A 57,671-nucleotide genomic window follows, 5' to 3' on the forward strand; every position below is an offset into this window, starting at 1 on the left:
TTGGTTCAAAAACGATTGTGGATGATCAATAAACACTGGATAAATCTTACTTTTTTCCATTATCTTCCTGGAGCGACGGCGACAAATAATCCTATTGAAAGTTATTATTCAAAAAGTCTAAAAACGGATAACAAGAAGCAGTTCAGGACTGATAAAGGAATTGAGAATCAGATCAAACTTGCTCAAATGAGAAGATTAAATTTGCTCAAGAAACCACAAAAGTCATTTCTGGAATTGTTCAGATTATTTACTCCATTTAAGCTTTAGTAAAAGATATTTTTGAGAGCTGAGTTAAGGATTAAGTAGCGGAGCGTATCGATTTTAGTCAAAAAATTCAGTGAAACAATTAACGGAGTAAAATAATTCTTTGGCATTCCTGCCAAAGAAATCATTTCTCAAGGATTATTACAGTTTATTTGAGCAGTTAGCAGAGAAAAGTGAAGTTTTAAGGACGGAAAAAATGAGAAATCACTAAATTATGAAACTGAGTCCATAACTTTTAATACTTATAAAATTTTATTTTCTTTTTATTTGTTATACTCTTCTATTTTATCTAACAGTGCTTTCGAATCTTTTGTAGACCTTAATGGTATAACTTATTTAATAGAAAAAGCGTAATTTTCTGCTGAATTAGTAAGTTCTCATTGGTGTTTTTGGTTAATGCAAGTAGTTCCAGTGCCAAGACAAACTAAATTTCTTTTAAATAAGCAAAAGGAAAAATTCTCATGAACATTTTCTCAATTATAGAGACTTTTTAACATCTTCTGAGATCCTCAAATTTGATAGTGATTCTGCTGACAGTGACAGCTATTATTCAAAAACCAGAAAATAATGAAAAGTCTCTAAAATATACAGAACTTTATGTCATAGCATATGAAAATGGATTGACATTACAAGATGCGGTCTTGAATTGAAAATCATCTTAATCCATAGGAAATGGCGAAGATAAAGGCTCTTCGTTGTGTGTGGAATTATCATAATGTACTCATAAAAACCAATGCGGTCTTGAATTGAAAATCATCTTATCCATAGGAAATGACGAAGAGCCTATAAATTGATCAATTTTCATCATCAATTTTCTGCAATATTGAAATATACTCATTTTCTATATTTTCCCATGAATAATTTTGCAAAACGAACTCCATCCCATTTTTACCCATAGCATTCCTCATTTCATCGCTTGCCAGGAGAAGGTCCAGGCACGCCTTAAATTCCTCATAGTTTTCATAGTACAGGCCGGCATTGCCTCTGATACACTGACCTTTTAACACGTCACACTTCCCATTTACAAGTACAGGAGTTTTACAGAGCCAGGATTCCAGCAGGACCATGGACAAACTTTCGTACTTTGAGGGCATTACTAATAGTTTTGCCGCTTTGATTCCTTCAAACTTGTCCTGCTCAGAGACAAAACCTAAGGAAAGGATATCAGGATTTTGAGGGATCTCCATAGTTTGTTTTCCCAGCAATACAAGTTTAACAGAAGATTCCTTTTCCTTTTTATATCGAAGAAAATACTCAAATAGTTCATGGCAACCTTTAGACTCGTCTACTCTGCCGACAAAGATAATGAAATTATCCAGGTTATATTTTCGGGCAAACAAAGCTGCAGTAGTTCTATCCGGAATATCTATACCTACACCCACAACATCAGAAGGTATATTAGAAACTCTGAATTTTGAAGTGACAAAATTCTTCTCTTCTTCGGTATTAAAAATAAACCGGCTGGGGGATTTGAAGAGCGAATCAAATATCGACAAATAGATAGGAGGTTCGTCATGTGCCGTAGGAACAAGCAGAGCTTTTTCTTTCACCTGTGGGAGGCCGAAAAAGGTAGTACAGTAAAGATAGGTAAAAAAGATAAAGCAAGTATAATCATCTTTAGCATTTTTTATATAATTTAAAAGATGGGTTGAGTACGGGCCCTGCATTTTCATCCATTTAATTTCATCTTCGTAGGTGTGAGTATCCCCAAAAATTTTCTCCGAGAATTTATTAAATGCCAGTAAATCTCTTTCATAATCAACACGAAATCTCCTGACCCGCACTCCATTTAAGGTTTCGATCCCTGCAGGGTATTCATTCTTCCAGGTTGTGTAATCTACCGCACAGGTAGTTAACACTTCTACCTTAAAGTATTTTGACAAATGTTCAGCAACGAGCCTGCAGTGGAATTCGGCACCTCCGTTAACTTCCAGGCCATATCGCTGGACGACTAAGGCGATTTTCATTCGATCACCTTTTGAATATACTCTTTTAGTAAATTTTCCATAGTCGGTCTTTCAAAATATTTTAGTCTTTCTCTTTGTTTCCGGATGATTTTATTTCTGAAAACTTCATCCTGTACTACAAGATTAATCATTTCTGCAATCTCATCACTTTTAAGTTTGTTAATCAGAATTCCCGAGTTTCCGAGAGTATCCGGGATTGCAGTACAATTATAAGCAAGAATAGGCGTGTCAAAGTACATGCTCTCAACAAGAGGAACACAAAAGGTTTCCCATTCGCTCACGCACAGGAACACATCAGCCAGTTTATAGTAAGAAATTAGATCATCCATTGAGACTTTTCCAGGGATATAAACGTCTTTTAACTTTAGCTTCCGAATGATCTCCTGCAATTGATCAAGATAACTTTCGCAACCTTCATAATTCCCTATCAAAAACAAACGCGATTTTGGATTTATAAGCTTATAATATGAGAAAATTTTGAGAATAAGATGCTGATTCTTTTGAGGAATAATTCTTCCAACAAAAAGAAGATTCACGTAATCATCATCAAATCTCGACAAGATACTTTTATTCGGACTCTTATTGTAAATATTGAGGTCCAGTAAAAGTGGAAAAATCTCAGTATTTTTAAATCCCAGGCTATTCAACTCTAGCTGGGTATATCGAGAATTTGCCAGTGCCAGGTTTGTTATCTCTGGGTATGAATTGAGCTCTTCTCTTCCCCATGCCAGTAAATACTGGATGTAATTATTTATTCCATAAAGATATTTTTCGGGCACAATCCCATGAAACCTTATTATTTTCTTGTCTGGCAACGTTCTTACATAATGAGATACGTTGGAGCCTATTGAGAAATGAAATATTAACACGTTGTCTTTTGAAGAGACTTTGTTATATTCAAGATGTCTTTTAGCATCCATTTCGGGGTGGATATTTTCAGCGTATATATTTGAGTTATAACCCCATTTTCTAAGAGTTTTGTTAATCTCAATAACCTCATTGCCTATTGCATCACCAGGACTAAAGGTTGGCAATATTTGATGAATTTCCATATTCAAGCCTCTTCAAGAAACCGTACATATTTTTCAACAATCCGGTCCCAGTTAAAATCCACATCTACATATTTCTTCCCATTTATAGCCGTTTTTCTTCTTAAATGAGGTTCTGTAAGTAATAATTAATGCATCCTTCAAATTCCTCATATGAGTGAGAAGCCGCTAAATCTTCAGTTTAGCGGTGTTCACTTTTTCCCGATTATTGCATAATCCTGGGCCCCATATAAGGCTTCGTTTATCATGTCTATGTTCTGGTTAGAGATCTCAATCATTGATTTATTCTGGTCCGTGTCCTCGAGATTCGGAAGCTTTTTCAATTTCATATCAGGAGGTATAGGGGATGAAAATTTCGTTTCGATATCACGGAAACCTGCGGTACTAACCAAAAATTTTAGAGTTTCCGGATGCACAGGTTTTACGTGGGAGAGGTCTACATAAAAGTTCGCGAAAGAGAACAAGGAGAGAGGGTTAACGGTCTCGAGAATTATGTAAAAACCGTATTTCATTTTTTTATTGCAAAGGTTCAACATATTAACAAGATACCTGGGATTGAGGTGTTCAACCACCTGACTTATGAAAATTCCATCGAGGCTTTTATCCTTGATTTCTTCAAGAGCTTTTATGGCATCTTTTAGTTCGACATTTAGACCCTTAGATTTACAGAAGTTTATCATATCCTCATCGACATCAATTCCTCTAGCGTTGATGTTTTGCTGTTTTGCCAGTTCCAGAAACTCTCCCCGTCCACACCCAATGTCAAGCACATTGGTGCAATTCTCAAAATAGCCTATAAAGTTTTTATGATGCTGCAGAATATTTTCTCTTGAACCGCGGAACTTTTCTTCAAACACATAATAGTTAAGCTGAGGGTCAGTGTTTCCAGAGGCAGTAACCGGAGTATTAGTGTTTCCAGAGGCAGTAATCTGGGTGTTAGCCTTTCCGGATGAATTATTCTGAGCGTTAGCCTTTCCGAAGGAATTATTCTGGGCATTAGTTCTTCCAGAAGAATTAATCTGGGCATTAGTCTTTCCAGGGGCATTTGTCTGGGTGTTAGCCTTTCCAGAGGTATCTGTTTCCTGGTTTCCGAGTCCTTTCTGTATTTTGGACTCAAGTACTCTGTTAAGCCAGGCTTTGTTTTCAAGGTCCAGATTAACAGTAGAAACTATAGATTCGACTTCTTTCTTTATACTGTCGACAACTTCAGATTTTAACTTTTCAGTTTCACTGCTTAATTGCTCAACTTTGGATTTTAGTAGTTTGTTTTCGTCCTCAAGTTGTTCAATTTCTAATTTTAACTTCTCTACTTTATTAGAGCAGGAGTCTGCTGTTTCCTTTGCATCACTGAGAACTCCGGCAAGGTTATAATTAAGTTGGCTTTGCTTCTGGAATACGGGATCGACATAACGTCTGATTTCTCCATGCACTAATTTTCTACCTTTTATCAAAAATGTGCCAAAAAATGGACGATGAGAACTGATAGAATAGTTGTCGTTACGAATATCATAATCCGAATTAATTACTTCGGATTCCTGGGGACATCTTACATTTGAGGAGGCCTCTGAAAATACATGTTCTACTTCTTCGATATTTTTGGGATCGTCTTTTTCTTTTCTTTCCCTTATGTTCTCACGAATTTTTTCCATAATCTCTTCAACATTGATTTCATCGTCTTTAATCTCGAACGTATTCACTTTTGATTCCTCTGACCTGCATTCATCCGGGTTTTGCTCAACTTTTGCACTAATGTTAAGTAAAGGCTTATTAGTAATTTCCTGAAGCCAGAAACAGCCTTCTTGCACGAGGTCAATTTGCAACTTATATTCCCCATGCTCTTGAGGAGCGACGATATCTACTTGAAGATCCTGCTGTTCATTAGGATTTAAAGCAGGTAGTATTTCAGTCCTGAGTCCGTCAAAAACTTCATACGTACCGTCAGTTTTCAGCCAGTGATACGAGATATTCACAGGACAAGGAGGTAGAGATACAAGCCGCTCTTTTCCGTTATTCTTAAGAGTTATATGCAACTTGAATTTTTTATTTGAAAAAGTGTTAATTGAATCTTTTTCCGACAGAGCTTCTATATTTACTCCATTGCGGTCAAGTTTTCTGGGAGATAATAATTGAACAATCCTGTCCCTGTCCAGATCTTCAAAAGAGCTTACAGCAAGGATAGTTCTGGCATTATTGTACTCTTCCGAACTAAAAGAGTGAGTGAGCGAGCCTGCTAAATCTTGAGAATCGTTTACCCATGTAAGTATATGTGAAAAATATTTATTTAAATTAAGAAACAGGCTTTGAGGAGTTTGCTCATTGATATGTCTCAGATCTTCATAAAACGTCCTGGGATTTTCAGGAATATAAAGTCCGATTGACTTTGCGATTTTTCGCTTTTCCTCGTAAGTATATTGGTAGTACAACTTATTGGGATAAATGTACGTAATAAATAAACCGTCTTCTTTAAGGAGTTCTGCGATTTTTAGAATAACTAATTCAAGTTTATCTTTTGGAACGCGCTCAATCAGATCTGTTGCAATAATTCGATCATATTTTTTATTAAACTTATGATTTAAAAAATTGTCTTGAATAAATTCCAGATTCTTCATCGAGGTATTGGCTAAATATTTGGCTTTAGCTGTCTTAATCGCTGAAGAAGAGTCGTCAATTCCGGTTACATGAGCTCCGGACTTTGATAAGGTATAGGAGATCTCCCCTCGGCCACAACCCACCTCCAGTATATTCATGTCTTTATTCGGGTTAGCAAGACAGGATATGGAAATTAAACGAGAATCTTCAAATTCTCTGCCCTTATACCTTTTATAAGAATCAATAATATCTTCTAAATTTGAATTTTCCTTGCTCAGGCCTTCTACAAACATATGCTTAGCCGAGCTTTTGGTTTTAATCAGCAGTTCACCTGCATAGGAAGGTATTGTTACAGCAAATTCGATAAAATCTTTATATTTATTTAGAAAATACGTTGCACTCAATAAATTTTCATCAGACTTGAAATAACCGTCAACAAGAATCCATTTACTTTTTTCCAGTGCAAGTTTTAAATCATGGAATATACCGTCTCCGTCCTGATGATCATCAATATGAATAAGGTCATAGAAATCTCCAGGTAATGTAGTCATTGACTGACTATTGGCCAGCAAAAATTCTGCCTTGTAATTTTGTGTGATTCTTTTGGCCCAGTTACCTTCCCCTTTGTTTTCTCCAAAAGTTTCCGAATCGTTGTCTATCCCCAAATAAGTTGCATTTTCTGAAGCCTTAAGAAAAGTTATCGCACTATAACCGTACCGGACCCCAATTTCCAGTATAGACGTTGGACGGATCATTTTTGCAATTGCATATTTCATGCGATAATAATCAATCCACTCATTGAATAGATCTGATAATTTATCCCCAGGAAATGCATAATTCCTGAAATCGTAGTTAGTACGGTTATAAGTAGAGATTAACTCATCCAGCATACTCCGTTCTCCACAAAGCAATTTATTAACACAAGCGATTAACAGTTTATATGATTATTTTTCATAATAAGTACTGGTGTCATGGCAAGTTAATTATTGGGCATAATCCTTGGTACATTCTCATCAGAATACAACGATTCAAAGTTTACTAGATGATCAATAACTAAGTTTTCTTGACACTAGTGGACTAACAATTAGTTAGACTAACAATTAGTGGACTAACAATTAGTGGACTAAATTAGTGGGTTAAATTAGTGGACTAAATTAGGGGGCTAACAATTTGATTTAGTTTGGATATATTATAAGTGAATAATAGTAGACTAACAATTTGATTTAGTTTGGATATTTTATAAGTGAATAATAGTAGAATAATAATTTGATTTAGATTGAATATTTCATATAAGTAATAGTTGAATAATAATTTGATTCTTTTAATACATCACACTTTCCATTTTAGTTCAAGAAAGCATTCTTAAAAATTTCAATATAAAGAGACCTATAGGAATGCCTGTTAATAAGCCTTCCAAAGTAACAGATGATGCAATGTATGATACAGCTAAAATTAATAAATATAACAGGGAAAGAAGGATAAAGTCCAATATGGCAGTAAATAAAAAAATTGGAAGATACAGTACAGATTTAATCTCCTTTTAGACACAGTTATCGTTGAAAAACCACATATACCAAAGGCCATTTGGACGAAATAAATGAAGGGGTTGAAAAATCAAGAAAACAAACATGATATTCTTTGAATAATATATACAACCAATGAAAATGCTTGCGGGTGGCTGCATTTTTATGTTAAATTCGTTTTAGAGTTTAGTGAAAATTTCGTATAAGTCGGGTTAAAATATAAGAATCCTGTTAATTAGTAGTAAACATTATTTATATATTTATTTATTGTCGTTTAAAGCTACTCCTCGTATCTCTAATAATTCAGATAATCTATTCAAAGCATATTTTTTTTCGTTTATCGTAATCTGTAATTTGTTAATCTCGGCTTCTAATTGCGCGATCTCGATTTTTAACTGTAGTATCTGCTCTTTAATAAGATCATTACTTTGCATTATATCGCCCAATAACTATGCATTAACCCCTTAATTCAATAATATTGGTTATGTAAACGCTATTATAAATCGATCCTATGTATAAAATCAATACTATATATAGATCAATGTTATGTATAAATCAATGTGTTTTAACTTTTTGATATTCACTTTATCATACTGCACCGATGTTAACAAACTCTCATTATCCGTTTCTCTGCCTGGGGTTGCTGCAATTCAAAAGTCTTTTTAGTTAATATACTCACAGATAGAACTCTCTGACCAGAAACTGAAACACTTACTCATTAATTTTCAGATTTTCCTATACTGTTCTCTTTATTCCCTTATTCCTTTTAATACCACTTTTAGCAAATGCTAACCGCAGGCTAAGAAATATACCTCCCGACGGATAGATATATGTACTATTCGAAAACAAAATTCACTAAAATATGAGTTGAAATGCATTAATCAAGAGCAGGATACATTATTTTTTAAAATAATCAAAAAGAAAGCTTAATTAAGAAGACACATTGAAGCCGTTTAGCTAAAAAATACATTGAAGCCGTTTAGCTAAAAAGACATTGGAGCCGTTCAACTAAAAAGACATTGGAGCCGTACTGCAGAAGAAATCACTTGCTTTGAAGTTATTCCATTCAAAAGGCAGATCCAGTGCAACAGGATTGAAAAACCTGCTGCATGCCTGACGTATGATGTGAAATGTACGTTCAGTATTGTCAAAGTAAAGGTAATACAAAGATTTAAATAAGATGGATTTACCGTTTTGAAATCCCTGTGACATACGGAGTAAAAAAATGGCATCAGTTGAAACGACTGAAAGGTTGGGATGTAGCCTTGGCTTTTTCTCAACTTTTGCAATCGGCACCGGCACTATGATTGGAGCCGGGATATTCGTTCTTCCGGGAATTGCGTTAGCAGATGCAGGTTCTGGAGCAATACTCTCTTTTTTGCTTGGTGGGCTTATTTCAATAGCCACAGCCATCAGCATGTCAGAACTGGCAACCGGCATGCCTCTGGCAGGCGGCAGCTACTACTATATCAGCAGGACGATGGGAGCTGCGCTTGGTGCAGTAATCGGCCTTGGTTCCTGGCTGGCCTTAATCTTCAAAGGCACATTTGCACTCATCGGGCTTGCAGAATACGCTCAGATCTTCTATCCCCTGCCCATATATGTCGTAGCAGCTGCAACCGGCATGATCTTGTTAGTGATTAACTACCGTGGGGCAAAAAGTAGCGGTTCACTGCAGAACTTTATTGTGGTCTTTTTGCTGGTAATTCTGGCTCTCTTCATAGCCCGAGTATCTTTTATGGTTAATCCAGCTAACTTTTCACCTGCAACATCTCATGGTATAACCTCGACAATCACAACAGCAGGAGTTATTTTTATATCCTATCTCGGGCTCGCAGAAGCTGCCGCAGTATCCGAGGAAGTAAAAAACCCATCAAAGAACCTGCCCCTGGCATTTATTGCTTCAGCCGTTGTAGTAACCATCTTCTACGTTGGCATAATGGCTGTAGTTGTAGGGTTCCCTAACCTTCAAGGAGCCGAGAAATCGATTACTCCCCTGGCCGATATTGCAGGTCTGATAGCAGGAGAATCCGGGAGAATAGCAATAGCCCTGGGTGCGCTGCTTGCTACACTTTCCACAGCCAATGGCGCTATATTATCGTCTTCCAGGTTTCCTTTTGCCATGAGCAGGGATGCACTTATGCCTGAATGGTTTGTCCTTATCCATCAAAAATTTGAAACTCCCCATAACGCTATACTTGTAACAGGAATATTAATGGTCTTGCTTTTATTCCTGTTCGACATAGAGGAGCTTGCAAGACTGGGTGGAGCTTTCAATATTTTGATATTTATCCTGTTAAATATGGCAGTGATAATCCTCAGAAAAAGAAACCTGCCAGGATACGAACCCACTTTTCGCGACCCGTTTTTCCCCTATACACAAATCTTCGGGATAGTTGGGAGCATAGTACTGCTTCCCATGCTTGGTGGGTTACCTCTTCTTTTCACCGTAATGATGATTTTTGCTGGAATTGGCTGGTACTCGTTCTATGGAAGGGGTAAAGCCATTCCAGAGTATAACTTATTCGACCTGCTGGAGAATACTGTCGAAAAAAAGGAAATAAAACCTGTTCCTCTGGTTAAAGTTCTCGTACCGATCTCCAACCCGAAACATGAGAGTGCTCTTTTGAAACTTGCAGATTTTATGGGAAGCGAGATAATTTGTCTCCATGTTATCGAGGTTCCGGATCAAACAAACTTAAAATTAGCTCAGGAAGCCTACCATGAGAAAAAAATAGCAATGGACTGCCATTTCAAAGAAGAATTTGAGAGTTATCCTGCAATTCTCGGGCATAAAAGAGAATATATTGCTGCATTTGACCACAGCATATCAAACTCAATTCTGGAGCAGGCTGAAATTGAGCATGCAGATATGATTATTATGGGATGGCACGAGCCAAAGAGATTCGAGTACTCACATGGAGTTACAAACCAGGTTCTCCTGTCCTCAAAAAGACCAATCGCGTTATTAAAGGGACAGCTGCCTGACAGCATCAACAAAATCCTAGTAGGGTATAATGGTAAAGAAAACTCGGTCTATGGTCTCTATCTCGCAGAAAAACTGGCTGTAAACACAGGCGCTGGAATAGAAATTATCAGTATCATTAGCCCGGATGAAGTCCAGGAAAACAGGCAGAAAATTACTGATGAACTCGAGAGCCTCGTTGAGAAAATAACTTCCATACCTGTTAATTATAAAATACTGGAGAAATATTCCATAGAAGATGCTCTACTGGAGGCCTCAAACAACAACGACCTGATAATCATTGGCGACTCAAGTGAAAGATTTAAGATTTCTTTACTTGGGAATCTATCACAGAGGATTGCCAGACATTCTAAGAAACCTATAGTGATAGTCAAGAAATCAAAACCGATCTCAAAAGAAAGTTTTAATTATCTGGTTAAAAAGCACGCCCACAGAATATATGCAAGTCTCAGGGAAAAAAGGTCGTAATAAACTCAGATAAATCAAACAAGCAATTTTGATTTAAATGAATTCAGTTCATATCCTGCCTCAGAAGGTGAAATAAACCGACGAAATTGTTTTGATAGCAAAATAAAAGTTTCAGTTGAAATAAAAGTCTTTTGAAACTTTTTATTATTTTCTGGTTTTTTGAAAGATGGCAGCCAACTGTCATCGGAATCAATGTTAAATTTTGAAGGCCCCAGAAAATATTAAAAAGTCTCTTGTTTTTCAATTCAGGGTTTTATTCATTCTTGAGAGTATATTCCCGGTCTTGTATTTGTTGTCACTTTTATGAAATTTGTCTTCGTTATAGTACTGCTGCCTGCAGAATTGCTTACAGTAAGTGTAATCTTATAGTTTCCTTCCTGTAAATACTGATGCTTTGGATTCTTTTCTCTTGAAGTTGCTCCATCTCCAAAACTCCATTTCCACTTAGTGGGGTTTCCTGAACTCTTGTCAGTAAAGGCAACTGTTAATGGTGCTTTTCCTGAGGTAGGAGATGCAGAGAGTGAAGCCGCAGGTTTTGAGAATACTATTATGTAATTTTTCTTTGTTACCGTGCTACTGCCGGCGGCATTTGCTGCTGTTAAAGCCACCGTATAATTACCTGCTTTGGAATACTTATGGATTGGATTCTGTTTGGTTGAAGTTGCTCCGTCTCCAAACGTCCATTTCCATTTAGTAGGTTTTCCTTTGCTGGTGTCAGTAAAGGCGACATTTATTGGTGCTTTTCCTGAGGTAGGTTTCGCAGAAAAGCTTGCTACAGGAAGGGTACTTATCCAAGTATTTGTTACCTCGTTAGAAGTTATTTTAGTCTCTTGGCTGTTTATAAAGCTTGCTACAATAGTATCAGTACCTGCAGTCTTTCCAGTGTATGAAAATGTTGCCGTACCGTTTGCATCTGTTGTTGCTGTACTGCTTTTCCCTTTATTGGGGCCGTCAGTTATCTCAAATGTAACGGTCGTCCCTATAACAGGATTTCCAGAGTTGTCCTGGACTGTTGCGGTAAGTTTGTGCGTAGCTCCCACGTAGGTAGTAGCACTCAATGGTGAGAGAACAATTCCTTCTCCAACTACTGCTCCGGTAGACTTAAAGTCAAAATATCCAAAGAAAATATTATCATCCGTAGAGGGGTTTTGTGTATAAACAGAGATTTTTGTATCACCTTGAGAGACAAATGGGAGGAGGTTGTACAGTTCATCATCTGAGCGTGGGTCTGTAGGTGTTGCATTAGGATCGGAGGGGTTATCATTACTGTCACCTATACCCCCTACCGTCAGAAGTGCACCATTTCCATGGTCTCCATCATCTTCCCCACCAGCAGAGGTTGTCAGACGCTTATTATTAACATCAATTAAGCTGTACTGATCCCCTCCATATTCCTGGTAACCAAATGAAATTCCAAGACCCATGTCAATAGCCAGTTTTGGATCGGTTAAATCGATAGGTTGAGCCGTTTTAATGTTGAATGTGTCACCTTCAGTAGCTTGAGCTCCAAAGAGTAATACTATCGTGTTGTCGGTTTTCTGGTTAGGGTCATCAAAAATCACTGCTAGAATTTCTCCATCATCGTCATATGTTTTCGTCTCTGTTATGTCTAGATTAACTAGCCCTGCCGGAGCCGAGTCAACAATTGGTTTTACGATAGATGTTACGTCTGCCCAATAGCTATACGAACTAATAGCACTGGGAGTCTTATCTGTCCAGCTAACATCCTGATTGTTGATTTTGACATCTCCATCGACAAGAGTATCACCACCAAAACCAGTAGAAGCAGCTATTAAATATGCTTCTTTTACTGTTGCACCTTGCGGTTTTTGTACTTGAATGGTCCCGGTATCAGATAATGTACCGAGTCCATCTACAGATAAGCTAATTTTACCTGTTTCTGTTACAGTTGGAGTAATTGCCCCTGTTATTGTTACTTGTTTGTTGAGACCTTGGGCAGTCCCAGGATCTGCGCTTACTGTATCACTTACCAATAGTATTAGAAAGAGTACTCCAATAAATGTTAATATTTTTGTATTTATCTTTTTCATAAATTATCCCCTATTGAAATTTATGATTTTACAGAAAAATTGACACACTACCGTTAAACCCACATTCTGCAGTATTTTTTGAGAATCAATACTATTATGATAACATTTTTGGAACAGATTCAAGTAATTTGGACATTTTATAAAATTTGGTGAAAATTGAATGATATTGTTTTTGGTCTCGAATACACCACATAGTTGCTTTATCTCCTGCTAAAAGTCTAAAAAAATGTACGTTAAATTAAAAACAGATAGCATGAAGATCTATGAAATACGAGATTTTACTGCGGAAGGTGGATGTATGGGATTATTTAGTATTTACTACTAATCCGACGATCTTGTTTCCACAGTACCAGACCTTAACCTGGAAGATGTCAGGGTTAGCAAATGCCTGTTGTACAGAGGTTTCAATATTTACGGATGGACTGGGTAAATATCTCCAATCATTACCTGCATAGAGCCACAAAGCTCTGGTGTTGGAGGAAGGATAAGCCTTCAATTCAAGCCAGTACTTGGTTGCTATGTTGCTGGTCACAGCTGCTGTATCGACTGGAGAGTCTGATACTGAGACTGGGACTGAGGTCGGGGCTGTTTTCATACTGCTGGTTATCGGAACTATTCCTTGATTATCAGCAGCACTCAAAACCGATGGAATCGCTGCCAGGATTAAACACGCCATTAAACCTGCTATTATAAGCCGATTTTTTAACATATATTCACCTCATTTTGTTCCCTACTATTATATTTTTCATACTCACCATGTTTTGTAATTTTGAAGTTCTTTCTTGAGAATCTTCGGGTACCAAGAAAGAAATTTACAAAGATAAACCTCGAAAAAGAGGTCAACTATTTTGCAACATATGGTAAACATCTATATCGCGTCCTTCTATATGATACTTTTGGCGAACTATATATTTATGCAATTAAGTGCCAAAATCAAGTATTATAGCTTCAGTTTAGAACTCCATATTTAACAGTCATTTTATACTTGTGACCGCAGGATCATCCTTGCTGACGTGCCTTTATTAAGCCTGCACGAGTGCGTTCTACAATCAATTTTCTTACTATTTGTGCCAAACTTGAAAAGTCGATAATGATTAAGAGACGGCTTTGCTAAAACATGTTTCCTATATTATATGGCAATTTATCAATTTTCAGGATCACTCTAATTTTAAATAACGGCAAGTTTTCATTAATGACAAATAACAACGCCTAATTATTAGATGAAATTATATATTAAAATTCAAATAACTTATAAAATTGGATAATTTGTAACATTAAACTGAAAACTGGGTAGTAATTTTTCAGAAATTCGGGCACATGTTGACCTTAAAAATAGTACTTTACCTATAAGATCTAAGTGCTTAAAACATAAAATTAAGTACAGTAAAAACTACGGCTTAAATATACGTCTTAACCATTTAACAGATATATTAGCCCCAAAACCAGTTCTACCCTCACCCTATAAGATTTTCAAGACAATATTTCAGAATCATAAACTACATTGCTTATTTATGGTAGGCTTGACTAATGCTGTCGTTTTTCGGTTAAATTCATAAGTTAGGTCTCACTTGCGAGATCAAGTTTAATTTTAAAACACGTTTAAGGCTCACAAAAACTGAGTTTTGAATCTGCAAAATTGGAAGTTTTTAAAAGGGAAAATGCTTTCTGCCTTTCGATTCCACCTCAATAGTTTGGATTTTTAGTTAGAAAGTCGAGCTATATATAGAAGGTCAATATAAGAGTAATATAACATTATAAGCAAAAGCTTATAAAAATAATTAAATTTGATAATTAATAGCTTTTGTTTTTTTAAGTGCACAGTCCAAATGGGCAATGCACATTTGATAGGGGGAGCACTATGTCAGTTAAAATCGAATGGCAAATTTTTAAAGCCGAAACCCGGAGCGATGGTACGTGGAGCTCGAACAGTCCTGCCCTTGCAGAGCTGCTCAACGCCATAGCAAGCCCGGACAAAATAAAGGAACCTGCTCTAGATATTGAAGATGCTATGGCTCATCTGGCTATCAAAGGATTGCCATATTTTAAAATAACTGAAATAAATTCAGGGAATAACAGAGAGAATAACAGCATCAATAAGTCCTCAATGGCCATATGTTAGCATGAACTTGCAGGTAAAAACCAGTGAAAACAAGTAATTTGTATCCGGTCAAAACACAATCTGAAAGAAATGTATTATTTTCATTGCATTTTATAAATCTTTAGTATGGGAAAAATAGAACATTATAATCTTTATATTAAATATAATATTTTTATTTTATTTTATTTTATTTTATTTTATTTTATTATAGTTAATTGTACAATATCTGTTTTACATATTCTGGTTTTTCGTAATTCTATGTCTATGCTGTTTGAGTGAAAGACACATGAGAGACAAGTGAGCTTCAGCCAGGTTTTATACAAAATCCTTTTAAAATAATTTTCTATATTTAAATGGGGGATAAACACCGTATAAAACTAATTCCGAACTACCGAAAACGAGTGGGGAAAAACTGCCGGAGCACGGACAGGATATTTCTAGGAAACGTTCAACAGCGCCTGGGAAGGATATAAAGACCTTCCGAAAGATGGGTCGGTAATACAATAGAAGAGACTGACCACAAGGTTGCCTGGATCACGGTGAGGAAATATATGAAAAGAATTCTAAAAGAAACTGGGTAAAAAATAGATTTTTGATTTTTGAGACTCTGCCAGTTTATTTTTTAAATTTCTTAAAGTTTTTGGGATTTATCAGCAAGGCAACCAGCTTGAAGATAGCTGTGATGCTCTCCGTGAAAAGGGTAGCAAGAACGTTCCTACCCGCAAGATAACCAGTTTGGAGATAACTGTAGTGATACTTAATATTTAAAGGCCTGAAAATTGAGGCAACATTTTAGGGATAGAGAAAAATCAGGGCAACTTTACACTTTAAATATTTGGACAATGTATATATTATAGGGGGAAGGGTGTAAAAATGAATATACTATCCTTTGTAATAAACACTAAATGCAAATACTGTACTTCATGTCCACATTTCCAGAAAGGAGGCAAATATTGCGAAGGATTGGACTACTGTAAATGCGGGATATTTTTGAAAAGGAAAAGAGAAAGCTAAACTTTTAGAGAAAGCTAAACTTTTTCGGTTTTCGCTGTTGAAGTACTTGTCATTAGTCTTTATACTAGAATCTCAAACATTTTAAGTTTAAAGAGCTTGTAGCGCATAAGTTCGGACTTATAAGTATTTACAATCTATAATTTAGAAGTTTATACTTCAAGGCTTTTTCAAAAAATTAAATAGCTTACAAATTTATACTTTGCAGGTTTATAGCTACAAAATCTGCATTATAAATTAATACCTTCTTTGCACTGCATTTAATTTCAATTATATTTATCCAGGAAGTCGACAGAGTGATCAGGACGAACTATTTTAAAGTTTTAAGTCTGCTTCTTCTTTTTGCATTTACTTCCGGATGTATATATCCTGACGCTACCGATAATATTCCTGTTGCAGGTCTAAACTCCGAAGATCTGGCAAAGGATTTACAGAATTTAACACCTAACGGAACGAATAACCCTTTGTATGATGAGACAGGATTGGAAGACCAGAATAAGACCGAAAAGAATGAGAGCACTGGATACCTGGTCGATTCGGCGTCTTCTGAAATACCAGAGGTTCCTACTTATCATGAAGAAAAAACAAACGTCGTCTATCCCAGAGAATACAGGCTATTGTCCGTGAATCTCCAGAGAGGTATTGGGTCAGAAAATGAAAAAATCGAATCCGAAGTTTTCAATATAACTGGAAAGACATCAGGATACAATATTAAAGACGCCTGTGATGTTTTTGATTACGTGAACAAGCACTGGAAGTATCGTTCTGAAATAAAAGGCGAGTTTTTCTTTGATGCCTCTCAGACTATAAAAGAAGGTTATAAAGGAGACTGTGACGACTATTCCATAGTTATGTCTGCCCTTTTAAAAAATATGGGGTTCAATACAAGAGTCGTTACTGCAACAAACGAGAGCTACGGACATGCCTATCCTGAACTTTACATCGGAGACGACAAGGAAACTGCGTCTGAAATCCTCAGGTATTTACAGGGCAGATATTACTATGCTGAAAATATCTGGTACTCAGGAAGAGAACTTAAAGATGGGAAGCTTCAGTACTGGCTGAATTTTGACTGGAGTGGGTCAAATGGATACAGACATCCTGGAGGCATCTATTTTAAAGGAACAGAGGTAATTTATTACCCCAATGGACTAATCGAGTTATGAAATCGGAGAGATGCGAGGATTCCCAAAAAGAACCCTTTCTTAATATGTAAAAATTCATTTTTTCTTGCAACAGCTTAGAAAACAAACAAAAACGGGGAAAAAGTGTGTTCACTTCTTTTTCGTTTACAAAATCAAGTCTTAAAACTAAGTTTTTCTGATTAACTTTATATTCGTGTACCTCTACCCCTTTTAGGAAAGAATAATCAGGTCTGATAAAGCAACTCAGGTCTGATTATTTGAAAAAAGATTGTTAAGAGGGGGAATTTTATGGAAGTGAGCAATTACAGTGAACTCATAAGAGGAGATAGGGTACGGGCGAATACACCTCCTGAGATTAACCAGGCAATAGATACAGAGATAGCTGCAATGGTCAGGTTTTATGCAAGCAAAACCGACTATGAAATAGGCAAAAGGATTGAAGAACTTGATAAGGAATGGGATATAGGACGCATAATGGAAATTCGCGCATCTACAGTTTCTTTAATTGGAATAATACTTGGCTTGAAAAGAAGCAAAATATGGCTTATTTTGCCCACAATGGCTTCAACCTTCCTGCTCATGTACGCTGTGCAGGGCTGGTGCCCTCCTGTATCTATACTAAGAAGATTTGGCTTTCGTACGAGACAAGAAATAGATCTGGAAAAATATGCACTTAAAGCTTTACGCGGAGATTCTGAAAAAATTGCACTTTAGGAGAGCAATTAAACAGCGCAAGTTTGAGAATTGAATCTTAATAAAGAGCTGGTCCCAAAACTCAAAATTGCTTCTCTGAATATCATATTCTGGATTATCAATTGAGTTCCAGACTCTGAATAATAATTTTGAAACTCTTTCTGATGTGGAAATAAAATTGGTTTTGGGATGAGCTCAAAAACAATTACCGATGTTGTTTAGTCCAAGCTGACCACTTGCGAAAATTAAACGCTGTGAACGTCACATAAATAATTATTTATAAGTGTAGAGTTATAAGTTACATGTTGGGAATTACCACCTAAGTTTTAATATTTCATAAAACATAGAAAACGATTTTATACAATTTGAAAAAAATGTTATTTTTGAAATAAAATTTGTATAATAATTTAGAATATTTTTTTGAATAAAGCTAGTATGAAATTTAGAGTATTTTTTCAAATAATATTTGCATATTTATTTAATCTGTTTTTTAAAACAAAATATATTACATACTAAAGTATATAAAGAAGAGCAACTATAGTAAGGTATACCGTTATGGATTKAMWYAMTKRMWAWYGAAGCAARAKTTGTWGTMGCATYTRKWGACAYKWKMYTKYATCTTACTGSAKWWKWTGATATAYAAAAAKSKAAWTTTGMGTRCAAKWKAKGMMAAASYATGTMRCTTSCATCAGMGATGAAATCTTCGCTCTAACTAACAAATGCTAAAAATTAGAGTATSGAWRGTGAGTAAATAATGGTATCACAGAGTCCAGACAGTTCCAGTCTAGCAGAAGTGCTTGACAGRATTCTCGATAAAGGCATAGTTGTTGACACATGGGCAAGAGTCTCACTTGTYGGCATTGAAATACTGGCTATTGAAGCAAGAGTTGTTGTCGCATCTGTTGACACTTTCCTGCACTATGCAGAAGAGATTACAAAAATCGAAATTGCTGCAAGAGAGGAAAAACCAGTAATTGCAGCATAATTTCTAGAGGCTCTCAAATTAGAATTTTGACTTAAAAACTTATTCTTTTTTCCACTAACTCTGATAGCACTTGTCTCTGTTTGGTAGTGGCAACTTAAAACAATACCTTCTATGTCTTTCTCATGTCAAAAAACAGTATGTTATACAAAGGAGTCCTCTTCGAGGACTCCTTCGATAATTATTTGAGCAGAGAAAGTACTTCAATTTGCCAATTCCTGTACTTTCTTTGCATTGACGATATTGCAAAGCACGTCGAACGTACTTTTTACACCAACAAAAGTTGGCACTTTAAGTACAGTGTTTCTTCTATGATAAAACTGTTTGTTGTTAAGTGTTTCAGGCAACTCTCATATGATAAAACCATTTCTTCCTTAACAGAAGAAGAAGCTATCCTGCTTTCTTTTTATGATGAAAATGGCCAGATTAAACTTCCTTCAGGTGGAACCCTTCATCATTTTGTGAAGTATAGACTTGGAGAAAAAGGAGTCAATGAGATAATGATGCTTATAGGTGAGAAAATTCTCAAACTTTCTCAGGAAAAGGAAGCAAAAATTGATTCCACTCCACTTGAAGCTTCAAGATACGACAAACATGCTGATTATAATCCTCATTATGAATGCAAAATGGATAAGGCACATATTACAATGGTTGGAACTTATCCAATTTTCATGACTCATACAAAAGGACTTTCTGGTGACTCTCCAGAACTCATCGACCATATTGAAGCTCTAAAGAACATGAACGCTAATCTGGAATTTTATTCTGCTGACGGAGGTTATGATTCATTCCTCAATCATTCTGATATTTGGTATCATCTAAACGCAAAACCGATTATTTCCTACGCTTCAAATGCAGTAATCAATCAAGAAGGTGAAGAGGAACGAATCGATCACTGGGTGAATAAAAAGTGGAAACTCGGTGGAGATATTCACGCACCAATGGAAAACAAACTCAGATTTCTATATGAAATTGGAAGGAAAGAACAGGTAGGAATGTACCTAAGAAACCAAAATATTAGAGATGAGACTTTTGATGATCAGTATAAAAAGAGAGCTGAATGTGAAAAGATACATGGACATATTAAAGGTACAGTAAAGTTCGATATCAGAAGAGTGAGAAATCAGAGTAGAAAACTCTACTCTCTATTGAGTTTCATAGCATATCAACTACTGGTGTTGACAGAGATGCAAAATAAAGTTGAGGATAAGAATTCGTTTGGGAGATACTTTTAAAAAAGTGAGTATCAAATTAGATTTGAGATTTTAAAAGCTAATTTGAGATTCTCAAAATACTCATATAGATATAAATCCAAGTATAAATATTAGTGTAACTGTAAATAGAATATAGATATATATGTATAAATATAAATATTACTTAATATATAAATTTTAAAATATATACAAGCGAGATGGCTGAAAAACATACAAAAAAGAGCCAATAGCTCCGGATAAGCTTGTTTTTTTCTAAACGTATAGCTATTTAATAAATCAATCCTAATTAAATATACATGAGTGGGATCAGGCTTGGGGTGGATTGTCTTTCAACATACGAAGAAGGAATAAAAAGAGAGTGGATTATAGGAAACGGACTTGGAGGATATGCTTCCTCTACCGTTATCGGGGCAGGCACAAGGACTTACCACGGGCTGCTTGTGGCTGCTCCAGAAAACTCACCAGGAAGGTTTGTACTGCTTTCTTCTCTTGATGAGGAAATCTCTACTGATGAAGTAATTTATAAACTTTCTGTCCATAAATTTACAGATACTGTTTCTCCCACGGGCTTCAATTGTCTTTCCGAATACATTCAAAACCCATTTCCGCTCTGGGTTTACCAGCCTGGCGATTTTACAGTGAAGAAAAAAGTCTTCATGGTCCATAACAGTAACACGACCTGTATTCTCTATGATATCGAATCCAGAACAGAAGAAGCTTTACTGAAAATATTTCCGTTGATAAACTCAAGAGACTTCCATTACACTGCTCGCTCAGGATACCTTTCTTTTTCTCAGAAAGCTTATCCAGAGGGAGTAGATCTGGAGAGTTCCAATGGTTTTACCTTCTCTCTTTCATCCAACCTTGAATATCATTCTGATCCCAGGTGGTACTATAACCTGGAGTATGATGCTGAAAAGCAAAGAGGGCTTAACTATCAGGAAGATAATTTCAGTCCTGGCTATTTCGAAAGCAAGCTCAAACCTGGAACTTCTCGTTTCTTTATCTTTGCTTCAACAGACGAAATTCCTCCTCTTAACCTCAGAAAAGTTGATGAACTCTATAAAAGGGCAGTAAACCGACAGAACCTCCTTATTCTCAATTCCAGGCTTACAGATCCTTTTGCTCTTAAACTTCTCAGGGCGACGGACACTTTTACAGTGAAGAATCCTATTTCAGGTGAAAATACTATAATTGCAGGATATCACTGGTACTCTGACTGGGGAAGGGATACCATGATCTCTCTGACTGGCCTGTACCTAATTCCTTATCGTCATGAAGAGGCAAGGTCCGTTCTCATGAATTTTGCTAAATATTGCAGGAAAGGCTTAATTCCCAACACTTTTCCGTTTTTTGGAGGAGAGCCAGTATATAATACGGTAGACGCTTCTCTCTGGTTTATCCATGCTGTTAGCCGCTATTTTGCATATACGGGCAACTTTCTTTTCCTCGCAGATATCTGGGACACTATAGAGGCTATCATAGAAAACTACCGTAAGGGTACGAACTTTGGAATCTGCATGGATTCTGATCATCTTATTCAACAGGGGCCTCAATTAACCTGGATGGACGCTAAAATTGGAGAGCGGGCAGTAACTCCAAGAGCAGGTAAATCCTGTGAAATCAATGCCCTCTGGTACAATGCCTTGAAAATTGCTTCCAGCCTGGGTACTATTCTTGGAAAAGAGGTCTTTTTATATGAGATGCTTGCAGATGGCGTTGCCTCAAATTTTGAGAACACTTTCTGGAACCCGGAAACTAACTGTCTCTTTGACCTTGTATGTAAGGATGAAGCTGGAAACGAGGTTAAGGACCCTGCAATTCGCCCCAATCAAATCTTCGCAGTATCTCTTCCTAACACCATGCTCCCTCCTGATAAAGAAAAAGCGATTGTGGACAGAGTTGAAAAAGACCTTTTAACACCCTTTGGGCTTAGAAGCCTTTCGAGTGATCATCCTTTATACAAAGGACAGTATCACGGGGATGCATTCACCCGAGATACAGCCTATCATAACGGGACAGCCTGGCCCTGGCTCCTTGGCGCTTATGTGAGAGCTTACCGGAAGGTTCACAATTATTCCAAAAAGAGTCTGGAAGATATGAGGGCTCTTCTGGAGGGCTTTGATACGCATCTCGAAACTGCAGGTTTTGGCACTATTTCCGAAGTTTTTAATGGTGATTATCCTCACTCTCCAGGCGGGTGCATAGCTCAGGCCTGGAGCGTTGCAGAAATTTTTAGAGCATATGTAGAGGATGTGCTTGAGGTCAGGCCACTCTTAAGCACAATATCCCCGGTAGTCTTAAGCACAATATCCCAGGAAATGGATATGATGAGCTTCTCATCTGTGAAGATAAATGAGAAAACAACATAAGCTGAAGGGGAATAATATGACCTGGAAAGACCATGGGGAGCTATTTATACGGTCTAGAAAAAATCCAATACTTACGGTTGAAGACTGGCCTTATCGAGCTAATTCAGTATTTAACCCTGAAGCTGCCATAATTGATGGTAAAATTCTGTTGCTGGTCAGGGTTGAGGACCACAGGGGTTTTTCTCACTTTACAGTTGCAAGGAGTGAAAACGGAATTGATGGCTGGGAAATTGACAGTGAGCCAACCTTTTTTCCGGACCCCGTAAATTACCCTGAAGAGATATATGGCATTGAAGACCCGCGCATAACTTACATCGATGAGATGGGAAAGTGGGCTATAGTATATGTGGCTTTTTCGGATAGTGGCCCCTTGCCGGCTCTTGCCTTTACCGAGGATTTTCGTAACTTTGACCGAGCAGGACCGTTGATGCCACCTGATAATAAAGATGCTGCCGTTTTTCCTGTAAGGTTTAACGGCAAATGGGCTATGTTACACAGGCCTGCGCCTACTACTCACACTTTGAAGGCTAATATCTGGATCTCCTTTTCGTATGATATGAAATCCTGGGAAAAACCCGAAGTTCTTCTGTATGCCAGAGAAGGTGGATGGTGGGATGCTTATAAAATCGGCTTATGCCCGCAGCCGCTCCGTACACCTGAAGGCTGGCTAATTATGTACCATGGAGTACGCCAGACTACCTCAAAAATTAGTTACAGGCTCGGGCTGGCTCTCCTTGACCTTGAAGATCCCACAAAAGTGCTCCGCAGGTCGGAAGGCTGGATTTTCGGGCCTCGTGAGCCATACGAGCGCAGTGGAGATGTCAATGACGTTGTTTTTCCCTGCGGATGGGTCTTAGTAAACGATGAACTCCGCATTTATTACGGAGCTGCCGATACATCGGTATCAGTTGCCAGCGCAAAATTTAGCGATATCATGGAGTATATCTGCGGATGCCCTGGAAAACAGTGCCCTGAAGAATACTGCAGGCGGTTTGAAGAAAACAAGGGAAAGACTATTGATCTGAGAAGAAGATAAATCTGGAACTGAATATGGATTGTCTACTGAAAACCATAATCCTGTATATTTAGTTTTAACATTGATATGGAAGAAACCTAATGTTTAATGCATCCTGTCTACTGTTTTTCTAACTCTATGCCAGATCGCGCAAGAAAAGGTGTAGAATTAGATATGTTTTATCTCAAGTCTGGAAGGTACTGGTTCCAACCGTCCACCTACCTTTCATTTAGTCTCACATAGGCAAACGTTATAAAAAGTTCCCCACTCCTTTTATGTTAACCTTTTATTTGTTTTCAGAATATATACCAGGTCTTGTATCTGTTGTCACTTTTATGAAATTTGTCTTCGTTATAGTATTACTGCCTGCGGCATTGCTTACTGTAAGCGTAATCTTATAGTTTCCTTTCTGTGTATACTGATGTGTTGGATTCTTTTCTCTTGAAATTGTTCCGTCCCCAAAATTCCATTTCCATTTAGTTGGTGTTCCTGTACTTTTGTCAGTAAATTTAACTTTTAATGGTGCTTTTCCTGAGGTGGGAGATGCAGAGAATGCCGCAACAGGTTTTGTTATCACTATTATATAATCTGTTTTTGTTACCTTGTTACTGCCTTTAGCATTCTTTACTGTTAAGCTAACAGTATAACTCCCTACTTTGGAATACTTATGCGTGGGATTCTGGAGGTATGACTTTGACCCATCTCCAAAGTTCCAGTACCAGGAAGTTGGGGAGCCAGTGCTTGTGTCAGTAAATTTAACGTTTAATGGTGTTTTTCCTGAAGTAGGAGAGGCAGAAAAATCAGCAACTGGAAGGCTTGGGCCATAACTGAGAGTAGCCATGTAAATACCTCCTGGACTGCGATAGTCCTCCCACACTATTCTGTCCCCGTAGATGGCAGGCGATCCCTGAGATGATTCATCGGTAGTTATCTGAGTTTCCGTAGAAGTAGAGAGGTCGTACATGTAAATATCATAGTTATCACTATCTGCTGGCACGTATTTACGACCATCCGTCCACACTATTCTGTTACCATAGATGGCAGGATCACATGAATAAGAATCATACTCGCCTAAATCCTGTGTAGTGGAAGTGGAGATATTATACGCAATAATAAAGTAGTGTGCCATGGCATCTTCATGCATACATACGACTCTGTCCCCGTAAATCTTGGGATTGTCATTCTGGCATATCTCATTATAAATGCAAGTTTCCTTTTTAGTGGAAAGATTGTACATGAAAATATCGAATTTATAATCTATACTGCGATTGTCCTCCCATACAATTTTATCTTCGTATATATCAGGATATTTCTGTGTTGATTCATTAGTTGTTATCTGGTATTCGGTGCAGGTAGAAAGGTCGTACATATAGATGTCCCAGTTTCCATCAGCCCAGTTTCCTTCGTCCAGGCTTCCTCCATTGCGGCCATCCATCCAAACAATCCTGTTGCCATAGATTCGGGGTTTCAATGCTTTTCCACTGGTTGTAATCTTATTTTCCTTTTTAGTGGAGAGATCGTACATGTAGATATCCCGGTTTCCATTTTGATCATCATCCCAGACGATTCTATTTCCGTAAATAGCGGGGTCGATCTGATTTGATTTACTGGTGGTAATACGGTTTTCCTTTTTAGTGGAAAGATCATACATGTAGATATCCCAGTTTCCATTGCGGTCATCCTGCCAGACTATCCTATCCCCGTAGATAGCAGGTGCTGATCCACTGGTACTGATCTGGGTTTCAGTGATCAGTGGTGAATTATTTTGTGCGGTTGCTGCCGATGCTGTAGATATAACGAAAATTAGAAAAATCAGAGCTGCTAATGCTAACACTGTTGGATACAATTTTTTGTTAATTTTCATTATCTTATTCCTATATCTTCCTTTTATATTTAATATAAAAAATGTTAATACTTTGGTTATTTAAATTTTTAAACTTTCTCGTTCGAAGACTCTGTTCCAAAAAAAATAATCCCAAAATAAAAAGAAATAACATCGGATATCTTCACTTTCTGAAATCTGGTGGCATTATCCGATAGCGTTATATTTCTTACATGTGAACAAATTTATGATGTAAATGGAGATATTTTTAAATTTTCAGTAAATATATGAAATTTACTTTTACCCATACAATTTGAGGAGGATACAGCTAATAACGGTAATCAAGATATATAGAGAAAATATTTTCGTTCTTTTCGAGCTCACTTTTTATTCTGATTGCATCTTTTTCCGGAATCCAATATCTGGATCCATCAGGTTTTTCAAAACGAATATAACACCAGGTAAACTTTTTCACTTGAATATCATATTTATCGAGTATTTCAAGAAAATTTTCATCTTGAACAGCTTGTTCAGATACCGTAAACACGTGATAATCTCCTTTTCTAATAACTTGAGAAGGAGAAGATATAATCCAATCTCTTTTTTCCTCTTTCATTTTTTGACTTAGTTCACGTCTTATATCCCAATTGTCTTTGTCTAACATTATATAGTATTTGTCCGCCACATGATCAATATTGTACTTTATGCTATAGTTCATAGTAAGGTTGTAGCTTTCAAGAATGGTTTGAACTTCCGAATCGGAAATTCCATCTTCAAATTGAATATACATATCACCTACCTTAAGCTCATCGTTAACTTGCGTTTCCGTATCTACTGGTGTTTTTACAAATAACCCTGCAATTATTACTAGAATCAGAAAAACAATAAAAAAAGCAACTTTCTTGTTAATTCTACTCATACCAATTACCCCAAAAAAGTGAAGAGTTTTAGCTCTTCACTTCACATATATATGACAAGTTTCAGCTCCCCAGGTTTCTATAAATTGGTGCCCCGATCCAACGGGTAGTGGAGCATTAATCTTCAAATAGTGTAGTCCAACGCCAGAATCTGAGTATCTTCTACAGACTAGAACATGCCCTGGAATCAGACTAACTACATGTCTATTGTTTTTTATTTTGGAGGTAAGTTGACTAAAAATTGGAGTCCCATCGTCAAATGAACCAGTTTTCCCTAACCCTCCTTCAGATCTGTTTGTTCTATAATAATATGTCTGGTCATCAATAGCAACCACTTCATCCATCATTTGATAGATGTGCGTTTGGGTTACCTGGAAGGTACTTTTGAACTCCATAAACTATTACTAATACATTATATATAAGCCACAAACTTTTTCACCAGATCATTAAACTATCCATATTTCATACTTTTTTTCGAATCATTAATTATTTCAGAATCCTTGATTATTGGATGATTTGGCCACAAGTAATTTATTTGAGTATACACCCCAACTCATATTCAAAAATATATATAGAGCCTATTCCAGAACCCAAAATTGTGTTCAGAATCTCGGATTTGGAATGATCAATCAGTTTCTTATCTTGGAAAATAGTTCTGAAACTTTTATTGGTTGAGAAAAAATTGGTTTTGGGACGAGCTCATAAAAATGAAGATAGTTGGCGCATAGATCTCAACGATGAGCCAAGCATAGCAAAATGTATATTCACTTGGTAGTATAAAAGTAAAGCAGTACAATGAAATAAAGAAAAACTTAATCAAAAATTAAAATAATAGAGGTATGTATATGGGCGAGTTTAAAAGAATGTGCAAAAAAGCTGCAAAAATAGCTTTTGGTGTTGTTGTAGGCGTTGGTTTAATTGGTTTTGTTAAAGGCTTATGTGTAGGCTATTTAATTGGTCATTACAAAGGTAAGCGTAGTTTGCATAACATAAAATGTACTGATTAGACAGAAAAAAAGCAAAAATAATAGAGATCTGGTTAATCCATCGATAAATTCGACAAATTAATAACAGATTCCTTTGCATTAGTTGGGGGTTTGCATTGCCTTGTATTTCTTGTCGAAAATTTCATAATTTTAATATATTCTTCCACCACTATACCTTTTCTGAAAGATCAAAAATTTTCGAATGGATTTCCTGGCCTCACTTCATGAAACCCGATGCTATTATATTTCTTGCAAGTGAATGAATAACTGGGGGATTTTGCATAGAGAACGTTACTTTTAACAAAATAATGATTGCAACTGACGGTTCGGTTTGCTCAAGGCTTGCTGCCAATAGAGGGATAGAACTTGCCAGGTTAAGTGGAGGGACGGTTTACGCAGTTTATGTAATATCAACGGAGTATTTTTCTTCGATGGCTGTGGATTTTAACTGGGAGAGAATGCATGAGGCTTTGAGAAAAGACGGATGCAAAGCCGTTAATTATGTAAAAGGAATAGGAGAAATGGAAAATGTCAATGTCAAGTGTGTCCTGCTTGAAGGTCACCCTGCCACTGAGCTGATCCGATATGCCGAAGAAGAGAAAATGGATATTATTGTCATGGGTACTCTTGGCAGAACAGGAATTGATCGGTTGCTTTTAGGCAGCGTTGCCGTAAATGTTGTACGGCACTCAAAAGTCCCTGTTATGGTCGTAAGAGAAAAAGGCAAGTCTGAAGAAAAAGCAAGCTAATAGAAACATAATGGAGAACCATTTTGATGTAAAACAGAGTATATTATCAAAAAATTCAAGAATGGTTATTTCAATCGGACATACCAACGATTGGATTCTTTATCAATATTGATCTTATCTTCTCTAGCAAGCCAGCCAATAGACATCAAAGCCATTTGAGAATCAAAACCATTGGCACTTAGGTGAATCTTTACCTGGTTCAAACTGCATTCACCTTCTTCTAGCTTGTGATACAACACTCCTGCAGCTTCTCCGATTTTTAAGTTCATGTTCTCTGGCATATTTCTCACCAATTTCATCCTCATAACTGTTTTATTTTAAAAAGAAAGTACGGTTTTCAGAATTATAAGTTTATGAATTCCAAATAGGCAGACCTTAAATAATATGTTGGGTCAATATATTAGGTTTTTCTGTAAAGGTCTTTTCCAATAAGTAAAAATGGTTTAATATTAAAGTGAGAATTTCGGCTCTTCTTTGTTTTGTGTGGATATCCTCATAATGTCTTCATAAAAACCAATGTGGTCTCGAATTAAAAATCGTCTTATCCACATGGAGTGACGAAGAGCCATTATAACTTTTACTTCCTTCAATTCTCACTTTTACTTTCTTCAATTTTCACTTTTACTTTCTTCAATTTTCACTTTTACTTTCTTCAATTCTCACTTTTACTTTCTTCAATTCTCACTTTTACTTTCTTCAACTTTCACCGTTTAACCTTCTATTTTCTTTTTCACAGCTGCAGCTGCATTTTTCGGAGAGTCCGTTTCCCAGAGTTTCCTGACTTTTGCGCTCCTGAGAGCTGGCATTAAAGCCTCAAGCTTCGCCTGCACGGCTGCAAGCATTTCCTCGTCAACTCCAGGAGGTGTTATGCCCATGAACTTCTGGGCTTTAAGGGTCTCGGTTTCCCTGGGTATTGCACGGTCGACTCCTTTCCTTACTCCAGTTTTCAGGGACTCGATTGCATCCCTCCACTGGGCAGCCCAGGGAGCATCAGGAATATCGGTGTGGTGGACATCGGTCCTTTCCACTTTAATAGCGTCAAGGTGGCATGCCTTCACACAGGCTCCACAATAGGTACAGAAATCCGCTGCAAAAGCAATTTTTCGCGGGTCTTCAGGATCTGTGGGCACATACCAGAGTTTGGAAGGGCAGACATTGAAACAGCCGCGACAGCCCTGGGGATCGCATTCCTTCAGGTTTGTCTCAATAAGGTCCAGTCCTCCTTCCATAGGTTTTTGCAGGTCTATGGCTTCATACGGACAGACGGTCTTGCAGCGGGCGCACTGTGTACACTTCAGCTCGTCTACCTTAACATTTCCCTCAACTTTCGGAGCCTCGCATGGGCGTTCCCCTTTAACCTTTATTGCTTCTTCAGGGCAGATGTCCTGGCAGAGTACACAATAATCGCATTTATCCTCGTCCACAAGGATCTGCTCGAAAGGCACGGGATTATCAGGTGTGGGCTCACGCTCGAGCAGGATGAAGGCATCACAGAACCGGGCGCAGATTCCGCAGAAATTGCACTTTTCAGTGTCAATTTCGATCTCTCCTTCTGCCCCTTCCTTTAAAGGCGCAATCTCCTCTTTTTTCGGGAAGGTGAATTCAACTTCGATTGCATCCTGAGGACAGGCTCCCTCACAGAGAGCGCAGGGGAGGCATTTCTCGTTGATCTTAACAAAGGCATCGTACTTCGGATACCGTTTCTCATCAGGAATTTCCCCCACAGCCTCAAAGGTTATAGCATGCACAGGGCAGAGGTTTGAGCACATCCTGCAGAAGGTACATTTCTCAAGGTCCATCATCACCGCAGGTGCATCAAGCCCGGTTGCAATCTCATGAAGAGGCCCCATTTCAAGAGCTTTTGTTGGGCAAATTTCTGCACAGATTCCACAACCATTGCAGCGTTTGTAATCATAGTCCAGAGTTTTGATGGATTTCTCGGTTGTCTGGGTATAAATAAAATGGGAGCCCTGAAGGTCCATACCGGTCGTAACTGTGATCTTTTCCTGGGCTTCACCCTCAGCAGTCTCCGGAGCTTCAGCTTCGAGGTCCTCGGCTTCAAAATCCTCGGTCTCAACGGCTTCAGGTTCTGTAACTTCGTTTTCTCCGGCCCCGCAGCAGCCTCTGCAGATGTGAACTTCCTGTTCGGTGTGTTCCTCGCTCATTATGCCACCTCCTCAGGTTCGGCTTCGGGTTCTCCAAGCTTGAGTTCGGTTCCTATGGGCCCTACTTCTTCAAGTTCCTTTACAAACTCGCTAATTGTGTTTGAGAACCGTTCTCCTTCGGCAGCCGAGATCCAGAGGGTCCTCAGCCGTCTGGGGTCAAGTCCGATTTCCTTTATAATTTCCTTTAAGACATCCATCCTCTGTTTTGCGTCAAAGTTCCCGTGGATATAGTGACACTCGTCCATCCTGCAGCCCGCAACAAGCACTCCGTCGGCTCCGCCTTTTAAAGCTTCAAGCACGAATTCCGGGTTTACCCTTGCCGAGCACATAGTACGGATAACCCTGATGTTTGTCGGGTAATGGAGCCTTGACATCCCGGTCAGGTCTGCACAGGCGTAACTGCACCAGTTGCAGAGGAAAGCCACAACGAAAGGACTCTGGGACCTGTGAGCAGTTGCAGCCCGAACCTGGGCAAGAATCTGTTCGTTTTCGAAGTTTCGCATCTGGATTGCCCCTGCAGGGCATGCAGCACTGCAGTCTCCGCAGCCATAACATGAAACCTCATCTACAACAGCCTTTTTATTCTCTATTTTGATTTTCCCGAATTTACAGACCTCAAGACATGTACGGCACCCAATGCACTTTTCTGGATCAACATGGGCTCCCATAGGATCGGCTTCAAGCTCTCCTGTCCCGAGTAGCTGCATAACCTTGGATGCACATGCACTTCCCTGAGCAATCGAAACCTGGATCTCTTTAGGTCCTGAGGCGCAGCCTGCAAGGAAAACCCCACTGACCGGGGCATCTACAGGGCGCATTTTCGGGTGAGCACTTGCAAAGAACCTGTCAGGCCGCCTGGCAAGGTTTAACATCCTGCCTATGCCTTCTGCTGCCTTGCTTGGCTCATAGCCTGTTGAGAGCACAGCAAGGTCACAGGCCTCTTCTTCGATCCGGGATTCAAGGGTATTTTCATACCGGAGTACAGGCCTGCCGTCTTCGCCTGCGTAAATTTCGGCAACTTTTCCCCGGATGAAATCAACGCCCATAGTCTGCGTCCTTGTATAGTATTCCTCATACATCTCCCCTGCAGCCCGGATGTCGATGTAGTGGATTGTGATATCGGTATCAGGGTAGCGTTCCTTAACCATCTGGGAATTCTTGAGTGCAGCCATGCAGCAAACCCTTGAGCAGTACTCATTGCCAACGGTTTTATCCCTTGACCCGACACACTGGATGAACGAAACGCTTTTTGGTGGTTTGCCCGTTGAAGGTACAACGACTCTCCCACCTGTAGGCCCTGCAGAGTTAAGCATGCGCTCAAGCTGCATATTTGTTATAACATCAGGATATTTCCCAAATCCGTACTCCTTTTTCCGTGATGCATCAAAGAGCTGGTAACCTGTTGAAACAATAACTGCTCCGGCTTCAAACTCAATCTCTTCAGGTTTTTGCTCGTAATCAACAGCATCGGCAGGGCAGGCCTGTAAACACAGCCCGCAACCTACACAGTGGTCAGGGTCTATGAGCACTACCTGCGGGACAGACTGGGGAATTGGCATATATATGGCTCTGGACTTTCCGACCCCGTAATTCATAGGGTTATCGATTTCTACAGGACAGACCGCAGAGCAGAGGTCGACACAGCCTTTGCACTTGTCCTCAAGTATGAACCTGGGCTTGCGTGTGACTTTTACGTGGAACTTGCCGACAGATCCGGAAATATCGGTAACTTCGGAGTAGGTGTAAAGTGTAATATTCGGATGGTTCTGAACTTCCGTCATTTTAGGGGCAAGCACACAGATGGAGCAGTCGTTTGTAGGAAAGACCTCATTCATCAGGGCCATTTTGCCCCCGATTGTGGATTCCTTTTCTACCATTGTGACTGGAAAACCGGCTTCTGCAAGGTTCAGGGCTGCTTCGATTCCGGCGACCCCTCCTCCTATGATCAGGACATTTCTGCTGGCTTTTGAACTTGTTGCACTGAGTTCCTTGAGGAACTTTGCCTTCGCAACTCCCATCCTTATAAGGTCAAAAGCCTTCTGGGTCGCCATCTGGGGGTCATCGGCGTGTACCCAGGAGCACTGCTCCCTTATATTTACCATTTCCATAAGGTAAGGGTTCAACCCGGCTTTTTCCATTACATGCCTGAAGGTCTTTTCATGCAGCCTTGGGGAGCAGGCAGCTATTACAACCCTGTCTACTTTATTTTCTTTTATATCCTTAATGATGCCTTCCTGTCCGGAATCGGAACATAGAAACTGTACTTCCCGGGCGAGCACCACATCTTCCAGTTTAGCCGCCATTTCCTGCAGAGCTAATACATCTATTACTCCAGCAATATTTAGCCCGCAGTGGCAAATGTAGACTCCGATTCGCATAATTGGTGACTCCATATATCTGTGTTTTATGTTGAATGTTAACGATTACGTCAATCAGTTTTTAATATGTTTTACATATAACTTGAAAGTTATAATTTCTGAGAGTTTCTGGACCATAATTCAGAACCGTGTATCCATGGCATTTTATTATACAGAAAAGTCAGGTTGGTACAGCTGATCAACAAAGACTTTTTTTAAACTGAGAGGGTTTTTATCAGTTCAAGTTCATGAATTTGCTAATACCAGTTCAGTTATTACTTATCAATTAATTTGTCACTCAGTTGTGAACTAGGCGCTCAGTCACAAATCAGTTACTTTTACATATCCCTATACATTATCTTTTGAACTGAATAAAAATATAGGTGTTTTATACAAAATCAAAACCTTTATTTTATCAAGGGGATTCAACTCAGTATCCTTGTCTATATTGGGCTATTTTTAAATAAAACTAGAAGAAAAATTAACAAAACTGCAAAAATTTGAAATCGGTGTGCATAATCGATTAAGCAAAAATGGGAGCTTAAACTTACTTTTTTATAACATAACATAAATAATATTTGTTTTTGTGATAATATAAGGGTTTCTATAATATATCCTTATACAGATATATTGAGAAGTTAATATAAAAATCAACATTTTCTAATACTTAGATCTGCTGTAAATCAGAATTGGTAGATGACTAATCAAAAATTAGTGGTCAGGGAAATTGGTGGAGGACTAATCAAAAATTAGTGGTCAGGGATTAGGATCTCACGAGAAATTGACAGGGAACATTAAAAATATATTTGAACTTTTTGTTAAAAAACAAGATCAAGGAGTACGCCTTTTCTACCTGCACCGAATACCAGATAACAACTAATGAATCAACACAGAAATACATTGGTCGTGGGACAAATTACTCCATATGTATGGCAGAGTTAAGGTGAGAAAATTAGATAGGGGTTGGAATGTAAAATACAATATGTAATTTAGCCTTGAATAACTTTATTGAGTATTTAATAACTATATTTGGCATTTAATAACTTCATTTGGTATTTAATAACTTTATTTGGTATTTAATAACTTTATTTAGCATTTAAAAACGTCATTTCGCCTTTTTTACCTTATTTAATATCTATTTAACCTTTAATAATTTTATTTTCATCTGCTTAATAAGAAGCGGGATTCTCCAGCAGGCCAGGAAAAGCCTTCTGTAACAAAAGATTTCTGGAATATATTTATTTCCTTGTATATTCATGCTTTTATGGGGGATTTTATGGTTCAGGAGTACAAGCTGTTTATAGGGGGAGAATATAAGGACTCTTCAACCGGAGAGACTTTTGAGGACATAAATCCGGCTACTCTGGAAAGCCTGGCAGCAATACAGGTCGCTGGATCCGAGGACGTGGACAGGGCAGTCGAGGCTGCTGAAGCAGGGTTCAGGCTCTGGAATGAGGTCCCGGCTGCAAAAAGAGCTGAGGTACTCTTCAGAGCAGCCCGGATTTTGCAGGAACGGAAGGAAGAACTTGCTGTCCTTATGACAGAAGAGATGGGAAAGGTGCTGCCTGAGACAAGGGGAGATGTACAGGAAGCCATTGATATCACAAATTATGCCGCAGGGGAAGGAAGGCGGATGCTTGGGGAGACGACGACTTCCGAACTCAAGGAAAAATTCTGCATGACCGTACTCAGGCCGATAGGAATAGTTGGCTTAATAACGCCCTGGAACTTTCCGATTGCCATTCCCGCGTGGAAGATTATGCCAGCCCTTGTAGCTGGAAACGCGATTGTTTTCAAGCCTGCAAGTGACACGCCTCTGCTTGCCTTCAAGCTGATAGAGGTGCTTAGTGAAGCAGGCTTGCCTCCCGGAGTGATAAATCTTGTAACAGGGCCCGGAGTAACTGTAGGGAAAGCTGTAGTCCAGCATCCTCGCATAAAGGCTATTTCCTTTACAGGCAGCCTTGATACCGGGAAATGGATAATGGAAGAGTGTTCGAAAACTATGAAAAGGGTCTCTCTGGAACTCGGAGGCAAAAACCCGGTAATTGTTATGGATGATGCCGACCTTGAACTGGCCCTTGAGGGTGTGCTGTGGGGAGCTTTCGGGACTACCGGGCAGCGCTGTACTGCTACGAGCAGGCTGATTCTGCATGAGAAAATAAAAGACGAATTCATAAAAAGGCTGCTTGCAAAAGCAAAAGCTCTCAGGATAGGCAGCGGACTCCTTCCTGAGACAGACATCGGGCCTGTAATCAACAAAGCGCAGCTTGAGAAGATCGAGAGATACGTGAAAATAGGAAAAGAAGAAGGAGCAACTCTTCTTTATGGGGGAAACAGAATCGATCCCGGGCTTCCTGGCTATTTCTTCGAGCCCACAATATTTACGGATGTCAGGCCGGACATGCGGATTGCACAGGAAGAGATCTTCGGTCCAGTACTCGGGGTTTTTACGGTTTCAGACCTTGAAGAGGCAATCATGCTTGCCAATAATACCAGATACGGGCTTTCTTCGGCAATCTACACTGGAAATGTAGGAAACGCTTTCAGGGCAATCGAAAAAATCGAAGCCGGAATCACATATGTTAATGCTCCTACAATAGGAGCAGAAGTCCATCTCCCCTTTGGAGGCGTGAAAGGGACAGGAAACGGTTTTCGGGAAGCCGGTACTGAGGCCGTCAAGGAGTTTTCCGAGGTAAAAGCTGTGTATATAGACTACAGCGGCAGGCTGCAAAAAGCCCAGATTGATTCAACGGAATAAAATTCACAGGATTAAAGTTCACGGGTGTGGGGAAACTGGGGGTAGTGCATTTTGGCTCAGGAGAAAACCGAAGAATTTGAAAAGGTGCAGGGAGTGAAAAAGCCGGGAAAAAATAAAGCAATGGAGACAGAACAGTATTTTGATTTTTTTGAGCATGAAACAGGAATGTTCAATACCATTGGCCCGAAAGCCAGGGAGATGATCGAACAGGACTGTAAAATAACATCAGCCTGTACAGCCCGTCCCTATCCTCTGGTTGTGGACAGCGCAAAGGGTTCCGTAATCAGGGATATTGACGGAAGAGAATACATCGACCTGGTTGCAGGAATTGCTGTTATGAACGCAGGCTACTCCAATCCTGAGGTTAAAGCTGCAATCTCAGCCCAGCTTGAAAAAATGACTCACTGCGGATATGGAGATTTCTTTGCCGAGCCTCCTGTGAAGCTTGCAAAAAAGTTAGCAGAGCTCTCAGGCTATTCAAAGGTATTTTACTGTAACAGCGGGACTGAAGCCGTGGAAGCTGCAATCAAACTTGCCTTCTGGAAAACAAAACGGCAGGGTCTTATCTCTTTTTATAACTCATTTCACGGCCGGACTCTGGGCTCCCTCTCTCTGACCTGCTCAAAAGCCAGGCAAAAGGAACATTTTCCTGCGTTTCGCACAGCTCATTCCCATTATGCTTACTGTTACCGCTGTCCCTTTAAACTTGAATATCCTTCCTGCGGGATCGAGTGTGCAAAAGATCTTGAAAACCTGATTTTCAGGCGGGAATTGAGCCCAATGGACACTGCTGCAGTTTTTGTGGAACCGGTCCAGGGAGAAGGTGGATATATCGTCCCTCCTCCTGAGTTTCATAGGGAAGTAAGGCAAATCTGCACTGATAACGATGTCCTCCTTGTAGCAGATGAAGTCCAGGCAGGCTGCTTCAGGACAGGACCTTTCCTTGCAATGAAAAATTTTGGGGCCAGGGCTGAGATCTCATGCTTTGCAAAAGCTCTTGGAGGAGGGCTTCCACTGGGAGCAATGCTTGCAGACCGCGAGCTTATGGACTGGCCCCAGGGGGTTCATTCAAACACCTTTGGAGGAAATCTTCTGGCTTCAGCCGCATCTCTTGCATCTCTTGAGTTTCTGGAAAAAGAAAATATTGAGGGCCGAGTAAAGGAGCTTGGTTTCCAGATGAAGCAACGCCTGGGGGAGCTTCAGGAAAACTTTCCATGCATAGGGGATGTACGTGGCCTCGGCATGATGCTCGGAGTCGAGATTGTAAAACCTGATAAATCAATAGACCCGATACGGAGGGATAGAATTCTTAGGGAAGCCTTTAAAGAAGGAATTCTGCTCCTCCCCTGCGGGGATTCGGTAATTCGGTTTTCTCCACCGCTGGTTATTACAGATGAAGAACTCGACTCTGGACTTGAGAAATTCCAAAAAGCTCTGAAAAAAGCAGGCATTTGATCTTCCGAAAAATATAACGAAATAAAAGAGTTTCCGGATATACATAAAAATAAAAAGACTTTCTGGCTGAGTTTTGCAGCCTTCATAAATAAATTAAAGGATTGTTCAATATGTTTCTGCCCAATAATTGAATGAAAATTGTAATGTTTTTATGTAGAGATTACATATATAATAATATGGAATATAAGAACAATGATCTGCTTGAGAAGGACAGTTTCGCGTTGATTATTTTCATAACTGCGATTGCAATGGCAGTAAGTCTCCTAGGGATAATCATCTGCATTAAGGTAACACATCTCTAAAAAGATTTTATGGAAATTGAGATGATTATATTCCGATACATGAGTAAGAGACGACATATGAGTCAGAGATAACACATGAGTCAGATGACATATGAGTCAGAGATAATACATGAGTAAGAGACGACATATGAGTCAGAGACAATACTCTGAAAAGTTATCGAGATAAGATTGAAACAGGTTAAAGGACAAATTATGTATAGCCATGCGCACATTTACAGTACTTAGAAGTTGATCATAATAAGTAAGTCGAACAGTTCAGTTTCTCAGCATAGCTTTTTCCTGTTATAAATGCTATTTTTTCTTCCTGATCTTTCCCAGGTATCCTAAGAAATAAAATTTGTTTTCAGAATTTTTGACTTCGTTTTTTTTCTCCACTACTTCGAACCTTTTATCTATAATATATTCTCCAATCGGATTGATAAAACCAAGCAGGATTCCAAGCCCTATAAAAATATAAACTACAGTAAAAATTTTTCCCAGGTCCGTTTTAGGGGCAAAGTCTCCATATCCCACCGTTACCAGGGTTATAACCGAAAAATAGAAAGAGTCGAGCCATCTCCAGCCTTCGACTTTATGATAAAAGACAGTTCCTCCTGCGAGAGTTATCACAGTTAGATATAGGAGGGACCTGAACTTCGGATCTTTAAGCAGCGTTTTTAGTGTTTTCAGAAATGTCCAGAATGTGTAAAGAAAAGGAATCATTATCTTTCTCTCCAAACATATTTTCAATCTGAGATTAAAAAAGGTATGTTCAAGCTGTAAATTCTGACGTAACTGGGGGATGACTGAGATATTATACGACTATTAGAAGCGCGGGCTTTCAATCCTGTCCCACTTTCTGAAGCTTTGTCCAAGCAGATAGAGGGAAAGAGGCACCAGCAGGAAGTTTACAAGCACATAGTACGGGCCAAACATTGACAGAATAATGTTAACCAGCAAAAGAGGCATGACTGAGAGTGTATATACTGCGAAAGTCCTGCCGTTATAGAGGTTTATTGAAGGGGAAAGCCCTGTCAGGTAAATAAGTATCGAAACCATGTAAAACGACATTGAGAGAAAAAGCAGCAGGGCTGGTAGTAGAAATGCAGGGTCTTTTTTAAGGATGAGCAGGATAAGAAGTATAAGCGGAACCAGATTCAAGAAAAGGTAACTGTTGAGTTTGCTCCTTATCATGTCCGAAACTTTCAGGGGAAAGAAAGCATATGAGGAAAAGATATCGTATTCTGTAAGCCAGTTGTACATTGAAGAAGAAAGTACTCCCAGAACAAGGGAAAACAGGATTAAAATATTTAAAGCTGGGAGCACCTTTCCCAGGGCTGAAAGGAGCATCCAGATAAGAGCTGCAGGCAGCAGGAATGAAAAAATTAACTTTCCGAGTCCTCCCTCACTCCTTTTAAGGTCAAGGAAATCCTTTGCGACAAAAGCTGCATACCTGTAAGAACCAAATTCCTTGCAGAGCCTGGAAAATGAGTTTGAAAAACTCTTTCTTGCCTGGGGAAAATCCACCTTCAGGAAAAGCAGGGATAAAGCTGAAGGAATGATTATAAGCCCAGAGGAAAGCAGGAAACAGCTTTTAGAAGGAAGCAGGAAAAGAGAAAGGCTAGGTAGGCTATAAAAGATTCTTGAATCCAGATTTCCGGAAATAAAAAGCAGGAAAACGCAGCCTGCCAGTAAACTCCAGGTCAGCAGCTTTCCGGAATAGGCATAGATAGTAGATAAGAAAAACACCAGGGAAAGCCCGATCATAAAAGAAAGAGAAAGTGTCAGTAGAAGGAGAAGGATAACAGGAAAATGGAAGTTTCCTGCAGGGATAAAGGCTACAGCAAGAGCAAAACCTGCAATGAAAGGCAGCACATAGAGGACAAAGTAGTATACGATATCTTTTATAAGGAAGTTTGCAAAGATCAATCTCTCTGAAACAGGAAGCGTCCTTGCAGAATATGCTATCAGACTTGCTTGCCCAAAACGCCGGTTCATAAACTCTCTGCCCATAAGCCCGAAGGCGCCTACCATGCCTCCCAGAAGTAAGAAAAGATAATGCATTCCGAGTGCGATCTGGGCATACGTAAAGATTTCGCTGAAAACCGGCAGAACCATACTTACGAAGAAAGTAAACAGGAAGATAAAAACCGGAAATAGGGAAAAACCATTGTTCCCGAAAAGATTTGAATGCATTCGCCATTCTTCTTTGAGCATGCTTTTGAAAATCTCAAACATAAAATCCCTGCCAGCTATATTCTAGTTTTAGTCTTGATTTTGCGCCATTTTACGCTCGTTTTTGTGATATCTGCTCTTATTTCAGGCAATTTTTGCTTTTAATTTCAGGCAATTTTTGCTTTTATTTTCAGGCAATTTTTGCTCTTATTTTCAGGCAATTTATTCTTTATTTCAGGCAATTTTTACTCTTATTTTTGTGTTAATTTGCGAATTCCTGTGTGATAAAAGAGTCTTACATCCTGAAATGTTGTTATGCATACTATGCAGGCATAATCAAACCAATGCCGAATTCCCTGGTTGGCCTACCAGTTCCAGAAAGAATTCTTCAAAGTTTCTTTCCTGAAGGGTAAGATCGTCCAGGCGACCTGTATATACCAGTTTTCCTTTGTAAATAATCCCAATGCTGGTACAGATCTGTTTTGCAATTTCGAGGATATGTGTTGAAATAAAAACTGTTCCTCCGTTTTTCACATAACCTGTGAGAAAATCCTTTACTTTTCTCTGCATTACAGGGTCTAGATTGATTAGAGGCTCATCAATAATTGCTAGCTCCGGCTCGTGCAGGAAAGCCTGGGCAAACATCAGTTTCTGCCTTGTGCCTCTTGAGAGGTCTTTGCACAGTGAATTTTTCTGGTCGCCAAAATCCAGGAATTCGAACCATTTTTCACAGGCTTTCTCATAGTTTTCCATTTTCCGGATATTTGCAACAAAATAGAGGTATTCTTCTGCCGTCAAAAAACTCGGGGGAGTTTCCTGTTCAGGAACAATACCTGCAAGTTTCCGAACCCGAACAGGGTCTTTGAGAACATTCACTCCCAGTACCCTGATTGAACCTGAAGTTGGCTTTATTTGACCGGTAAGCATTTTGATTATGGTTGTTTTTCCTGACCCGTTAGGACCCAGAAGCCCGAAAAGCTCACCTTTTCCAATCGAAAGGGAAATGTCATTTACTGCCTTTGTACTTCCATAGGACTTAGAAAGATTTCTGACTTCAATCATCTTTAAGGCTCCTGAAAGCCCGACATTTACAGGCAAATAAGATACGATACCAATCATAGAGTAAATTAGAGTAAAGTAGAGTAAAGTAGAGTAACTTAAAGGAAATTATATAGTGATTAGTTGTAATATAATACAGAATAAAAATTTACTATAAGTTCTCATTGTCTAAAATATATAAAAGAGTTTCGGAGGATATTTTTGAATTTAATTCAGAACAGGAATGGTATTGTTTGGGTTGTGAAATATGGAAAAATAAAAAAAGTTTAAAGTTAAATTATTTCCGAATAAAACAAAAATATAATTTTATTAAAAATATTTATTGAAAGAATTTTATTAAAAATATTTATTGAAAGAATTTTATTAAAATTATCTATTGGAATAATGTTATTTTTTCAGCTCTTTTTCAATGGTTTCAACAACACTTCTCAGTACTTTGATTCTGGAGTACCGTTTGTCGTTTGATTCTACAATAATCCACTGGGCATTTGTTGTGCTTGTTTTCTGAAGCATCTCATCGACTGCGATTTTATAATCTTCCCATCTGCTTCTGTTCCGCCAGTCTTCGTCTGTAATTTTCCATTTTTTCTCAGGGTCATGTTGCCGACTGTTAAAACGTTCCAGTTGAGTTTCTTGATCAATGTGAAGCCAGAACTTAACTACGATTGCTCCGGCCTGTGTCAGGATTTCTTCAAATTCATTGATCTCCCTGTAAGCCCTTTTCCATTCGTCCTCGCTGCAAAAGCCTTCAATTCTTTCTACCATGACGCGGCCGTACCAGCTTCTATCAAAAATTGTTATATGGCCGGCTCGAGGGATTCCTTCACAGAAACGCCAGAGGTAATGATGGGCTTTTTCTATGTCATTTGGCGAACCCACAGGGACTACCCTGTAAAGCCTGGGATTTAGATTTTCTACAAAGCGATAAATGTTTCCTCCTTTGCCAGCCGCGTCCCAGCCTTCAAAGACCAGAATCAGAGGACGTTTTTTCTCAAAAAGCTCATACTGGAGGTCTGCAAGTTTTTGCTGGTATAATTTTTTTGATTTTTTATATTCATCGGTATCCATCTTTTTGGAAAGGTCAACCTTTTCTAGAATGGAATTGTTAAGCTGAGGAACCTCTGGGGTTTCCGTATCAAGATATTTGAGGGTCTGTTCAGCTGGTGTTCTAGTTGCCTGTTCAATAGAGTCTTCAATAGCATGAATGACCGTCGTCATAATTTTTAAAGTTGCAAAGTTTCGGTCATTAGCTTCCACTATTGTCCAGGGGGCATAAGGCATATCGGTCTTCTCTAAGATCTTCTCGACAAGCGGCATATACTCATTGTATTTATGGATGAAATCAAGGTCCGGTCTTGCTTCATCCTCATACTCGTCAAATATTGGAATATCAATTTTTTTAAGATCTTTAAAACGTTCTTTATGCTCTTTTTCACTGATGTGAAGGAAAACTTTGATTAAAAGATACCCATCATCGGCAAGTTGTCGCTCAAAATAGTTTATTTCTTCCAGGTATCTCCCCAGTTCTTCTTCAGATTTGTTCTTTTCCAGACACTCTATAATTGCCCTGCTGTACCAGCTCCTATCAAAGATTCCAATCTTTCCCTTCACAGGAACTCTAGACCAGTAACGTACAACGAAGGGCTTAAGGAGTTCTTCATAGCAGGGCCTGGTCATGGTATGGAAATCATATCCTCTGGGATCAAGAGAAAGAATAAAACGGTTAATATCCTCTGCCATTCCGGACACGTGCCAGCCTTCGAAAACGAGGATCACAGGTATCTTCAAATCCCAGGCTTTGCGCTGTAGTTCTCCGAGGCTGGTTTTAAATGCTTTTTGATTTTTTTTGTACTCGGCAGTTGTTATTTTCTTGGAGAGGTCGATTTTTTCAAGCATAAATGGCCCTGCTTATTTTTTGAATTAAAATTAATCTCAGTATAACTATATTTTGATACAGGTTTATAAGATTTGGTTAATTGGATATAATAGCTTTCTGAATAAATATGATACGTAACCTGCATTTAATTTAGTTTCGTCTTTTTGCAGATGTTAACTTATTTTCAATTAACATATATATCAATTGTCTGATTCCATAAATTGATAATATTTAGACCATGTATAGAAAATAATGAAAATTCCTGCTTATGGAACAAAGTATTCGTTTCGCTCAATATTCATCCATAAGAGTCTATACAAATAGAACAGAAAATTATTTTATAAATATAGCTTAATAATTAGTAGATTTTAAGTATATATATTATAGTTGTTCTCTATATATAATATAGTTAGCAGTCAATTCTATTTAAAATTTATTAATTTAATAAATTACTGATGTGCAAGAAAACGATATATTTTAATATAGATTATATAGCAAAGTTAAATTTATATTATGATATTTTACAACTATGTATATATTTTAAAGTATGTTTTTAATGATCTGTAATTTGTATGATGAGAATACATAAAATAATACACATAGTTGAAAATATTCAATATGATATGGATTATTAATGAAATGTTTATTTTGTAATATCTTAACCTAAGTACAAATAAAAATATTTCATAATATATGTTTTGTTGTGTCTGTTATGTATATCTATAAAATAATACACTTAAAAGATGTATTTTTGAATATATATTTTGATAAGACTTTATAAAATAAATATTTTGTTTAAAGATACGTATTATATTTTATATATTGTATGTCATTGCTTTTTAGTTATTATAAATAATAGCTATCATTTTGATTGTCAAATAAAAACGATATTAGAGTATATCATTAAATATAGTTACTCATTAAAACAAATATATACACTCAACATACTAATCTGATTCAAAAAACATTTGAAATATATATGTATATATAATGATTTTTTAATAACTTTTTACAAAACAGTATTAATATAACACTATATTTATAATATATTTTTTCAACTAATTAGTGTACACTAATCAGTTTAAACTTTGACTAAAACACATAGTTGTAAAATGAACAAACAATCTTATAATAACTCTATTATGTTGGCAAATAGACAAATATAATGATATTTCAAAATAAATACCTTTTTATATTCTGCATGAAAAAAATGTAAGTATTCATATAGTATATGAGTATGAATTCAGTTAAGTTCTTTGTCTTTTTTCTTTTATTATTTTATGCATTTACTCTTACGGTTGTCGGCCAAATACCCTCTATTCATATAGTCTTTGTAACAAATGAGTTTACAAAATTGGAGTCTAAAAACGATTTTATAGAAATATTGAATCTCAAGCTTATAGTATATAAGAATTAACACTTTTATTTAGCTGCCTGAACCTGCAGAAAAGTTTCATAAAACAAACAGCATGAAATAATATTCTTGTTATGCATATACAATATAAACAGATATACAATTTATTACAAAAACCGAGCTTTGTTCACTCAGTAAGAGTTTCAGTAAGAGTTTCCAGATAATTATAAAGGAATATCAGGAATACATGGAAAAAAATAGACGAAGTCTGTCTGAACAAGTTAGTTTTTTTGTATATTTAACTGTAAATATCTCTTAGCTTTTTCAATCTAACTTTTATTTTCATAGCAAACATATATTACGCACAATATAAAAATAAACGTTCGCTTATTATGTGCCTATATTTATATAATATTTTTTAACTCAATTGGTGTAGACTTACTATGCGAAAAACTAATAAAAAAACATACTAACAATTCAATCAATTTTCTCCAAGAACGTGCTTTAAGATTTATCGATTAAAATATATAGAGATATTAAATAACCTATAAAAATTAGTTTTACTCTTTAAATTTTGAGATATTATACAAATATCAATATATTATTTAAAGGTAATATATAAATATATTACAAAATATAGTTTAAAAAAAATTAGTATTTAACTTTAATAACATTTGAATTTATGATATGTTTTTATAAAATAATCACTAAATATAACAATTAGTATATAGATCGTCTAACAAATTTTTATGTATTATTATATAATTACAATTAAAAAATGCAAATTAAAATACCTGACTCTTCAAAAAATAAGAGAAATAGAAAAATATATAATTAAATTATAATGCCAGCTCAAGGTCAAATATTTCTTCAAAAAGTTTGTATTTTTTGCGGGCCCTGTACAGGTACTGACGGATAGGAGTTTCATCTTTTGCCCTGGCAAAAAGAGCTTCTATTTCCCCTTTAGAGAAGACAGCTTCAAGCTTTTTTATGGGAATTGACTCAAGCCCTTTCCAGTCATCGATCCTCTGACTGCTTATAGGAATTGGAATAGGAAGCAAAGATACCTGGACCTCATCTACCCAGTTCCATTCAGAATCATAGATGTTTGCATAAAAAGCCCCGCAAGAGATGCATTTTGTTACTACTACGTTTCTTTCTCCTGCCGTGTGATAACTAAGGCTCATAAGAATGGAGTCGCATCTGGTGCAGTTACCAATCTCATTTTCTTCCAGGCTATAAGCATTTATTTGGTTATCTCCAATGTAGAGATTATTTCCTTTAAGGTCATAGCTGTATTCCATATTATTCGCTCCTGGATGAATCTGAGAGGGCCAATGCTATTGATTTTTAGGCTTCTTCTTATTTTCACTCTCTTTCTTTGTAAAGGTTATAAACCTATTAAAATTAATCGGGTAAGGATATCCGAAAAATCATATATTTTACATCCTTTTATAAAAATTTTAATATTTTACTTTCCTGTCTTCAAAGAGGATTTCATAGAATTCTCTTCACATAATAATTCCTGTATTTTATTCTCTTATTATTCAGTATAATTTTTTATATATTTATTTTATAATAATTCTAATATGTTCCAATTAATTTATGTAATTTAATAAAATTACAGTTTTTATTTTAATTTTGGATACATCTATTTGAACAAAAATATTATTATCCTCTAAAACGTAGACTAATTTTTTATAATTTTTGAAATCTTGCTATTAAATAAAATCATGTCCTGAATTGCTTTAATACACCCTTTCCATTTGGGGTAACCCTAACATAATGTGCGCCATTAATGATGGGGTTCAAAGCTTCTGGGACAATATGAGAACCTCTGAAAATCCAGTTCAGATAACACTGAGTTCATCCTCACGGAGCACATCTTACTAAATTTATTTTTAAAGCATTAAAAATTTTAGAGCTATATTCCACGACAAGAAACTCGATTGATCTTCTAAAATTCGAGATTCAGAGAACCAGGATTGAGTTTAGGGATGAACTTGCTAAGTTTTGAAAAGAAGCATTGATTTTGGCTAAAGTAATTTTTGAAAAATAGAAGCCTGCACAGAAGTTTCACTCCTGAACGATTCCATCCTTCAACCTTATTACTCTGTCTGCATATTCGGCATGCCATTCTTCATGTGTAACCATTACAATCGTCTGCCCTTTTTCCTGATTGAATTTTTCAAAAAGGTCAAGTACCTCCTTTGAGGTCTCGGAGTCAAGGTTGGCGCAGGGCTCGTCTGCAAAAAGGACTTCTGGGGAATGGGCAAGAGCTCTTGCTATTGAGACTCTTTGCTGCTGGCCGCCGCTCATTTTGGACGGAAGCTGCTGCAGGCGGTCGCCAAGCCCAACTGCAGAAAGAATTTCGGCGGCTGCGGATTCACATTCGGTTTTACTTTTGCCCTGCATCATAAGGGAAATATAGACATTTTCCATAGCATTGAGCTCGGGAAGTAAAGCATAGTCCTGAAAGACATAACCCAGGTTATGAAGCCTGAATTTGCCTTTTTCGCTGTCCGACAGTCTGGAGGTATCCGTACCGTCTATAATGACCTCTCCCGAGTTTGGAGTATCAAGCAGGCCGAGCTGGTTCAAAAGCGTGGTCTTGCCTGAACCGCTCGGGCCCATGATTGCAATAAACTCTCCACGCCGGATTCTCACATTTACGCTGCGCAGGGCCCGAACCTCTACTTCTCCCATCTTGAAGGTTCGCACGATATCGATACCTTCTATAATAGTATCTACAATAGTATCCTCTGTATGTTTTCGGATTTCATCCGTACTTTTTACTATATCCTCTGTCGGCTTTTGGATTTCATCCATGCTTTTTACTGCATCCTCATTCTGCTTTTGGATTATTTCCATAGTTTCACCCTTTATTTGCCCCATTTGTTTGCCTCATTTATTTGCCCCAGATCAGGTCAAGAAGATCTTTCTGAGCCAGTTTGTACGCAGGAATTACCGAGCCAACTACAGAAGAAAGAAACAGAAGGACTGCCCGGTTTAAGGCCTCTGCATTATCCAGCTTGAGGCTCATGTCTCCGAGCGGGACTTCTACAGGGTGGGAAACCGTATAAGGCACAAGCCCAAAGCGCATAAACAAGTAGCCAAGTATAACGCCCGCGCCTGCGTAAAGCATGGCCTGGAGCACAAAGGATGCAACTATCACGTTTTGTTCTATCCCTATTGCTTTCTGAACCCCTATCTGTCTTTTTTTGTTCACAATATTCACGTAAATAACCACAAAGATGATCACAAAAGCAATTAGCAAGCCGATAGCATTCATAATATTCCGGACCAGCCCAAGCGTGCTTTCGATTAACCGGAGGATACCTGCAAATTCATGCCAGGTACGGATATTCTCACTGATGCCAAGAGAAAGAAGCGAAGTCCTGGTATCGTCCTCAGGTGTGCCTTCTGCGGTTTTAACGGCTATTTCCTGAGCAAGGTCCCTGCCCTCAATACCCAGCATTTCTTCAAGGTCAGATCTGGTAAGATAAGCCGAGGCATCAGCCATGAAATAGCGCGTTGTATAAATTCCTTTTACCCTGAACTCCCGGGTTATGCCTCCGATTGTGAGTTCAACGGTGTCTCCTACTTCCACACCACCTAAAGACCTTGATTCCATAAGGGCTCCAAAACCTCCCGAGACTTCCCTGCCCAGAATTATTTCTCCTTTATCAGGCCTGCTCAGAAATTCCCCACTTATTATAGCGTCTTCAAGGCCTGTTACAAAGATCTCATCCGCAGGATCTATCCCATAAACCGTAGCTCCTATTTCCTTCTCTTTATAGCGGAAGTTTCCAGTCGTTTTCAAGCGAGCTGAAGTCCCTACTACCTGCGGGAGACTTTCTATCTTCTTCTGGAGAGCTAATGCGTCCTCTATATAGCGTTCTTCTTCCTTCGGTTCGACCACGACGTTTCCGGTCTGAAAGTTCACCATAAGTTCATTGAACTTGAGCGTAACCCCGGCCAGCATGCTTGAAAAAAGCACAAGCTGTATAAAGATCAGGGTCAGGACAAAAACTGTAAAGATTGTAATCCCTTTATTACCTCTGGTTATAGAGCGGCTGGCAAGGAATAAGGAAACTCTCGCTTTTTCGAGCATAATAGGCCATCCTTTCTGGTTAATTCCATTATCGGGCTTGTTTCCGAAATATTTGTTTCCGAAATTCTTGTTTCCGAAATTCTTGTTTCCGAAATTCTTGTTTCCGAAATTCTTGTTTCCGGAGATTAGATCTTGCCTTTCTTTTTCATATAGAAACTGACAGCTGCAAGAACCAGGACAGCTCCGAGCACAATTGGAAGAACGCTTCCTTCCTGCCTCTGCACATTAAAAGTGAGGTGCTCGCTAATCTGGTGTTCGCCAAAATCATCCTCATACTCTACTAGCAGGGTCACATTCTGATCACCTGTCTTTTCAGGAGTGAATGTAAAAACTGCAGGAGCATCATCGTCTTTATCCAGCCGCCCGAGAAAAGCACCCGTACTTCCGCTGCCCTCAAGTCCTTCAAGCCTGGCTTTAACTGAGCGAGCTTCTCCTTCCCCAACATTCTCTAGCCTTAAAGTAAGGGATGCCTGCTGCCCTTTCACAGGAATCTCCGGGTCAAATTTCAGGCTTGAAATATCAATTTGCGCCCGATTAAGTACATTAATTCCAATTTCCTGGACCTTGTCTATCTTGAAGGTCTCCGTATTATTCGAGGCTGTTATCCGCAGTGGAATTCTGTAAGGCTTCACATCGGCGTTGCTGCCCAGGAGAAGTTTGAAAGAAAGGTTTTCGGAGCTGCCTGCACTCAGGTTCTCAAAGAAACGAACATTATCTTCCAGCGGGATTAAAGGTGACGAGTTGTTGAGGTTAAGCATTACCCTGACATTTTTTGCGTTCCCGTTTCCCGCATTCTTGACTGTTGTCCTCAGGTAGAACTCCTGTCCAGGAACTATGGCTCCTGAAGAAGAATTTCCATCATTTACAGGAAGAATTTCAGTGCCGCTGAGTACAAGGTCGGGATTTCCTTCCACCCGAACAGGAATTCTTTTAGAAAAACTTGTTCCGCTCTTGTCTTTTATAGTAAACTCGATCTGATAGATCCCTGACTCAGCCTCAGGATCTACCCTCAAATAGAAGTTCAGTTCTACCTTGGAACGCTGCCGTATCTGTTCAATCCGGAAAGTTCGCTCCGTGTTCGTCCCGGAACCGTAAAGTTCTGACGTACTATACTTAAAAATGAAAGGATGAATTTCCTCAATTCCTACTATCACGTTCTCTGCAGGCTCGTCTCCGGCATTCTGAATATTGATCTTTATGAGCAGGTCTTCACCCGGCCTGGCAGGATTGGGGTTGATTTCCGAGACCTCGACTCCAAGGTGAGTGTTTCCTGACACTACAACTGCAGAAGCCGGGCCTGTCAAAAAGACAGTTATCATCAATAAGGCAAGTACAAAACGAAGAGACAATACCGAGCTTCTATCTGTTAGTGTTCTGTTTATCGATTTTTGATTTCTAGGTATTTTACCTACCACTCTTCGATTTCCCTGTGTTTTACTTACTTCTTGTCGATTTCCCTGTGTTTTACTTACTTCTTGTCGATTTACAAATGTTTTACTTACTGCTCTTTTATCTTCCAATGTTTTGTCTACTGAATTGTCTACTGAACTTCGATCTCCCGATATTTTATTTATCAATCTTCGGTCTGCAGACATTCGATCTACTAACTTCTGCTTCTTTTTCCCGATGCAGGAACACTTTTCTGGACAGGTGGGCTTCATATATAACAGTCCTCGTGCCTAGTTTATAACGGTTGCACTTTATTTGCAACCTATAATATGTTGTATTCCAAGCCTTTTCAAAAAAGGCTTGAGCGAAAACGTCTAACTGCGCGGTCATTTCGCTATCTCTCCCGATTTTGAGGCTTCAGACTTAAGTTTCTCAAAATACTGCCTGGTCTCGGCCGTAACAACTTTTCGCAGGGCCAGCAGAGCAATAAGATTTGGAATAGCCATGAGACCGTTTACGATATCAGCAAGTACCCATATAACATCTATAGTCAGGAAAGCGCCTGAGGCAACAATCAGGATGTAAATTATTTTATAAGGGAGAATTCCTTTTACGCCAAAGAGATATTCCACACATCGTTCACCATAGTAATTCCAACCCAGAATAGTTGTAAAGGCAAACAAAATGAGCCCGACTGTTACGATGTAATTTCCGGCCTCTGCAAGTACTGTGGAAAAAGCGTAGCTTGTCATGTAGGCACCTGCAAGGTCTCCTGTCCAGGAATCCGTCACGATCAGGACGATTCCGGTCATGAAACAGATGATAATGGTGTCAAAGAAAGTTCCTGTCATGGAAATAAGCCCCTGCCTGGCCGGCTCTTTTACCTTTGCAGCCGCAGCGGCTATTGGAGCACTTCCAAGGCCGGACTCATTTGAAAAAATTCCACGCGCAATTCCCATTCTGATCGCAAGCATCACCCCTGCACCAAGAAAACCACCCCGTGCAGCAGTTCCTGTGAATGCAGTGTTTATTATCAAAGACAGGATTTCAGGAATTTTCTCAAGGTTTAACCCAAGAATTATCAGGCAGCCCGATACATAGCTTATTGCCATGAAAGGCACAAGCAGCTGGGCGACTGCTGCAATCCTCCTGATCCCGCCAAGCGTTACAAACGCCACAAGCAGGCTTATTACAAAAGCGCTCAGGGTTTCAGGGATATTAAAGGCAATCCTTGCCGAATCGACAATGGCATTTACCTGCGGAAAGGTTCCTATTCCAAAGAGGGCTACATTCATCCCAAAAAAAGCAAAAGCGACTGCAAGAACGCGGCTGTACTTCATCTGCCCAAGCCCATTTTTGATATAATACATAGGTCCTCCTGACATCTGCCCTTTTGCGTCCACGACCCTGTATTTGACTGCAAGCAGGGACTCGGAATACATGGTTGCCATACCGAAAAAGCCTGCAAGAAGCATCCAGAAAAGAGCGCCTGGACCTCCCATTTTTATTGCAGTTGCAACCCCAACTATATTCCCTGTCCCGATAGTTGAGGACAGTGCAGTGGTGAGAGCTCCAAAACTCGAGACGTCCCCCTGTACTCCAGTTTCGGCTTTTCTAGAATTAAGCACATACCTGAGAGCAAGAGGCAGCCTGAAAACCTGAATCATTCCGAGTTTCAAGGTAAGGAAAATCCCGGTCCCTACAAGTAAAACCAGAAGTGGTGGTCCCCAGATTAACTGATCTATTCCTGTAAGGATCTCAAGTACATTAACACCCAATAATTCCGTTAAAGCCAGCCCCCAGAAAGCAAAGAGATAGTTTAAGAAAAGGCATAGTCTTGAGACAATTTTAACTCAGTATTTGTTCCAGGCTGGTCTTAAACTTTGATGTCTATTTCCAGAATAATTTTGGAAAACTAATAATTTTGGAAAATTAAATGTGAACGCGCTAACAGAAATTGCCACAGTAATTGCTACAGTAACTATCCCTAAAACCAAAAATAGTAAGTTGAGAAAAGTTATTTCCCAACTTTCAACCTTCTGGGATTATTTATCCTTGTGGATAACAATAGAGCCGCCACTAATGGAAGTTGATGGCTTTGCATCTTCTGCTGTTCCGTCCTCATTGTCGTAAATTATTTTATCATTGTCTCTATCCCAGATTTTTATCCTGAACTTATCGGTATCGTCTCCATCAACAACAGTCAATAGGAGTCCATAGTTTCCTTTTCCGTTGATAGTCCCAGTGCCTTTGTATATTGCCCGTGAGTTGGCAACAACAAGCCACTCATAGCTGGTTGACTTGAAGTCCAAGTCTGCGGCCTTAAACTGGAACTCTGTGTTTCCAGTAGGTACAGAGACTCCTTTCTGATACTTAGAGACAAATCCAAATGTTGCTTTGCCTGCAAGGGTACTATCTGAAGTATAAGCACCAGCAGGTGAGTTTATCCAGCCGCCACCTGTTACAAAACCACCTTCAGGATTATAAACTGCAATATAATTTCCAGCTATCGTGCTGGCACTTCCTCCATCATTATCTGTAACAGTAAGGTTTACCTTGTATATTCCAGCTCCAGTATAGGCATGTTCCCCAGTTATAGTGCCTGCACCATTTTCTTCGCTAACTGAGCCGGACGAACTTGTGCCGTCTCCCCAGTACCAGACTCCATTATGTGTATCTGTAAGACCAGCATCAGTAAAACTGCAACTTGTTGTGATTTGCGTGTTCACAGAAGCCGGATCAGTTGGAGACGCAATTTCACCGAGAGCTGGATTTACATTGTTCACGGTTAAAGTGAGTGCATCGGTCCCAATTCCACCATTATTGTCGGTAACATTCAGAGTGACAGTATAAACTCCATTGTCGGCATAGATATGGGTCGGAGTGAGTGTATCTGATGCGGTTGTACCGTCCCCGAAATCCCACTTGATTGTTTGGGTATCTTCGGTTCCGGCATCAGTGTAGCTTCCCGAGAAGCTTACGGTATCTCCTTCATTAACAGTCTGGTCATTACCTGCTTCGACAACAGGATTTGCGTTATTTATTGTTACAGTAGCGGTATCGTTGCTATTAAGTTCTCCATCACTGACTTCAAGTTTTACACTTCCACTCCAATCATCAGCCCAGGTATGAGTGGCTACTGGATCAGTTGACAATTCAGTGTCCCAAACCCCATCATTCTCAAAATCCCACCTATATTGTAGAGCATCTCCGTCAGGGTCACTTGATAGGCTGGCATCAAAAGTTACAGGAGAGCCTTCACTTGCCTGATAAGACTCACCTACATTAGGAATGATAAAAATATAACTTCAAATTTTCAGCTTGGAAATTAATCTATAGTTCCATTTCCCTAAATAATTATTTTTGGCAACGAAAATCTTTGATATTATATTTGAATCATTCCTTAGCTACCGGGGGTTGATTAGTGGCTGGAGGTTGATTACCATATGGGAAATCGCTGTGCCAGGGTTTCATTAACGGATAACGGTCAATGTTATTTTCGGCTATAGTATAACCAACGTCCCCAATACTATCGCTACCTTCCTCATTTTGATCGGAGCCGCTAAATTGGTCCACACCAGCGTAATCACTATAGAAGTTGCCTCCATCAGGATACCCATTATCCCATATGTTACCAGTGTTCTGAGGGTCATTTCCATAGACTTTCGCATTCACATCGTTATTCAAGTCGTTATGATATACAGTATTGGCATAATTAAGATAATCTTTAATGTACTGAAACACAATACCTTCTTTATTATCATATATCTGATTCTCTTTTATGGTATTATCACGGAAACTACTCCATATATCTATACCAAGCCTATTGGAATGAATTTTGTTTCCAACTATAGTATTGTAGTGTTCACCCCAACTAACGCCGCCTGCATTAATCCCTACATCATTATTATAAAACTCACAGTTTTTAATCGTGCCGTACGAAGAAGTATCGATTGTAATACCCCTTTCATTTGAATAACCACGCGTATTTTCAATAGTCCAGTAGTACGACCAGCCAATTACCGCACCGCTGTAAGAGTTATTATGGAGATTTGAATCAAGGATTTTCAGGGAATTTGAGCCCGCGTATCCGATGATCCCTACTCTGTTTGAATAGGCTTCAATATTTTGCAGAGTATTGTAGGAAGAACCCTGATCGCCAAGACTGATTCCATACTCAATGTTATTTGCTACTATAACATTTTTAACAAAATTGTTTGTTGAACGTTCAAGGTATATACCTATGTTCCCATTTTTAACGGTAATATCGGAAATTACCAGATTATTGAACCCATTCGTGTATATTACATTGCCAGATCCACTCCCGTCAATTATTGTTGTGTTCTTGTCTTCACCCTGTAAAGTTATAGGCTTATTTATTGTCAAATGCTCATAATATGTTCCTGATTTCACAAAAATAGTGTCACCAGCAGCAGCTGAATCAATGGCTGCCTGTATTGATCCGCTGTCGGTAGGAACTGTTATAGTTGCAGCACTTGCATGAGTTGGTATCACTATCCCTATTAGAATAGTGAGCATTATTACACTAACAGTTAATTTCAATATCTTTCCGAGTTGTTTTCTCATATTCTAACAACCTTCACTAATATCCTCTATCGATTTTCATATCATTTCTCAACAAATTTAAGGCTCAATTAAGTTATTCACCTCTTGAACTATTTTTCCAAACTTAATAGTTATTTTGAAATGTATCTAAAGAATAAACTTAATAATGAATGAGCCAATCCCAAAACTCAAGATTATCTTTCCTAAATCGAACTTTGAATAATCAATCAAATTTCCGATCACGAAAATAGTTCTGGAAACTTATTCTAGAGGCAATGTCGCAAGTAATAAGTTATTAAAAAAGGGTTTTGGAATAGGCTCATATAAAAAAATAGAAATTAGAGATAGTTACTAATTTATTTTCTAGCTATCACTGACTGAGTATAAGACTCATAAAATTCTTTCAGGATACAAAACTGATTTCAATAAGTTATATTGCTTATTTAATCCCGGAAAAAAGCCGAAAGTTTCATCTGTTCGATATTCTGGATTGATTTACTTTGACCTTCCCGATTTTGTTCTTTCTTAGATTTTACTATTTCTCCAAACTCAAGTTCGGGCTCAAAAACAGGCTCAAGAATGTTATCAAAAAAAGCGGCTTCATTTTCTGGACTTAGCGAATCTCTATAATACTCTGTTGTTTTTTCCTGCCAGCTCTCCGAAAGCAGCAGGAACTTCATCCCTCTTTTTTGCTCATTCCATTCCCACACTCCAGCCTGGTAAAAAATAGCTCCTAACTGGCTTGAAAGTTGAGCATAAGAGACTTCGGGACGAAGTTTATACAGGGATTTCCCGATGCCGTCCTTTTCCGTGCCCATGCACAGTTTTGCAGCATTGTTTGCAAGGGTCTTCCATTCCCTATCCTCCATGAATTCGCAGAGCCTGTCAAGATGGCAGCAGCTAATCTTATCGATTCTGGGAAAACGATTCTTTCTGAACTTCCTTTTTATGAAAAGGTTTCCTCGACTGTCTATCCGCCAGGAAAAGACCTTCTGCTTTGTCCCAAGGATTTTTGATCGAGACCAGGAAGCAGCCATTGGGAATAAATTGGATTTTAAATATAAAAAATTGTTTCCTGTAATCTCCCTGCAATGCCTTCAAATCTGAAGGTTAAACAATAAATTATTTTATGCAGCTTTCAGTAATTTTGAATTCCCTTTAAAAATCTTTCAAGTTTCTTTATTAGAGTTCCAAACTTAAGAGGTACAGGCATTTATGTAGCTTCTGACAATAATCCAGAGAACAAGCCAACCAATGGCTGAAATTAAATCTTTTTTTAACTGTAATTCCATGTACTTATTTAACCGACTTATCTTATTTAAATTTTTGCAGATGTTTGAAAATTGATTCATCTATTATTAATCCCCACAGGGAAACTTCCCTTCTCACAAACCAGAATAAAATGGGACGGACTAACCATCAGTTGTCCTGCACGCCTTCTTCAAAAAAATCGTCATCCGGTTCCGCGATATCATCAACCAGATTAGAGATATAATACTGTAAATTGTCCCCTATTACGTAAGGGCTATTTTCCGATTTCCGGTATAGTTTATGAAGCCTATCTCTGAAGTACGGGTAAAAATTTTGCCCTTCTTCAGTTCTGGCCAGCTCACAAAACTTTTCTATCATGTCAGATCCACCAACGCGAGATGCTTCTTCAATGCCTGAAAATTCATGAATATACTTCATAACGTTTTCCACAAGTGTAAGAGCCAGATCCATTGTCCCTTTTATGTTTCCGGAAGCCTCTGAATAGTCGTTGATAGCCTGTTTTGCTACCAAATATTGGGGCCTACTGGCTGCCCCCCGTGGGGTATAATATGCATTTATAACCTTTTTCCGGTATGCCTCAAGAATTTTGCTCTCGTCTTCCGTTTTCGCATACCTGGCAGTGATGTACCTGCGGTTGTCAGCGGATTTTTTGTACAAATCGTGCAGCAGGTTGATAAGTTCTTTCTGGTCTGATTCTTGTAACGATTTTTTCAATTCAGACCATTTTATAGTTGCTTCTTCTGCCATTAAAACTCACCTGAGTTTTTTGATTCACGAGTCACTTTGCTCTTCATCAAAGAAATCTTTAATATCTGATACGAGGTCGTAAATTGCCTCCTCAAAACCCCATCCGACATTTTCCAGGCCTACATCGACCTTAAGCAGTCTTTCCCTGAAAAAATGATAGTATTTCTGTCCTTCCTCAGTCATTAATTGTTCACAAAACCTCTCCAGCATCCCTTCAATGTTGTCATAGAATTCATCGTCTATGACTCCATAAACACGGGCAAATTGAACCCCTCCTTCAACGTATGTAAGCATCAGGTCCAGAGTCCCCACAAAGTCTCCCGAAGAATTCGAATAATCACTGATAGCTCTTTCTGCTGTAGAGTAACGGATTTTTCCTGATACATTCTCCGTTGAAAGCACTTCTTTAATGATTTTCCGATACTCCTCCAGCATCTTATTCATTTTCGTCTTTACACTCTCTCCAAGGTATCTGGAATTTATGAGCATGCGGTCTCCAACCGAATGTCCATAAAGTTCACGAATAAGATCGATGAGTTCTGTTTTTTCGGCTTTCTGCAGGATTTTCTCCACCTGTGCCCATTTTACAGAATCTGCTTGTTCCATGAAAACCCACTTCCATTTTTTGTGTTATAAATCACTTTGCACGTCTTCAAAAAAATTTTCAATTTCTTTCACACGCAGTTTTATTCCATCTCCAAATCCCCATGCCATTCCTTTTGTTTTCCTGCGGATCTTCAAAAGCCTTTCCCTGAAACCGGCATAAAGGGTTTTGCCTTCAGGTGTCTCTAACCTGGTGCAGAACTCTTCAAAGGCGCTGTATATCTCTTGATAAAACTCCTCGTCTATATCCCCGTATTCACTGGTAAATTCCACCCCATTTTCAACGTAAAAAAGCATCAACTCCATCGTCCCTGCAAAATTCCCTGAAGCCTTTGAATAGTCGCTAATTGCTTTTTCCGCAACAGAGTATCGAAGCTCTCCAATCCCCTTTTCCGGAAAAAACTCATTTTTTATTACTTCCCTGTAAGCTTCCAGAATTCCGGGCTCAGCATTTGTATCTATGGATCTGGCAAGCAGATACCTTCGATTTTCCTCAGAATACCTGTAAAGATCCCGAATAATATTAATAAGTTCTTTTTTATCTGTGCCTTGTAGAGCTTTTTTTAAGTCAAACCACCCTAAATCCAGATCTTTTTTCATTTTACAGCTCCATAAAGTAAAAGTGTAACTATTCAGGCCAGAATCTATTATCGTTATCGATTTTGATGAAATCGGTATGTCTGAATTCTGACCAGTGAGGATTAAAAAACGCAATCAATAGCCAACAATTAACTAAAATACATTTTCTGAAATTTGCCAATTGAATTCTGTTAAATCAGGCTAATTATGTTTTTTTTCCTAGGCTAAGTAGTTACAATAATTCTAGAACTAAAATCCCTGTAAAGAAGTAGCAAACCTATAAAACTCAACCGTTTCAAAGAGGGCAAAAATATTCCAGGCGTATACGACACTACACCTGCAAAAAAGCAAGAATTGCGGGCTCAATTTGGACTTTAAAGGAACTGCTGACATTCAGGTGCTTTAAAACATCAATCAAATAGATGGACAAGCAGTTTTTTAATTCCCTGAAAATTCATTTTTCTCAAGAACCAGGCTTTTAACCCTTGCAAGAGCAGTTTCAGCATTTGCCTCGAAACCCTTGCTTTTCCAGAGATCAGCCGCGATTTTAAAAGCATTTTCTGCTCCTTTCGGGTTTCCAAGCTTCAGGAAAACCCTGCCTTTTTCATACCAGGCTTCAGGAAAGTCTGGTTTCTTCCGGGTTGCCATTTCAAAAGCGTGCAGGGCTTCTTTTTCAGAGCCGGTTTCAAAAAGTACTTTTCCTCTGAGATGCCAGGCTTCTGCATTCTCGAGTTTCTCCTCAAGGGCTTTTCCAAAAGCTTTTCTGGATTCTTCAATTTCTCCAAGCTTTAAATGCAATTTGCCTTTCTCGAACCAGATCCCTGCATCATCAGGATTTATTTCCAGGGATTTTTCAAATTCCTTCAGCTTCTCTTCGCACTTATGCACCCTAACAAGCGCAGCTTCCTTCCCATCCCAGGCATTTTTCTGCACCGGGTTAAGGGAAATAGACCTCTCAAAAGCTTCAAGTGCCTGCCTGAAATGCTCAAGCTTTAGCAGCGCAAACCCGGTATTGGTCCA

Annotated in this window: 39 protein-coding genes and 1 pseudogene (1 of these 40 running past the window's edge); 14 read left to right on the plus strand and 26 right to left on the minus strand. The window is 38.5% G+C overall.

Going from position 1 to position 57,671, the window contains the following annotated elements:
• A pseudogene (locus tag FXW07_RS11355) lies at positions 1-267 on the plus strand (ISNCY family transposase); the annotation flags it as partial.
• A gap of 791 nt (positions 268-1,058) precedes the next feature.
• On the opposite strand, the gene FXW07_RS11360 reads toward FXW07_RS11355, so the two are convergent.
• The 3 genes from FXW07_RS11360 to FXW07_RS11370 all read right to left on the minus strand — a co-directional run bounded on the left by FXW07_RS11360 (position 1,059) and on the right by FXW07_RS11370 (position 6,759).
• On the minus strand, positions 1,059-2,231 hold the full coding sequence (locus FXW07_RS11360; protein WP_229395537.1) for a glycosyltransferase family 4 protein: 1,173 nt from the start codon (positions 2,229-2,231) through the stop codon (positions 1,059-1,061).
• Positions 2,228-3,283 (minus strand): glycosyltransferase, encoded by a 1,056-nt coding sequence (locus tag FXW07_RS11365; protein ID WP_229395538.1) that lies wholly within the window; start codon positions 3,281-3,283, stop codon positions 2,228-2,230. The genes FXW07_RS11360 and FXW07_RS11365 overlap by 4 nt, the downstream gene beginning before the upstream one ends.
• Before the next feature lie 188 nt (positions 3,284-3,471).
• Positions 3,472-6,759 (minus strand): methyltransferase domain-containing protein, encoded by a 3,288-nt coding sequence (locus tag FXW07_RS11370; protein WP_229395539.1) that lies wholly within the window; start codon positions 6,757-6,759, stop codon positions 3,472-3,474.
• A gap of 504 nt (positions 6,760-7,263) precedes the next feature.
• Here FXW07_RS11370 and FXW07_RS11375 point away from each other — a divergent pair.
• The gene (locus FXW07_RS11375) at positions 7,264-7,413 is read left to right on the plus strand and encodes a hypothetical protein (RefSeq protein ID WP_229395540.1); all 150 of its coding nucleotides are present in this window, start codon (positions 7,264-7,266) and stop codon (positions 7,411-7,413) included.
• 1,204 nt (positions 7,414-8,617) lie between these two features.
• Entirely contained in the window at positions 8,618-10,846 is a 2,229-nt protein-coding gene (locus tag FXW07_RS11380) for an amino acid permease (protein WP_229395541.1), read from the plus strand.
• A 257-nt stretch (positions 10,847-11,103) separates the two neighbouring features.
• Here the strand turns inward: FXW07_RS11380 and FXW07_RS11385 are convergent, their stop codons facing one another.
• Together FXW07_RS11385 and FXW07_RS11390 are read right to left on the minus strand one after the other, a co-directional pair.
• A complete protein-coding gene (locus FXW07_RS11385) occupies positions 11,104-12,897 on the minus strand; it encodes a PKD domain-containing protein (RefSeq protein WP_229395542.1) in 1,794 nt (597 codons plus the stop codon).
• Between the two features lie 304 nt (positions 12,898-13,201).
• Complete coding sequence (locus FXW07_RS11390) at positions 13,202-13,606, minus strand: hypothetical protein (protein WP_048122542.1); 405 nt, start codon at positions 13,604-13,606, stop codon at positions 13,202-13,204.
• 1,149 nt (positions 13,607-14,755) lie between these two features.
• Here FXW07_RS11390 and FXW07_RS11395 point away from each other — a divergent pair.
• From FXW07_RS11395 to FXW07_RS11425, 7 genes are all read left to right on the plus strand, one after another.
• Positions 14,756-15,016, plus strand: a complete 261-nt coding sequence (locus tag FXW07_RS11395; RefSeq protein ID WP_048157619.1) for a hypothetical protein — start codon at positions 14,756-14,758, stop codon at positions 15,014-15,016.
• 1,286 nt (positions 15,017-16,302) lie between these two features.
• Positions 16,303-17,172: a transglutaminase-like domain-containing protein gene (locus FXW07_RS11400; RefSeq protein WP_229395543.1), complete on the plus strand. Its 870-nt coding sequence runs from the start codon at positions 16,303-16,305 to the stop codon at positions 17,170-17,172.
• A gap of 267 nt (positions 17,173-17,439) precedes the next feature.
• Entirely contained in the window at positions 17,440-17,865 is a 426-nt protein-coding gene (locus tag FXW07_RS11405; RefSeq protein ID WP_229395544.1) for a hypothetical protein, read from the plus strand.
• Positions 17,866-18,598: 733 nt separating this feature from the next.
• Positions 18,599-18,829, plus strand: a complete 231-nt coding sequence (gene gvpA / locus FXW07_RS11410) for a gas vesicle structural protein GvpA (protein ID WP_048122675.1) — start codon at positions 18,599-18,601, stop codon at positions 18,827-18,829.
• Between the two features lie 122 nt (positions 18,830-18,951).
• Positions 18,952-20,061, plus strand: a complete 1,110-nt coding sequence (locus FXW07_RS11415) for a transposase (protein ID WP_229394441.1) — start codon at positions 18,952-18,954, stop codon at positions 20,059-20,061.
• A gap of 275 nt (positions 20,062-20,336) precedes the next feature.
• Positions 20,337-22,412, plus strand: coding sequence for an amylo-alpha-1,6-glucosidase (locus tag FXW07_RS11420; RefSeq protein WP_229395545.1), 2,076 nt, complete (start codon positions 20,337-20,339; stop codon positions 22,410-22,412).
• Positions 22,413-22,428: 16 nt separating this feature from the next.
• Positions 22,429-23,448: a glycosidase gene (locus FXW07_RS11425; protein ID WP_229395546.1), complete on the plus strand. Its 1,020-nt coding sequence runs from the start codon at positions 22,429-22,431 to the stop codon at positions 23,446-23,448.
• 265 nt (positions 23,449-23,713) lie between these two features.
• On the opposite strand, the gene FXW07_RS11430 is transcribed toward FXW07_RS11425, so the two are convergent.
• Together FXW07_RS11430 and FXW07_RS11435 are read right to left on the minus strand one after the other, a co-directional pair.
• Positions 23,714-25,261 carry a PKD domain-containing protein gene (locus FXW07_RS11430; RefSeq protein WP_229395547.1) on the minus strand — a complete coding sequence of 516 codons (1,548 nt, stop codon included), beginning with the start codon at positions 25,259-25,261 and terminating at the stop codon, positions 23,714-23,716.
• A 316-nt stretch (positions 25,262-25,577) separates the two neighbouring features.
• The gene (locus FXW07_RS11435) at positions 25,578-26,168 is read right to left on the minus strand and encodes a UPF0228 family protein (protein ID WP_229395548.1); all 591 of its coding nucleotides are present in this window, start codon (positions 26,166-26,168) and stop codon (positions 25,578-25,580) included.
• Between the two features lie 843 nt (positions 26,169-27,011).
• Between FXW07_RS11435 and FXW07_RS11440 the strand changes: the two genes are divergently transcribed.
• Together FXW07_RS11440 and FXW07_RS11445 are read left to right on the plus strand one after the other, a co-directional pair.
• Entirely contained in the window at positions 27,012-27,173 is a 162-nt protein-coding gene (locus tag FXW07_RS11440; protein ID WP_156151025.1) for a hypothetical protein, read from the plus strand.
• Between the two features lie 287 nt (positions 27,174-27,460).
• Positions 27,461-27,901, plus strand: a complete 441-nt coding sequence (locus FXW07_RS11445; protein ID WP_229395549.1) for a universal stress protein — start codon at positions 27,461-27,463, stop codon at positions 27,899-27,901.
• 65 nt (positions 27,902-27,966) lie between these two features.
• On the opposite strand, the gene FXW07_RS11450 is transcribed toward FXW07_RS11445, so the two are convergent.
• The 3 genes from FXW07_RS11450 to hdrA2 all read right to left on the minus strand — a co-directional run bounded on the left by FXW07_RS11450 (position 27,967) and on the right by hdrA2 (position 32,444).
• Positions 27,967-28,182, minus strand: a complete 216-nt coding sequence (locus tag FXW07_RS11450) for a winged helix-turn-helix domain-containing protein (RefSeq protein WP_082091085.1) — start codon at positions 28,180-28,182, stop codon at positions 27,967-27,969.
• Positions 28,183-28,611: 429 nt separating this feature from the next.
• A complete protein-coding gene (locus FXW07_RS11455) occupies positions 28,612-30,066 on the minus strand; it encodes a 4Fe-4S binding protein (RefSeq protein WP_229395550.1) in 1,455 nt (484 codons plus the stop codon).
• Positions 30,066-32,444: a CoB-CoM heterodisulfide reductase HdrA2 gene (gene hdrA2, locus FXW07_RS11460; RefSeq protein ID WP_229395551.1), complete on the minus strand. Its 2,379-nt coding sequence runs from the start codon at positions 32,442-32,444 to the stop codon at positions 30,066-30,068. Before hdrA2 ends, FXW07_RS11455 begins: the two co-directional genes overlap by 1 nt.
• 1,255 nt (positions 32,445-33,699) lie before the next feature.
• Here hdrA2 and FXW07_RS11465 point away from each other — a divergent pair.
• Both FXW07_RS11465 and FXW07_RS11470 read left to right on the plus strand, forming a co-directional pair.
• The gene (locus FXW07_RS11465) at positions 33,700-35,181 is read left to right on the plus strand and encodes an aldehyde dehydrogenase family protein (protein WP_229395552.1); all 1,482 of its coding nucleotides are present in this window, start codon (positions 33,700-33,702) and stop codon (positions 35,179-35,181) included.
• A gap of 51 nt (positions 35,182-35,232) precedes the next feature.
• Positions 35,233-36,636, plus strand: a complete 1,404-nt coding sequence (locus tag FXW07_RS11470; RefSeq protein ID WP_229395553.1) for an aspartate aminotransferase family protein — start codon at positions 35,233-35,235, stop codon at positions 36,634-36,636.
• A 593-nt stretch (positions 36,637-37,229) separates the two neighbouring features.
• On the opposite strand, the gene FXW07_RS11475 is transcribed toward FXW07_RS11470, so the two are convergent.
• The 16 genes from FXW07_RS11475 to FXW07_RS11550 form a co-directional block, all read right to left on the minus strand.
• Positions 37,230-37,640 (minus strand): potassium channel family protein, encoded by a 411-nt coding sequence (locus FXW07_RS11475; RefSeq protein WP_229395554.1) that lies wholly within the window; start codon positions 37,638-37,640, stop codon positions 37,230-37,232.
• Between the two features lie 102 nt (positions 37,641-37,742).
• Positions 37,743-39,155: a hypothetical protein gene (locus tag FXW07_RS11480; protein ID WP_229395555.1), complete on the minus strand. Its 1,413-nt coding sequence runs from the start codon at positions 39,153-39,155 to the stop codon at positions 37,743-37,745.
• A 273-nt stretch (positions 39,156-39,428) separates the two neighbouring features.
• Positions 39,429-40,211: an ABC transporter ATP-binding protein gene (locus FXW07_RS11485; protein ID WP_229395556.1), complete on the minus strand. Its 783-nt coding sequence runs from the start codon at positions 40,209-40,211 to the stop codon at positions 39,429-39,431.
• 327 nt (positions 40,212-40,538) lie between these two features.
• The gene (gene pap, locus FXW07_RS11490; protein ID WP_229395557.1) at positions 40,539-42,047 is read right to left on the minus strand and encodes a polyphosphate:AMP phosphotransferase; all 1,509 of its coding nucleotides are present in this window, start codon (positions 42,045-42,047) and stop codon (positions 40,539-40,541) included.
• A 2,173-nt stretch (positions 42,048-44,220) separates the two neighbouring features.
• A complete protein-coding gene (locus FXW07_RS11495; protein WP_229395558.1) occupies positions 44,221-44,685 on the minus strand; it encodes a hypothetical protein in 465 nt (154 codons plus the stop codon).
• Positions 44,686-45,457: 772 nt separating this feature from the next.
• Entirely contained in the window at positions 45,458-46,210 is a 753-nt protein-coding gene (locus FXW07_RS11500) for an ABC transporter ATP-binding protein (RefSeq protein ID WP_229395658.1), read from the minus strand.
• Between the two features lie 79 nt (positions 46,211-46,289).
• Positions 46,290-47,495, minus strand: coding sequence for an FtsX-like permease family protein (locus FXW07_RS11505; protein WP_229395559.1), 1,206 nt, complete (start codon positions 47,493-47,495; stop codon positions 46,290-46,292).
• Between the two features lie 125 nt (positions 47,496-47,620).
• Positions 47,621-48,844 (minus strand): COG1361 S-layer family protein, encoded by a 1,224-nt coding sequence (locus tag FXW07_RS11510; protein ID WP_229395560.1) that lies wholly within the window; start codon positions 48,842-48,844, stop codon positions 47,621-47,623.
• A gap of 426 nt (positions 48,845-49,270) precedes the next feature.
• Positions 49,271-50,662 (minus strand): sodium:alanine symporter family protein, encoded by a 1,392-nt coding sequence (locus FXW07_RS11515; RefSeq protein WP_229395561.1) that lies wholly within the window; start codon positions 50,660-50,662, stop codon positions 49,271-49,273.
• A gap of 267 nt (positions 50,663-50,929) precedes the next feature.
• Entirely contained in the window at positions 50,930-52,186 is a 1,257-nt protein-coding gene (locus FXW07_RS11520) for a PKD domain-containing protein (protein WP_346655652.1), read from the minus strand.
• Between the two features lie 94 nt (positions 52,187-52,280).
• Positions 52,281-53,423 (minus strand): NosD domain-containing protein, encoded by a 1,143-nt coding sequence (locus FXW07_RS11525; protein WP_229395562.1) that lies wholly within the window; start codon positions 53,421-53,423, stop codon positions 52,281-52,283.
• A 470-nt stretch (positions 53,424-53,893) separates the two neighbouring features.
• The gene (locus FXW07_RS11530) at positions 53,894-54,487 is read right to left on the minus strand and encodes a hypothetical protein (RefSeq protein ID WP_229395563.1); all 594 of its coding nucleotides are present in this window, start codon (positions 54,485-54,487) and stop codon (positions 53,894-53,896) included.
• 382 nt (positions 54,488-54,869) lie between these two features.
• Entirely contained in the window at positions 54,870-55,469 is a 600-nt protein-coding gene (locus FXW07_RS11535) for a hypothetical protein (RefSeq protein WP_229395564.1), read from the minus strand.
• Positions 55,470-55,493: 24 nt separating this feature from the next.
• Positions 55,494-56,075, minus strand: a complete 582-nt coding sequence (locus FXW07_RS11540; protein ID WP_229395565.1) for a hypothetical protein — start codon at positions 56,073-56,075, stop codon at positions 55,494-55,496.
• 24 nt (positions 56,076-56,099) lie between these two features.
• A complete protein-coding gene (locus FXW07_RS11545; protein WP_229395566.1) occupies positions 56,100-56,672 on the minus strand; it encodes a DUF6155 family protein in 573 nt (190 codons plus the stop codon).
• Positions 56,673-57,089: 417 nt separating this feature from the next.
• Positions 57,090-57,671, minus strand: the final stretch of a protein-coding gene (locus tag FXW07_RS11550) for a tetratricopeptide repeat protein (protein ID WP_229395567.1). It continues 612 nt past the right edge of the window; 582 of the gene's 1,194 nt are visible here — the last part of the coding sequence; its start codon lies beyond the right edge, outside the window; it ends in the stop codon at positions 57,090-57,092.

The sequence above is a fragment of the Methanosarcina sp. DH1 genome, assembly GCF_020804205.1.
Classification (GTDB): domain Archaea; phylum Halobacteriota; class Methanosarcinia; order Methanosarcinales; family Methanosarcinaceae; genus Methanosarcina; species Methanosarcina vacuolata.

Coding starts and splice junctions, on each gene's coding strand:
- hdrA2 (WP_229395551.1), bottom strand. CDS start 32,444: ATGCGAATCGGAGTCTACATTTGCCACTGCGGGCTAAATATTGCTGGA.
- FXW07_RS11395 (WP_048157619.1), top strand. CDS start 14,756: ATGTCAGTTAAAATCGAATGGCAAATTTTTAAAGCCGAAACCCGGAGC.
- FXW07_RS11525 (WP_229395562.1), bottom strand. CDS start 53,423: ATGCTCACTATTCTAATAGGGATAGTGATACCAACTCATGCAAGTGCT.
- FXW07_RS11415 (WP_229394441.1), top strand. CDS start 18,952: ATGTCAAAAAACAGTATGTTATACAAAGGAGTCCTCTTCGAGGACTCC.
- FXW07_RS11535 (WP_229395564.1), bottom strand. CDS start 55,469: ATGGCAGAAGAAGCAACTATAAAATGGTCTGAATTGAAAAAATCGTTA.
- FXW07_RS11385 (WP_229395542.1), bottom strand. CDS start 12,897: ATGAAAAAGATAAATACAAAAATATTAACATTTATTGGAGTACTCTTT.
- FXW07_RS11480 (WP_229395555.1), bottom strand. CDS start 39,155: ATGTTTGAGATTTTCAAAAGCATGCTCAAAGAAGAATGGCGAATGCAT.
- FXW07_RS11450 (WP_082091085.1), bottom strand. CDS start 28,182: ATGCCAGAGAACATGAACTTAAAAATCGGAGAAGCTGCAGGAGTGTTG.
- FXW07_RS11360 (WP_229395537.1), bottom strand. CDS start 2,231: ATGAAAATCGCCTTAGTCGTCCAGCGATATGGCCTGGAAGTTAACGGA.
- FXW07_RS11435 (WP_229395548.1), bottom strand. CDS start 26,168: ATGAGTAGAATTAACAAGAAAGTTGCTTTTTTTATTGTTTTTCTGATT.
- FXW07_RS11545 (WP_229395566.1), bottom strand. CDS start 56,672: ATGAAAAAAGATCTGGATTTAGGGTGGTTTGACTTAAAAAAAGCTCTA.
- FXW07_RS11495 (WP_229395558.1), bottom strand. CDS start 44,685: ATGGAATACAGCTATGACCTTAAAGGAAATAATCTCTACATTGGAGAT.
- FXW07_RS11390 (WP_048122542.1), bottom strand. CDS start 13,606: ATGTTAAAAAATCGGCTTATAATAGCAGGTTTAATGGCGTGTTTAATC.
- FXW07_RS11380 (WP_229395541.1), top strand. CDS start 8,618: ATGGCATCAGTTGAAACGACTGAAAGGTTGGGATGTAGCCTTGGCTTT.
- pap (WP_229395557.1), bottom strand. CDS start 42,047: ATGCTTGAAAAAATCGACCTCTCCAAGAAAATAACAACTGCCGAGTAC.
- FXW07_RS11425 (WP_229395546.1), top strand. CDS start 22,429: ATGACCTGGAAAGACCATGGGGAGCTATTTATACGGTCTAGAAAAAAT.
- FXW07_RS11445 (WP_229395549.1), top strand. CDS start 27,461: ATGATTGCAACTGACGGTTCGGTTTGCTCAAGGCTTGCTGCCAATAGA.
- FXW07_RS11540 (WP_229395565.1), bottom strand. CDS start 56,075: ATGGAACAAGCAGATTCTGTAAAATGGGCACAGGTGGAGAAAATCCTG.
- FXW07_RS11465 (WP_229395552.1), top strand. CDS start 33,700: ATGGTTCAGGAGTACAAGCTGTTTATAGGGGGAGAATATAAGGACTCT.
- FXW07_RS11475 (WP_229395554.1), bottom strand. CDS start 37,640: ATGATTCCTTTTCTTTACACATTCTGGACATTTCTGAAAACACTAAAA.
- FXW07_RS11485 (WP_229395556.1), bottom strand. CDS start 40,211: ATGATTGGTATCGTATCTTATTTGCCTGTAAATGTCGGGCTTTCAGGA.
- FXW07_RS11530 (WP_229395563.1), bottom strand. CDS start 54,487: ATGGCTGCTTCCTGGTCTCGATCAAAAATCCTTGGGACAAAGCAGAAG.
- FXW07_RS11375 (WP_229395540.1), top strand. CDS start 7,264: ATGCCTGTTAATAAGCCTTCCAAAGTAACAGATGATGCAATGTATGAT.
- FXW07_RS11420 (WP_229395545.1), top strand. CDS start 20,337: ATGAGTGGGATCAGGCTTGGGGTGGATTGTCTTTCAACATACGAAGAA.
- FXW07_RS11500 (WP_229395658.1), bottom strand. CDS start 46,210: ATGGATGAAATCCAAAAGCCGACAGAGGATATAGTAAAAAGTACGGAT.
- FXW07_RS11505 (WP_229395559.1), bottom strand. CDS start 47,495: ATGCTCGAAAAAGCGAGAGTTTCCTTATTCCTTGCCAGCCGCTCTATA.
- FXW07_RS11455 (WP_229395550.1), bottom strand. CDS start 30,066: ATGAGCGAGGAACACACCGAACAGGAAGTTCACATCTGCAGAGGCTGC.
- FXW07_RS11365 (WP_229395538.1), bottom strand. CDS start 3,283: ATGGAAATTCATCAAATATTGCCAACCTTTAGTCCTGGTGATGCAATA.
- FXW07_RS11405 (WP_229395544.1), top strand. CDS start 17,440: ATGGAAGTGAGCAATTACAGTGAACTCATAAGAGGAGATAGGGTACGG.
- FXW07_RS11370 (WP_229395539.1), bottom strand. CDS start 6,759: ATGCTGGATGAGTTAATCTCTACTTATAACCGTACTAACTACGATTTC.
- FXW07_RS11440 (WP_156151025.1), top strand. CDS start 27,012: ATGGGCGAGTTTAAAAGAATGTGCAAAAAAGCTGCAAAAATAGCTTTT.